Origin of the sequence: Nonomuraea sp. KM90 (genome assembly GCF_052246675.1) — a bacterium.
In the GTDB taxonomy this organism is placed as follows: Bacteria; Actinomycetota; Actinomycetes; order Streptosporangiales; family Streptosporangiaceae; genus Nonomuraea.
In genome coordinates, this window is record NZ_JBQQCB010000073.1 from 1 (window position 1) to 55118 (window position 55118).

General features: G+C 68.2%; 55 protein-coding genes and 2 pseudogenes. 29 read left to right on the forward strand and 28 right to left on the reverse strand.

Annotation, left to right across the window (positions count from 1 at the left end; all coding sequences use genetic code 11):
• Window positions 1-52 precede the first annotated feature (52 nt).
• The 5 genes from ACTWPW_RS42495 to ACTWPW_RS42515 all read left to right on the forward strand — a co-directional run bounded on the left by ACTWPW_RS42495 (window position 53) and on the right by ACTWPW_RS42515 (window position 5092).
• Window positions 53-898 carry a helix-turn-helix domain-containing protein gene (locus ACTWPW_RS42495; protein ID WP_443172024.1) on the forward strand — a complete coding sequence of 282 codons (846 nt, stop codon included), beginning with the start codon at window positions 53-55 and terminating at the stop codon, window positions 896-898.
• Window positions 816-2309, forward strand: coding sequence for a tetratricopeptide repeat protein (locus tag ACTWPW_RS42500; RefSeq protein ID WP_443172025.1), 1494 nt, complete (start codon window positions 816-818; stop codon window positions 2307-2309). The genes ACTWPW_RS42495 and ACTWPW_RS42500 overlap by 83 nt, the downstream gene beginning before the upstream one ends.
• A gap of 112 nt (window positions 2310-2421) precedes the next feature.
• A complete protein-coding gene (locus tag ACTWPW_RS42505) occupies window positions 2422-3102 on the forward strand; it encodes an alpha/beta fold hydrolase (protein WP_375118209.1) in 681 nt (226 codons plus the stop codon).
• 152 nt (window positions 3103-3254) lie between these two features.
• The gene (locus tag ACTWPW_RS42510) at window positions 3255-4079 is read left to right on the forward strand and encodes an alpha/beta fold hydrolase (RefSeq protein WP_375118210.1); all 825 of its coding nucleotides are present in this window, start codon (window positions 3255-3257) and stop codon (window positions 4077-4079) included.
• 116 nt (window positions 4080-4195) lie between these two features.
• On the forward strand, window positions 4196-5092 hold the full coding sequence (locus tag ACTWPW_RS42515; RefSeq protein ID WP_375118211.1) for an alpha/beta fold hydrolase: 897 nt from the start codon (window positions 4196-4198) through the stop codon (window positions 5090-5092).
• Between the two features lie 299 nt (window positions 5093-5391).
• Here ACTWPW_RS42515 and ACTWPW_RS42520 read toward each other — a convergent pair whose 3' ends face one another.
• Window positions 5392-6303: a helix-turn-helix transcriptional regulator gene (locus ACTWPW_RS42520; RefSeq protein WP_443172026.1), complete on the reverse strand. Its 912-nt coding sequence runs from the start codon at window positions 6301-6303 to the stop codon at window positions 5392-5394.
• Window positions 6304-6509: 206 nt separating this feature from the next.
• On the opposite strand from ACTWPW_RS42520, the gene ACTWPW_RS42525 reads away from it, so the two are divergent.
• From ACTWPW_RS42525 to ACTWPW_RS42555, 7 genes are all read left to right on the forward strand, one after another.
• A complete protein-coding gene (locus tag ACTWPW_RS42525; protein WP_443172027.1) occupies window positions 6510-7490 on the forward strand; it encodes an aldo/keto reductase in 981 nt (326 codons plus the stop codon).
• A 107-nt stretch (window positions 7491-7597) separates the two neighbouring features.
• A complete protein-coding gene (locus tag ACTWPW_RS42530; protein WP_375118214.1) occupies window positions 7598-8002 on the forward strand; it encodes a nuclear transport factor 2 family protein in 405 nt (134 codons plus the stop codon).
• Window positions 8003-8287: 285 nt separating this feature from the next.
• Window positions 8288-8491, forward strand: coding sequence for a hypothetical protein (locus ACTWPW_RS42535; protein WP_375118215.1), 204 nt, complete (start codon window positions 8288-8290; stop codon window positions 8489-8491).
• Window positions 8488-9909: an aldehyde dehydrogenase family protein gene (locus tag ACTWPW_RS42540; RefSeq protein WP_443172028.1), complete on the forward strand. Its 1422-nt coding sequence runs from the start codon at window positions 8488-8490 to the stop codon at window positions 9907-9909. Before ACTWPW_RS42535 ends, ACTWPW_RS42540 begins: the two co-directional genes overlap by 4 nt.
• A gap of 212 nt (window positions 9910-10121) precedes the next feature.
• On the forward strand, window positions 10122-10463 hold the full coding sequence (locus ACTWPW_RS42545) for a hypothetical protein (RefSeq protein ID WP_375118216.1): 342 nt from the start codon (window positions 10122-10124) through the stop codon (window positions 10461-10463).
• A gap of 12 nt (window positions 10464-10475) precedes the next feature.
• On the forward strand, window positions 10476-11174 hold the full coding sequence (locus tag ACTWPW_RS42550) for a class I SAM-dependent methyltransferase (protein ID WP_375118217.1): 699 nt from the start codon (window positions 10476-10478) through the stop codon (window positions 11172-11174).
• Window positions 11175-11368: 194 nt separating this feature from the next.
• Window positions 11369-11941, forward strand: a complete 573-nt coding sequence (locus ACTWPW_RS42555) for a hypothetical protein (RefSeq protein ID WP_375118218.1) — start codon at window positions 11369-11371, stop codon at window positions 11939-11941.
• 594 nt (window positions 11942-12535) lie between these two features.
• Here ACTWPW_RS42555 and ACTWPW_RS42560 read toward each other — a convergent pair.
• The 3 genes from ACTWPW_RS42560 to ACTWPW_RS42570 all read right to left on the reverse strand — a co-directional run bounded on the left by ACTWPW_RS42560 (window position 12536) and on the right by ACTWPW_RS42570 (window position 21435).
• Window positions 12536-13597, reverse strand: coding sequence for an integrase core domain-containing protein (locus ACTWPW_RS42560; protein ID WP_443172029.1), 1062 nt, complete (start codon window positions 13595-13597; stop codon window positions 12536-12538).
• A gap of 306 nt (window positions 13598-13903) precedes the next feature.
• The gene (locus ACTWPW_RS42565; protein ID WP_375118220.1) at window positions 13904-14494 is read right to left on the reverse strand and encodes a hypothetical protein; all 591 of its coding nucleotides are present in this window, start codon (window positions 14492-14494) and stop codon (window positions 13904-13906) included.
• A 92-nt stretch (window positions 14495-14586) separates the two neighbouring features.
• Window positions 14587-21435, reverse strand: a complete 6849-nt coding sequence (locus ACTWPW_RS42570) for a DNRLRE domain-containing protein (protein ID WP_443172030.1) — start codon at window positions 21433-21435, stop codon at window positions 14587-14589.
• Window positions 21436-22023: 588 nt separating this feature from the next.
• Here ACTWPW_RS42570 and ACTWPW_RS42575 point away from each other — a divergent pair.
• Both ACTWPW_RS42575 and ACTWPW_RS42580 read left to right on the forward strand, forming a co-directional pair.
• The gene (locus tag ACTWPW_RS42575) at window positions 22024-22581 is read left to right on the forward strand and encodes a hypothetical protein (RefSeq protein WP_443172031.1); all 558 of its coding nucleotides are present in this window, start codon (window positions 22024-22026) and stop codon (window positions 22579-22581) included.
• Window positions 22582-23026: 445 nt separating this feature from the next.
• A complete protein-coding gene (locus ACTWPW_RS42580) occupies window positions 23027-23314 on the forward strand; it encodes a hypothetical protein (RefSeq protein WP_443172032.1) in 288 nt (95 codons plus the stop codon).
• 295 nt (window positions 23315-23609) lie between these two features.
• On the opposite strand, the gene ACTWPW_RS42585 is transcribed toward ACTWPW_RS42580, so the two are convergent.
• The 15 genes and pseudogenes from ACTWPW_RS42585 to ACTWPW_RS42655 form a co-directional block, all read right to left on the reverse strand.
• The gene (locus ACTWPW_RS42585; RefSeq protein ID WP_443172033.1) at window positions 23610-23843 is read right to left on the reverse strand and encodes a hypothetical protein; all 234 of its coding nucleotides are present in this window, start codon (window positions 23841-23843) and stop codon (window positions 23610-23612) included.
• Window positions 23844-23955: 112 nt separating this feature from the next.
• Window positions 23956-24651, reverse strand: a complete 696-nt coding sequence (locus ACTWPW_RS42590) for a hypothetical protein (RefSeq protein ID WP_443172034.1) — start codon at window positions 24649-24651, stop codon at window positions 23956-23958.
• On the reverse strand, window positions 24648-25553 hold the full coding sequence (locus ACTWPW_RS42595; RefSeq protein ID WP_443172035.1) for an ABC transporter ATP-binding protein: 906 nt from the start codon (window positions 25551-25553) through the stop codon (window positions 24648-24650). The genes ACTWPW_RS42590 and ACTWPW_RS42595 overlap by 4 nt, the downstream gene beginning before the upstream one ends.
• Entirely contained in the window at window positions 25550-25924 is a 375-nt protein-coding gene (locus ACTWPW_RS42600) for a GntR family transcriptional regulator (protein ID WP_375118226.1), read from the reverse strand. The genes ACTWPW_RS42595 and ACTWPW_RS42600 overlap by 4 nt, the downstream gene beginning before the upstream one ends.
• A 596-nt stretch (window positions 25925-26520) precedes the next feature.
• Window positions 26521-26652, reverse strand: coding sequence for a hypothetical protein (locus tag ACTWPW_RS42605; RefSeq protein WP_443172036.1), 132 nt, complete (start codon window positions 26650-26652; stop codon window positions 26521-26523).
• Between the two features lie 413 nt (window positions 26653-27065).
• Window positions 27066-27680: pseudogene (locus ACTWPW_RS42610) on the reverse strand (HAD family hydrolase); the annotation flags it as partial.
• A 307-nt stretch (window positions 27681-27987) separates the two neighbouring features.
• Window positions 27988-29223: an iron-containing alcohol dehydrogenase gene (locus tag ACTWPW_RS42615; protein WP_443172037.1), complete on the reverse strand. Its 1236-nt coding sequence runs from the start codon at window positions 29221-29223 to the stop codon at window positions 27988-27990.
• A 51-nt stretch (window positions 29224-29274) separates the two neighbouring features.
• Entirely contained in the window at window positions 29275-29622 is a 348-nt protein-coding gene (locus ACTWPW_RS42620) for an Ldh family oxidoreductase (RefSeq protein WP_443172038.1), read from the reverse strand.
• Between the two features lie 92 nt (window positions 29623-29714).
• Entirely contained in the window at window positions 29715-31175 is a 1461-nt protein-coding gene (locus ACTWPW_RS42625) for an NAD-dependent succinate-semialdehyde dehydrogenase (protein ID WP_443172039.1), read from the reverse strand.
• A gap of 76 nt (window positions 31176-31251) precedes the next feature.
• The gene (locus ACTWPW_RS42630; protein ID WP_443172040.1) at window positions 31252-31416 is read right to left on the reverse strand and encodes an FAD-linked oxidase C-terminal domain-containing protein; all 165 of its coding nucleotides are present in this window, start codon (window positions 31414-31416) and stop codon (window positions 31252-31254) included.
• A gap of 35 nt (window positions 31417-31451) precedes the next feature.
• Entirely contained in the window at window positions 31452-32528 is a 1077-nt protein-coding gene (locus ACTWPW_RS42635; protein ID WP_443172041.1) for an ABC transporter ATP-binding protein, read from the reverse strand.
• Window positions 32528-33595: an ABC transporter ATP-binding protein gene (locus ACTWPW_RS42640; protein ID WP_375118232.1), complete on the reverse strand. Its 1068-nt coding sequence runs from the start codon at window positions 33593-33595 to the stop codon at window positions 32528-32530. The genes ACTWPW_RS42635 and ACTWPW_RS42640 overlap by 1 nt, the downstream gene beginning before the upstream one ends.
• On the reverse strand, window positions 33595-34506 hold the full coding sequence (locus ACTWPW_RS42645) for a carbohydrate ABC transporter permease (protein ID WP_443172042.1): 912 nt from the start codon (window positions 34504-34506) through the stop codon (window positions 33595-33597). The genes ACTWPW_RS42640 and ACTWPW_RS42645 overlap by 1 nt, the downstream gene beginning before the upstream one ends.
• On the reverse strand, window positions 34506-35456 hold the full coding sequence (locus ACTWPW_RS42650) for a carbohydrate ABC transporter permease (RefSeq protein ID WP_443172043.1): 951 nt from the start codon (window positions 35454-35456) through the stop codon (window positions 34506-34508). Before ACTWPW_RS42650 ends, ACTWPW_RS42645 begins: the two co-directional genes overlap by 1 nt.
• Complete coding sequence (locus ACTWPW_RS42655) at window positions 35453-36799, reverse strand: extracellular solute-binding protein (protein ID WP_375118235.1); 1347 nt, start codon at window positions 36797-36799, stop codon at window positions 35453-35455. The genes ACTWPW_RS42650 and ACTWPW_RS42655 overlap by 4 nt, the downstream gene beginning before the upstream one ends.
• Before the next feature lie 461 nt (window positions 36800-37260).
• Here ACTWPW_RS42655 and ACTWPW_RS42660 point away from each other — a divergent pair, with 461 nt between their 5' ends.
• The 3 genes from ACTWPW_RS42660 to ACTWPW_RS42670 all read left to right on the forward strand — a co-directional run bounded on the left by ACTWPW_RS42660 (window position 37261) and on the right by ACTWPW_RS42670 (window position 39502).
• Window positions 37261-38004 carry a GntR family transcriptional regulator gene (locus tag ACTWPW_RS42660; protein WP_375118236.1) on the forward strand — a complete coding sequence of 248 codons (744 nt, stop codon included), beginning with the start codon at window positions 37261-37263 and terminating at the stop codon, window positions 38002-38004.
• A gap of 87 nt (window positions 38005-38091) precedes the next feature.
• Window positions 38092-38661 carry a DJ-1/PfpI family protein gene (locus ACTWPW_RS42665; RefSeq protein ID WP_375118237.1) on the forward strand — a complete coding sequence of 190 codons (570 nt, stop codon included), beginning with the start codon at window positions 38092-38094 and terminating at the stop codon, window positions 38659-38661.
• A 19-nt stretch (window positions 38662-38680) separates the two neighbouring features.
• Window positions 38681-39502: an alpha/beta fold hydrolase gene (locus ACTWPW_RS42670; RefSeq protein WP_443172044.1), complete on the forward strand. Its 822-nt coding sequence runs from the start codon at window positions 38681-38683 to the stop codon at window positions 39500-39502.
• Between the two features lie 56 nt (window positions 39503-39558).
• Here ACTWPW_RS42670 and ACTWPW_RS42675 read toward each other — a convergent pair whose 3' ends face one another.
• The 3 genes from ACTWPW_RS42675 to ACTWPW_RS42685 all read right to left on the reverse strand — a co-directional run bounded on the left by ACTWPW_RS42675 (window position 39559) and on the right by ACTWPW_RS42685 (window position 42210).
• Window positions 39559-40245 (reverse strand): CGNR zinc finger domain-containing protein, encoded by a 687-nt coding sequence (locus ACTWPW_RS42675; RefSeq protein ID WP_443172045.1) that lies wholly within the window; start codon window positions 40243-40245, stop codon window positions 39559-39561.
• Window positions 40246-40309: 64 nt separating this feature from the next.
• On the reverse strand, window positions 40310-41527 hold the full coding sequence (locus ACTWPW_RS42680) for an MFS transporter (protein ID WP_443172046.1): 1218 nt from the start codon (window positions 41525-41527) through the stop codon (window positions 40310-40312).
• Between the two features lie 305 nt (window positions 41528-41832).
• Entirely contained in the window at window positions 41833-42210 is a 378-nt protein-coding gene (locus ACTWPW_RS42685) for an integrase core domain-containing protein (protein ID WP_443172047.1), read from the reverse strand.
• A 90-nt stretch (window positions 42211-42300) separates the two neighbouring features.
• Here ACTWPW_RS42685 and ACTWPW_RS42690 point away from each other — a divergent pair, with 90 nt between their 5' ends.
• The gene (locus ACTWPW_RS42690; RefSeq protein WP_375118242.1) at window positions 42301-43107 is read left to right on the forward strand and encodes an LLM class flavin-dependent oxidoreductase; all 807 of its coding nucleotides are present in this window, start codon (window positions 42301-42303) and stop codon (window positions 43105-43107) included.
• 711 nt (window positions 43108-43818) lie between these two features.
• Complete coding sequence (locus ACTWPW_RS42695; RefSeq protein ID WP_443172048.1) at window positions 43819-45489, forward strand: hypothetical protein; 1671 nt, start codon at window positions 43819-43821, stop codon at window positions 45487-45489.
• A gap of 204 nt (window positions 45490-45693) precedes the next feature.
• On the opposite strand, the gene ACTWPW_RS42700 is transcribed toward ACTWPW_RS42695, so the two are convergent.
• Window positions 45694-45882 carry a hypothetical protein gene (locus ACTWPW_RS42700; protein ID WP_443172049.1) on the reverse strand — a complete coding sequence of 63 codons (189 nt, stop codon included), beginning with the start codon at window positions 45880-45882 and terminating at the stop codon, window positions 45694-45696.
• A gap of 9 nt (window positions 45883-45891) precedes the next feature.
• Here ACTWPW_RS42700 and ACTWPW_RS42705 point away from each other — a divergent pair, with 9 nt between their 5' ends.
• Complete coding sequence (locus ACTWPW_RS42705; RefSeq protein ID WP_443172050.1) at window positions 45892-46104, forward strand: hypothetical protein; 213 nt, start codon at window positions 45892-45894, stop codon at window positions 46102-46104.
• A gap of 31 nt (window positions 46105-46135) precedes the next feature.
• The gene (locus ACTWPW_RS42710) at window positions 46136-46639 is read left to right on the forward strand and encodes a hypothetical protein (protein WP_443172051.1); all 504 of its coding nucleotides are present in this window, start codon (window positions 46136-46138) and stop codon (window positions 46637-46639) included.
• 233 nt (window positions 46640-46872) lie between these two features.
• Here the strand turns inward: ACTWPW_RS42710 and ACTWPW_RS42715 are convergent, their stop codons facing one another.
• A complete protein-coding gene (locus ACTWPW_RS42715) occupies window positions 46873-47805 on the reverse strand; it encodes an alpha/beta fold hydrolase (protein ID WP_443172052.1) in 933 nt (310 codons plus the stop codon).
• Window positions 47806-48083: 278 nt separating this feature from the next.
• On the opposite strand from ACTWPW_RS42715, the gene ACTWPW_RS42720 reads away from it, so the two are divergent.
• The 3 genes from ACTWPW_RS42720 to ACTWPW_RS42730 are packed head-to-tail and all read left to right on the forward strand — an operon-like array spanning window position 48084 to window position 49761.
• Window positions 48084-48242 carry a hypothetical protein gene (locus tag ACTWPW_RS42720; protein ID WP_443172053.1) on the forward strand — a complete coding sequence of 53 codons (159 nt, stop codon included), beginning with the start codon at window positions 48084-48086 and terminating at the stop codon, window positions 48240-48242.
• 11 nt (window positions 48243-48253) lie between these two features.
• Entirely contained in the window at window positions 48254-48730 is a 477-nt protein-coding gene (locus ACTWPW_RS42725; protein WP_443172054.1) for a hypothetical protein, read from the forward strand.
• 11 nt (window positions 48731-48741) lie between these two features.
• The gene (locus ACTWPW_RS42730) at window positions 48742-49761 is read left to right on the forward strand and encodes a DUF4331 family protein (protein ID WP_375118249.1); all 1020 of its coding nucleotides are present in this window, start codon (window positions 48742-48744) and stop codon (window positions 49759-49761) included.
• A gap of 100 nt (window positions 49762-49861) precedes the next feature.
• On the opposite strand, the gene ACTWPW_RS42735 is transcribed toward ACTWPW_RS42730, so the two are convergent.
• Entirely contained in the window at window positions 49862-50071 is a 210-nt protein-coding gene (locus tag ACTWPW_RS42735) for a hypothetical protein (protein ID WP_375118250.1), read from the reverse strand.
• A 148-nt stretch (window positions 50072-50219) separates the two neighbouring features.
• Between ACTWPW_RS42735 and ACTWPW_RS42740 the strand changes: the two genes are divergently transcribed.
• Window positions 50220-50585: a hypothetical protein gene (locus ACTWPW_RS42740; RefSeq protein WP_375118251.1), complete on the forward strand. Its 366-nt coding sequence runs from the start codon at window positions 50220-50222 to the stop codon at window positions 50583-50585.
• A 203-nt stretch (window positions 50586-50788) separates the two neighbouring features.
• Window positions 50789-51577: a hypothetical protein gene (locus ACTWPW_RS42745; RefSeq protein WP_375118252.1), complete on the forward strand. Its 789-nt coding sequence runs from the start codon at window positions 50789-50791 to the stop codon at window positions 51575-51577.
• A gap of 109 nt (window positions 51578-51686) precedes the next feature.
• Here the strand turns inward: ACTWPW_RS42745 and ACTWPW_RS42750 are convergent, their stop codons facing one another.
• The 3 genes from ACTWPW_RS42750 to ACTWPW_RS42760 form a co-directional block, all read right to left on the reverse strand.
• Entirely contained in the window at window positions 51687-51986 is a 300-nt protein-coding gene (locus ACTWPW_RS42750; protein WP_443172055.1) for a hypothetical protein, read from the reverse strand.
• A 305-nt stretch (window positions 51987-52291) separates the two neighbouring features.
• Entirely contained in the window at window positions 52292-52441 is a 150-nt protein-coding gene (locus ACTWPW_RS42755; RefSeq protein ID WP_443172056.1) for a hypothetical protein, read from the reverse strand.
• Entirely contained in the window at window positions 52438-53265 is an 828-nt protein-coding gene (locus ACTWPW_RS42760) for an ankyrin repeat domain-containing protein (RefSeq protein ID WP_443172057.1), read from the reverse strand. The genes ACTWPW_RS42755 and ACTWPW_RS42760 overlap by 4 nt, the downstream gene beginning before the upstream one ends.
• 182 nt (window positions 53266-53447) lie before the next feature.
• Between ACTWPW_RS42760 and ACTWPW_RS42765 the strand changes: the two genes are divergently transcribed.
• The 3 genes and pseudogenes from ACTWPW_RS42765 to ACTWPW_RS42775 all read left to right on the forward strand — a co-directional run.
• The gene (locus ACTWPW_RS42765; protein ID WP_443172058.1) at window positions 53448-53603 is read left to right on the forward strand and encodes a hypothetical protein; all 156 of its coding nucleotides are present in this window, start codon (window positions 53448-53450) and stop codon (window positions 53601-53603) included.
• Window positions 53604-54415: 812 nt separating this feature from the next.
• The gene (locus tag ACTWPW_RS42770) at window positions 54416-54817 is read left to right on the forward strand and encodes a hypothetical protein (protein WP_443172059.1); all 402 of its coding nucleotides are present in this window, start codon (window positions 54416-54418) and stop codon (window positions 54815-54817) included.
• A gap of 103 nt (window positions 54818-54920) precedes the next feature.
• Window positions 54921-55118 (forward strand): annotated as a pseudogene (locus ACTWPW_RS42775) (alkaline D-peptidase); the annotation flags it as partial.

The following is a 55118-nucleotide window of genomic DNA, read 5'->3' on the forward strand; positions in this document are numbered from 1 at the left end:
CAAGTCTGGCCCCCGGGCCTCGATCCACCCCTGACAGGTCGCGGAGAAGCGCGTGTCCACCACCCCATCCGGCTTCGCGGAACTGCTGCGCCGCCACCGGCGCGCGGCGCAGCTGACGCTTGAGCAACTCGCCGGGACCTCGGGAGTCAGCCTCCGGGCCCTGTCCGACATGGAGCGCGGACGCAGCACCGGACCTCAGCACCGGACCGTCGTCGCGCTGGCCGATGCGCTCGCGCTGCGCGAAGACGACCGCGAACAGCTCATCGACCTGGCGCGCTCCGGCCGGCTGAGAGATCATTGGACGCGCCCGACCGGCCTGTGCGAGCTGCCCCGATCCGTGGACGACTTCACCGGCCGGGCCGCCGAGCTGGCCTGGGCCGACGACGTCATGCACGCCGGCGACGCGCCGGGCGCCGCCGGCGTGGCCCTCATCACCGGCGCGGCCGGCCTGGGCAAGACGACGCTCGCCGTACACACCGCCCATGTGCTGCGGCCGAGCTTCCCCGACGGGGTGTTCTTCGTCGACCTGTACGGCATGTCTCCTCGGCCGCTCACGGCCGACGACGCCCTCATGCAACTGCTGCGCGCGCTCGGCACCACGGAGCGGCACCTGCCTCACGACACTCTGGAGCGCGCCTCGGTTCATCGGTCCCTGCTGCGCGAGCGGCGTGTGCTGCTCGTGCTCGACAACGCAGGGTCGGAGGAGCAGATACGGCCGCTGCTGCCCGCCGACGGCCGAAGCCGCGCGCGCGCTCGTGACGAGCCGGCGGCTGCTGGCCGGACTGCAGGGTGTACACCGGCTGAGTCTGGGCCCGTTGCCGCTGGCGGAAGCGGGGGAGCTGCTGACCGGGATTCTGGCCAGACGGGGATCTTCCGACGAAGGATCGGCTGTTGGTGAGCTCGCCGAGTTCTGCGGCGGTCTGCCGCTGGCTTTGCGGATCGTGGGCAACCGGCTGGTCAGCCGGCCCGGCTGGCGTGCCGCGGAGTTCGCCGACCGGCTGGCGGACGAAGAACGGCGCCTCGACCAGCTCAGAGCCGGCGACCTCAAGGTGGCCACCGCGTTCGCCATGTCCTACGAGCAGTTGGCCGCCTCGACGCGGCGGGTCTTCCGCAGGCTCGCCCTGGTGCCCGGCCGAGACTTCGACGCCACTCTCGCGGCAGTGGCGGGCGCAACCTCGATAGAGGGGGTGTGGGAAGCCCTCGACGAACTCGTCGACCTCGGTCTGCTGCAGGACAGCGCGTCGGCACGCTACCGCTTCCACGACCTGGTCCGGCTGTTCGCCCGCGACCGGCTGCACGCGGAGGAGCCCCCGTCCGAGCGCGACGCGCTCACCGTGACGGTGGCGTCGTGGCTGCTACGCATGGCCACCGTCGCCGGGCGGTGGTTCGACCCCGCATACGGCCGTCCCGACCCGCCCGAGGCCGATCTGTCCTCTTCGGAGGAGGCCGGCCACTGGCTGCGCGTGAACGTGGACAACTGGCTGGGCGCGTTGCGGGCAGCGGCGGGCGGCGGCCGACATGCCGACGTTCTCGACTGCGCCGAGTCGATGGACTGGTTCTCCGACCGGTGGATGCACGCGCCGCACTGGCACGAGGTCTTCACCCTCGGCGCCGAGGCCGCCGCCGCCCTGGATGATCAGGCCCGCCAGGCCAGGCAGCTGAACCTGCTGGCCTGGGCCCATCTGGTGCCGCGAGACGACCCGGAGACCACCCTGCGATACACGGCCCAGGCGCTGGAGCTGGCCACCCGTACTGGCGCCACGGCGCAGATCGCTTCGGCGCACCACAATGCGGCGGGCGCGCTTCGCAGGCTCGGACGGCTGGATGAGGCCATCGCCGCGGAGACCCGGGCGGCGGAGCTGTTCAAGGCCGTCGGCGACATCGATACCTACGGTCAGAGTCTCGGCTCCCTCGGCAGTTGCCTGCGCGATGCCGGACGTCACAGTGAGGCCTTGGAGCAGTATCTCGGCCTGTGGGCCCTGGTGAACGACGAGCGGTCGGGGGTGACGTCGAGCGCCGCGGCGTTCATCCGGCCGATTGCGCTTGCCCGCATCGCCGAGTGTCTGGCGCTGCTCGGCCATCGCTCCGAGGCGATCGCTAAGCTCACCGAGGCGATCTCCCTGATGGAAGAGGGTCAGTTGCCCGTCCCGCAGGCCGCTTCCCTGCAGACGCTGGCGGCCTTGCTGGACGAGGAGGGCCGGACCGGCGAGAGCCGTCACGCCTATGCGCGGGCGGCCGAGGTGTACCAGGCCATCGGCGACATCGAGGCGGCCGAGCGCTGCCGCAAGCTGGCGAGCGCCGCGCCCTGACGGTTCCGCACTACTTCTGCCTCCTGTTCCGCATGGTCTCTTCCCTCGGGCGCCACTTGGATGAAGGGCACAGGACAGGCATCGGGCCAGTCCCTCCAGGTCAGGAGCGATCATGACCACCATCAGGAACATCGTGCTCGTGCACGGCGGCTTCGTGGACGGATCCGGCTGGCAGGGCGTCTACGACGAACTGTCCAGGGACGGCTTCGGCGTCCGGATCGTGCAGAACCCGACGCTGTCGCTGGAGGGGGACGTCGCCGCGACCCGCCAGGTCCTCGACAGCCTCGACGGACCGGCCGTCCTCGTCGGCCACTCCTACGGCGGGGTCGTCATCAGCGAAGCCGGCACGCACCCCAACGTCGCAGCGCTGGCCTACATCGCCGCCTTCGCCCCTGACAAGGGTGAGTCGGTCAGTACACTCATTGCCGACCCGCCGCCCGGGGCGCCCGTGCCGCCGATCCTGCCTCCGCGTGAGGGCTTCCTGTTCCTGGACCGCGACAGGTTCCACGGCTCGTTCGCCGCCGACCTGCCCGCGCAGACCGCCGCGTTCATGGCCGACTCCCAGGTTCCCTGGGGGGTGGACGCCCTCGGTGGGACGGTCACCGAGCCGGCCTGGCGGCACAAGCCGAGCTGGTACCTGGTGGCCACCGAGGATCGCATGATCCCGCCGCCGGCTCAGCGGATCATGGCCCAGCGCGCCGAGGCGTCCGTCGTCGAGGTCGTCGGCAGCCACGCCGTCTACGTGTCCCAGCCTGCCGCGGTCGCCGATCTCATCCGCCAGGCCGCCGCCTGACGGCCGGGCTGCCTGCGCGCTCACACCGAGTCACTGCCCCGGCCGCCGACTGGGCGCCGGACGATCTTCTCCTGCCTGGGCGGCGTGCCGCCCAGGCCGTCCTCCCCATGCATTGCCCCGTCATCTCTCGCACCAGCTCTCTGGAGACACCGTTGAACCGCTCCACCCCACTGCCGCGCCGCCTCGTGTTCGCCGCCGCTGCCAGCAGCCTGGCCGCCGCGCTCCTCGCGGTCCCTGCCGCATCCGCGGCACCCTCCAACAGCCCGGCCAAGCCCACGATCGTCCTGGTTCACGGCGGATTCGCCGACGCCTCCAACTGGAACGGCGTGATCAGCAGGCTCCAGGAGAGGGGCTATCCGGTCATCGCGCCGGCCAACCCGCTGCGCGGCCTGCCCACCGACGCGCCGTACATCGCCAGCGTGCTGAAGTCGATCGAGGGGCCGATCGTCCTGGTCGGCCACTCCTACGGCGGCGCCGTGATCACCAACGCGGCCGTCGACGTCCCCAACGTCAAGGCGCTGGTCTACATCGCCGCGTTCGTCCCCGACGAGGGTGAACAGCTCGGCGTCCTGATCAACAAGTACCCCGGCACCCAGATCCCCGGCGCCGTCCGGGAGGTGGCCTTCCCCAACCCGGACGGCAGCACCGGCACCGACCTGTACCTCAGGCCGGACAAGTTCCGCAGCGCCTTCGCCGCCGACTTGCCTGTCTCCACCACCCGCCTCATGCAGGCCGGGCAGCGGCCGTTCAGCGCCTCCTCCTTCACCGACAAGACCACCGGCGCCGCCTGGCGCACCGTCCCGTCATGGGCGCTGGTGGCCACGGAGGACAAAGCCATCCCTCCGGCCCTGGAGCGCTACATGTACAAGCGGGCCAAGTCGCGCATCTACGAAGTGCCTGCCTCGCACGTGCCGATGATCAGCCAGCCGAGCCTGGTCACCCGCATCATCCAGGACGCGGCCCGCACCGTCGGCTGAACCGGCCCGGCCACGCCGATCGGCAACCCGCGCGGCCACTGCAGCCGCGGCGCGACCACCTGAGTGCTGCCCCTGGGAACCCCCGGGGCAGCACGGCCCATGTCAGGAGTACGTTCGTGAGCCTCTCCTCCGGCCCGCTGCTACCCGGCACCCACACGGTGAGCATCCAGGGAGTACTGCAGCGCTACCACGTCACCGGTTCCGGCCCGCTCTGCCTCGTCCACCCCGGAGGCCCCGGGCTCGGCTGGGAGTACCTGCGAATGCCCGAACTGGAGCAGCATCTGACCCTGCTCTACCTGGAGCCGATCGGAACCGGCGGCTCGGGACACCTGCCCCGGCCGCAGGACTACCGCATCGACACCTACGCCCACTTCCTGCACGGCGTCATCGAACACCTGAACGTGCCGAGCGTGTTCCTGCTCGGCCACTCCCACGGCGGCTTCGTCGCCCAGCAGTACGCGCTGACCCACCCCGCCGCCCTGGCGGGCCTGATCCTCTACGACACCTCGCCCTGCACCGGCCAGGAGTTCTGGGACCAGGCGCTCGCCACCCTCGACCGCCTCCCGCAACGCCACCCCGACCAGCCCGAGGCCGCCACCATCCCGCGCCTGTTCCGCCACGCTCTCGCCGCCACCGACAACGAATCCTGCACCCAGGCGCTACGTGCTGTCCTGCCCGCCTACTTCGCCGACTACTGGGCCCGCGAAGGCGACCTGGCCCCTCTCCGGGCTTCCCTGCGCGCCTGGGCCGACCCGCTGCGCGCGGAGCAACCCCCCTTCGACGTCCGCGACCGTCTGGGCCAGATCACCACACCCACTTTGATCATCAGCGGCGCCCACGACTTCATCTGCGGTCCTGGCTGGGGACGGCTGCTGCACGAAGGCATCGCCCACGCCCAGTTCCTCCTTCTGCAAGACAGCGGCCACCTCGGCCACCTCGAACAACCCGGCGCGTTCACAGCGGCCGTCAACGCCTGCACCTCTGGCGCCGGTCGGCCGGCGGAGGCGACGTGATCACGGACGCTGCTGTAGCGCTGGGCCCGGCATGGCCTCCTCAGAAACGAGCCGCCCCCAGCGCACGATCAAACATCGGCTGCCGGGCTCTTCGGGACGCGAATGCGCTCGCAGAACTCGTTCTCATCACCGGCGACGCCACCGACGGCGGGTCTCGCCGTCAACCACCCTTGCAGCCCGTCGAAACCGTGCTCCGCGCGTTCTTGATCTTCTTCCCCAGGCAAGAGGAAGGATCCGTCAAGGGCTGTCCCACGGTCGGGCGGGGGCCGATTCCGACCGGACGCAGGTTGAGGATCACGTTAGCCCTCGAGGTTTCGGCCGCGTGTTCCTGCTGCCGGGTTGCTGCTGCGTTGGTTGTCGGCGTTCCAGCTGGCCAAGAGGCGGATCGCGTCGGCTTCGGGAGTGCCGGGCTGAGGGGTGTAGACGGTGAGTATCTGGTTGGAGACGGCGTCGATGCTGAGGGTCTCGTAGGGCAGTGTGATCTCGCCGATGAGTGGGTGCCGGAAAGTCTTCGTGCCGGTTCGGTGGATTCGCACGTCGTTGGTCGCCCAGCGCGTCCGGAATTCTGTGCTGCGGGTCGCGAGTTGTCCGATCAGCTCGGTCAGGTCGGGGTCGTCGGGGTGGCGGCCGGCCTCGATGCGCAGCATCGCCACGGTGTCGGCCGTGATCCGATCCCATTCCGGGAACAGGTCGCGGGCCCTGGGCTCGTCGAGGAACAGGAAGCGGGCGCTGTTCGTCCGTCCGGGCATGTCGTACACGGGTGCGAGGAGCGCGCGCCCCAGTGTGTTGACCGCGAGGATGTCGAACCGGCCGTTGAAGACCACTGCGGGCAGGTGGTCCATCGAGTCCAGCAGCACCCGGATTCCGGGGGTGACCAGGTCCTTCGCCGCGCCGCGGCTCCGCTTGCGGACCGCGGGGGTCAGAGCGGCGAGCAGCCGGCCGAGGTGAGCGCGTTCGTCATCGTCCAGACGCAGGACGTCGGCGACGGCATCGACGACTCCGGCGGAGGGCCCGGTCGCCTGGCCGCGTTCGAGCCGCACGTAATACTCCGGGCTGACCCCGGCGAGCAACGCGACCTCCTCCCGGCGCAGGCCCTTGACCCGACGGCGGGTGCCCTGCGGAGGAAGGCCGGCCTCGGTTGGGGTGACCCGGGCACGGCGGGTGGTGAGGAACTCGCGGACCGCCGCCCGCGCCGCCTCCTTCTCATCCATGAGATCGAGGCTACGCCCGGCCCGCGTCCCGGAAGGGGTCTCTGTGAGTACCCCTTTTCGCAGTGCCTGTCGGGATGTGGTGAACCGGATGTTGTCTGGTGTCAGCGAGATCGAGATCGACGCCCCGGGTGCCGCGGACGCCGGCCCCCGCCGCTTACCTCTGATGCACCGTCCTTCGACACCTTCGACGAGAAATGAGTTCTGCGATGCAGCACGCGATGCTAGGGAAGCTGCGGGTTTCCCGGATCGGTCTGGGCACCATGTCCATGGCCGGCACTCTCCTGTCAGGCGGCGGCCTGGACGACGCCGAGTCCATCCGCGCCATCCATAGCGCACTCGGCCTCGGCGTCACCCACATCGACACCGCTGAAAGCTACGGCCCGTACCACAGCGAGGAGATCGTCGGTCAGGCGCTGGAGGGTCGGCGCGACCAGGCCGTCCTCGCCACGAAGTTCGGCATCCTGTCCCACACCGGGGATGGAACCGGACTGTTCGACAGCAGTCCGGCCAACATCCGCACCGCCGTCGAGGGCTCCCTGAAGCGCCTGCGCACCGACCGGATCGACCTCTACTACCAGCACCGGGTCGACCGGAACACCCCGATCGAGGAGACCATCGGCGCGGTGGCCGAGCTGGTGGCCGAAGGCAAGGTCCTGCACATCGGCCTGTCGGAGGCCTCGCCGGACACGATCCGCCGCGCTCACGCCGTGCACCCGATTGCCGCGTTGCAGACCGAGTACTCCCTGTGGACCCGCGACGTCGAGGCCGAGCTGCTGCCCCTGCTACGCGAGCTGGGCATCGGCCTCGTCCCCTATTCGCCACTCGGGCACGGGTTCCTGACCGGCCAGATCCGCACGCCGGAGGAGATCCCCGACGGCGACTGGCGCAAGACCAATCCGCGCTTCATCGGCGCGGCCTTCTACCAGAACCTGCAGCTCGTGGAGGAAGTACGCACCATCGCCTCCGAGGTCGATGCCACCCCGGCACAGATCGCGCTGGCCTGGCTGGTGGCCCAGGGCCAGGACATCGCCCCGATCCCCGGCAGCCGGCGGGTCACTCGCGTCCAGGAGAACACCGCCGCCGACGGCGTCGTCCTGACCGCCGACCAGTTGCAGCGGCTCGACACCCTCACACCGGCCACCGGCGCCCGTCACGACGACTTCAACGAGTCCACGATCGACCGCTGAAACCAGCATCGACGAGCGTGCCGCAACTAACCCGAACACCGGCCCGAACACCGGCCCCCAACAGGGTTCTCGACGCACGAGAGCCTTCGTCTCAAAGGAGAAACCCCATGCCCGAAGCAACATCACTGACCGAGCAGAACCGCGCGATCGTCGAAGCCATGTTCGAAGCGGGGAAACGCGGCGACGTCGAGGGCGTCGTCTCCTTTCTGTCCGACGACGTCCAGATCAACGAGCCGCTGTTTCTGCCCTTCGGGAAGATCTATCACGGTAAGGAAGGATTCTTCGGCCTCGCCCAGATCCTGCCGAACTACCTCGACCTTGCCGCGATCACGGTGCACTACACCATCGCCGACGGCGACCGCGTCGCGGCGTGCGTCGGCATCCCGGACGTCAAGACCGGAGAGCTGACCCACTTCATCGAGCAATTCACCATCAAGGACGGCAAGATCGTCGAGAACCGGCTGTTCTACAGCAACGCCGGCACCATGGTCGACCAGCCCAAGGTCGTGTAGCGCACACCCGACCTCCCTGATCACCCTCCAACAGTCCTCACCGGTAGAGGAAACTCGCGGACCACAGCCTCCTCGCCTTTATGCGAAAGGGGGGAGGCCCGGCCCACATCCCGCAAGGGGCTCCTGTGATTACCCCGTTGAGCGGCGCCTGCCGGGATGTGGCGAATCCGATGTCGGCTGGGCGTCGGCGAGGTCGAGGACGGCATGCATGCCGCGAACACCGGCCCGCGCCACCTACCTCTGATGCACCTTCCTTCGACACTCGACAAGGAACAAGTTTCTCCAATGCAACACGTCATGCTGGGGAGCCTGCGGGGTTCCCCGATCGGCCTGAGCGCCATAGCCATGGCCGACCCCCGCACCTCCGGCGGCGGCCTGGACGACACCGCAACCATCCGCACCATCCATCCCGCGCTCGACCTCCTCCTGCCCCACACAGACACCGCCGAGACCTACGGCCCGTTCCACAGCGAGGAGATCGCCGCATGAGCGAGCAGCGAGCAGTCCAGCATTGGATCGACGGCGCCGAAGCCGCCGGCGACGGGTGCGAGCGCATCGAGGTCGTGAACCCGGCCACCGCCACCGTGATCGCCGACATGCCGGCGGGTACGGCGGCCGACGTCGACCGGGCCGTCGCGGCCGCGCAGCGCGCCTTCCCGGCGTGGTCGGCGGTGCCGGTCAGCGAGCGGGCCGCCGCGATCGCCCGGATCGCCGACGGCATCAAGGGCGCCATCGACGACTTCGCCGCCACCGTCACCTCAGAGATGGGTTCGCCGATCTCCTACGCCAAGATCGTGCAGGCCGGGCTGCCCTACCAGGTGGCGAGCAGCTTCGCCGCGCTGGCCGACGGCTACGCCTGGGAGGAGGAACTGGGCAACGCGCTGGTCGTGCGCGAGCCGATCGGCGTCGTCGGCGCGATCACGCCGTGGAACGCCCCCCTGTATCAGACCGTCGCGAAGGTCGCGCCGGCATTGCTCGCCGGATGCACGGTGGTGCTCAAGCCCAGCGTGCTCACCCCGCTCACCGCCGCCCTGTTCGCCGAGCTGACCGCGGCCGCGGGGATCCCGGCGGGCGTCTTCAACGTCGTGTACGGCGCCGGGTCGGTGGTCGGCGAAGCGATCTCCGGCCACCCGGGCATCGACATGGTGTCGTTCACCGGATCCACCGGCGCCGGCAAGCGGGTGTCGATCAGTGCGGCCGGCACCGTGAAACGGGTGGCGCTGGAGCTGGGCGGCAAGTCGGCCAACATCATCCTCGACGACGCCGACCTGCACAACGCCGTCAACCTCGGCCTCGAGTACGCCTGGATGAACGGCGGCCAGACCTGCGCCGCGTGGACGCGGATGCTGGTGCCCGCGAGCCGGCACGACGAGATCGTCGAGCTCGCGGTGGCCGCCGCCGGTTCCTACGGCGTGGGCGACCCGACCGACCCGGCCACCCGGATCGGCCCGATGTCCTCGGCCGCCCAGCAGGGCAGGGTGTCGGGCTACATCGAGCGCGGCATCGCCGACGGGGCCACGGTCGCGTTCGGCGGCTCCGGCCCGGCCGAGGGCCTCGAAGGGGGCGCCTACGTCCGCCCGACGATCTTCGCCAACGTCGCGCCGGACGCCGTCATCGCCCAGGAGGAAATCTTCGGCCCGGTGCTCTCGGTGATCCCCTACGCCGACGAGGACGAGGCCGTCGCCATCGCCAACAACTCCATCTACGGCCTGTCCGGCAGCGTGTTCGGCGAGCCGGACCACGCCCTGGCCGTGGCCAAGCGCATGCGCACCGGCCAGGTCATGGTCAACGGCGGGGAGTTCAACCTGACCGCGCCGTTCGGCGGCTACAAGCAGAGCGGCAACGGCCGGGAACTGGGCCGTTTCGGGCTGGAGGAGTTCCTCGAGGCCAAGGCCATCCACCGCTAAGAAGGCGCCTGGCAGCCCACTCTCAGGCGGACGCAGCCAAACGAGACGCTCGGATCAGCTCCGCTGGCACTTCCACCGCCGACCGGCATCCCTCCAGGCAGCCGGTCAGCGGTGGAAGTCCCACCCTCACACCTGTCCGGAACAACATCCGAACTCCAAGGGATTTCCTGCGAGTCCGCCCGTGACCAACGTCGTACTCGTGCACGGCGGGTTTGTCGACGGGATCCGGCCGGCAGAGCATCTACGACCTGCCGACCGCCGACGGCTTCGGTGTCGGCATCGTGCAGCACACCACGTACTCGCCCGCCGGCGACATCGGGCCACCCAACGGTCCTCAACGCCCAGAACGGTCCCTCCGCGCTGTCGGGCACGCCTACGGCGCAGTCGTCCTCTCCGGGGCCGGCACCCACGACGCCGCGACGGCAGTGGTGTACATCCCCGCGTTCGCCCCGGACCAGGGCGATGCGGCGAACACACTCATCGCCGACCCGCCGCCCGGCGACCCTGCAATGACCGATGACCCGACACATCGAATCCGCCCGTTTCGCCGGTGAGAAAGAAGCTTCGTGGACAACACCCTCATTCCGTTCATCCGTGAATTCGTCAAGGCGCCAACCGTTGTCGCATCAGTGATACCGAGCGGCGAAGCTCTCGCCCGGCAAGTGACATCACCGATTCCGTCGCTGGGGCAGCCGGTCGTCGTGGAACTCGGCCCCGGCACCGGTGCGTTCAGCCGGACGATTCAAGAGCGACTCGACGGGCGGGGGCGGCATCTCGCCCTCGACGTCAATGAGCGTTTCACCGCCCTGCTGGCCGAACGCTTCGCCGGCCTCGAAGCGGTCACGGCGGATGCCCGTGACCTCTCCGCCATCCTCGCCGAGCGCGGCCTCGGTCAGGCTGATGCCATCGTCAGCGGCCTGCCATGGGCGTCGTTTCGGCATGAACGACAACGTGAACTGCTCGACGCCGTCGTGGACGCCTTATCACCACAAGGTGCCTTCACGACCTTCGCCTATGTCCATGCTCGCCGGTTCATCCCGGCTCGCCGGTTTCGCCGGTCCTTGGCGGATCGGTTCGAGGAAGTCGTCCTGGGGCGGACTGTGTGGGCGAATCTGCCTCCGGCCCTGGTGTATCACTGCCGTCGTCCCCGGCCACGACAGCGCGACCACCCGGCGGCCGGCGTACCAGGCCACGCCGAGTCGCAGATCGATTCGGTGCCGCAGATGCCAGCGCCGCCGACCAGCACCGCTGGTGACCGTGTGTAGTCCCTCCGCAAGTCGGCCAGGCGTCCGCGCCAGCCGGTGTCGAGGATCTTCCCGCTGACGAGGTGCGCGATGTTGCGCCCCACGGCCGCTCGAAGCTGGTTGAGGGTGCTGCTGCTGGCGCGCTGAACGCTGGGGAGGTCCCTGCCACGGGTTTGCGGGTCACCGGTGATCGCGGCGGTGCCCAGGTTGGCACGGTGCTGTCCACGGACACGCACGTCTCCGATCAGTGGTCGACGTACGGCACGAGGCCAGCGCCGATCACCGCCTTGGGCACCGCCATGGCCGCCCAGCAGCAGAGCGAGGCCACCGTCACCGACGTGATGCCCTCCCCCGCTGACGACCCCCGCGGCGCCGGATTCACCGCCAGCGGACTGCCCCTGATCTTCGGCGGCATCATGCCCGCCATCATCCTGCTACGCCTGTTCCCCGGCCACGCCAACCTGCGCCGCCGCCTGACCGGCGTCATCCTGTTCGCCCTGGTCGCCGGAGCCGCCGTCCTGCAGTATGGATTCGGTCCCCTGCACGACACCTACTGGCTCACCGCGCTCGGGCTGGCCCTGGGCATGGCCGCCCTGTCCATCCCGTTCCTCGCCCTGGAATCCCTGCTCGGCCGCCACCCACCTCGGCGACGCCGAAGTCCCGCTGCAGCTCATCATGGGCAAGACCCGCCACAAGAACCCCGCACCGCCATGCGCTACGTCAAACCCGGTGCTGAGGCCATCGCCAAGGTCACCGAGGTCCTGGCACCCCGCCGCCGTACCCACTGACCAGCAGTTTCGTCAGCGCGGAATGGGCCACTGTCCCTTTCTCCCGTACTTGGTCTGGCCCCCCTGTAGGGATTCTCGTTCGGTATGGCTCCGATTGTCTGGCGAACGATCATGTTGTGTCCGTCGAACAGGTCTCCTCCTGGGACTATCAGGCCGAAATTGAACGCAAGAGGCAGAACCACATACGCCCAGAACCCACATTCACTTGTCGTGCCTGCACGCCGTGACCTGCGGCAATGCCGTTCGTTTGGGCCGTGTGGCGCAATCCTTACCGGCAGGCCGACACGGTCAGGAGCCCAGCGGCCCGCTGCGGTGCGGGATGCGGGATGGGGCACCCGCTGATCAGTGTCGCGCGAGTGCGATGCAGGCAGTGGAACGACCGATTTTGAGGGTACGGGCGGCTTCGGTGACTGAGACACCGTCGTCCACCAGGCGGCGCAGCCCGCATCGACCTGGCCGCAGGCGAAGTCGGGCGGGTGCACGACTTCCGCCGGCTGATCGCGCTGGGCTGGCTTCTGCAGCTCGGCCCTGACGGACCGGCCTGTGGGGTGCGAAAACCCGGATGCGGCCTCGGTCTGCGGTTATCCGCCCCGTCTATGCGGCCCGCCGGTACTGGTTGATCAGGCCGTCGAGTACCTGTCGGCGTTGCAGGCGGACCTGATCGAGATCGCTTGGTGGAGCCGGGTCATGTGGTGGTTGAGGCGGCCGACGGTCTCGTGCGCGATGAGGACGGTGCCGGTTGTAATGCCGCTGGTATGCCTGCAGGACTCGGCGGAGATGGATTTCACCGTAGATCAGCAGCCGATCGGTGCATTCCCTTCGCACGGTGCCGACCCAGCGTTCGGCGATCGCGTTGGCCTGCGGGGCGCGAACCGGTGTTTTGATGACGCCAGCGCTGAGTGAGGTGAACACCTCGTCGAAGACTGCGGTGAATTTGGCGTCGCGGTCGCGAATGACGAATCTTATGCTCTCGGCCTGCTCTCCCAGGTTCATGACCAGGTTGCGGGCCTGTTGAGCGACCCAGGTTCCGGTCGGATGCGCCGTGACGCCCGCGATGTGAATCACGCGGGTGGCGCGCTCGATGAAGAACAGAACGTAGAGCCGCTTCAGATACACGGTGTCGATGTGGAACAGATCGCACGCCCAGATGCCCTCGGCCTGCGCTTTGAGGAACTGACTCCAGCTCGGTCCGGTGCGGCGTGGAGCCGGACTGAGCCCGGCTCTTTTAAGGATGTCGCGCACGGTGCTGGGCGGTACCCGAAGGCCGATGCCGGCTAGTTCGCCGCTGATGCGCTGGTAACCCCACGTGGGATTCTCCCGGGCCAGGCGCAACATTGCCTCCCGGATGTCCGCGCGTGTGGAGGGACGACCTGGGCGTTTGGGTGGGTAGGTCCACCGGCGCGTCACCAGGGCGCGGTGCCAGCGCAACAACGTCGCGGGGGTTACGAAGAAGACATCCAGCGACGAGCGGGGAAGCAGCCGCGACAGCGCCGCGAGCACGACCCGATCCGCCGGCTGGAGATCGGACCGGTTAACCTGACGGCGCAATACGGCGACCTGATGGCGAAGCACCACGATCTCAGCCGTCTTGGCCCGATCACCGCGGCCCAGCAGGACCAGAAGCTGAAAGACACGCCCGAGGACGAGGTAGAGCAAGGACCACGACACCGTCAGCAGGATGCCCGAGACCTCATCGTGCTCAAGCCGCGAACCACCAAGTCAACCTCGCCAGCTGAGTTTCCGCACCCCACAGGCCACCGACGCGGGAGTGGCGTGGGCCAGCGTGCTCGCGGCGACGGTCAGGGCGACACGCGAGGGTGGCGGTCCTGCGCAGATCGCCACCGCCACCGTCATCGGCATCGCCACCGTGCAGGCCTCTGATGCCGCGGATGAACCGTAGGACTTGCTCGTGCCGGCAGGACCGCCGGCGCCGCTTGACGTTCGGGAAACTCATTCACGCGTTCATGGAACGTGGTACAGGGTTCGCGTTGATGCGAACCAGGCCCGGTCGATGAACCGGCCGGTGATCCGTCCTGCCATGCACAGAAAGCGGTCGAAGGTTTCAGCTTCGCTGATTTCGCCGATGAGCTCCAGTCCGCTCGCGTGCGCCTCGAATTCAGGAACCTCCATCCATCCCCCAGGGGAGGAAGGAGGAAATATCTCCCCAATGTATTCGCTGTCATGATTGTACAGCAGCTTGCCGGGATCGGCCTCTTCCATGAAATAGGCTTCGAGTACGCGTTGTCCGTCGGCGCTCAGCGCCTCTATCAAATTCGGCGGCACCGTTACGCCGCTGATGGTGAGGATAGCGGACCAGCCGGCCGAGTGCTCCCCCACCCAGACGATCAGTTTCTCCGGGCTGGTCTCGTAGGATTGCATCGCTGTTTGGAAGTCACACACGGTGCCGTTCTGGGGGTCGACACCCAGCCGCCGGGCGATCTCGTTGCCGTCTTCTGTGTCCACCCATTGGCAGCTAAACCAGGATTCCAGACCGTGTTCGGTCAGTAGATCCCACTGACTTTCCTCAGGAAGGGCGCTATAGGGTTTCTGCATCACTGGCCTCTTGTTGGTTTATCTGTGGAAAGCAGGGGTGCCGGTCGTGCCTGACCGGCACCCCTGCTTTAATTCACCGACGGCGACGACGACTACGGCACGACGCTCACCCAGAAGGCGTGATGGGTGGCGACATGATATTTGTCATAGAACGCCTTCAGCGCGTTTCCATGGCGTTCATTATGTCCGCCGTTGACGGCCCTGATGGAGTAGTGGCCGTTTCCTCTTCCGCTGCCGGCTGCCCCTTGGTAGGTCGAGGCGAAGGGATACTCGTCGCACTCCAATCTGTCGTCCCGCGTCCTGCCGCCGGCCCACGGCATCCCTTCGCTGTTTTCAGCCTTCGGATATTGGTCCCTGAAGTAGTACTTGCAGTAATTGGTTGCCGGTGTCTTACTCCATTTCATTGGATTGGCCGATCCGACATCCATATTCATTTCCAGGTTGGAGAAGAAATTCCGGTTGAAGCTGGAGGTGCCTTCCGGGCGCTTGTGCAGCGGCGGACTGGAGGCGACGTTCCAGTTTCCAGGGATCGTCTTCGGCTGCTCGCGTCCGTCCCAAGTCTTCGAGGGCGGGTATTCCGGCTTCGACCAGTCGTGTCCTGGCCGAAGCGGAGGGGATGTGTACTTGTTGATGTTCGGGTCCAGGGCAGCCTTGATATGCCTGGTGACTTCGGCGAAGTCAGGGTTCTTGGTCTCTGACATCTCGAAGACCCGGTGCGCCCGGTCGTTGACACATCCGCCGGTGTGATTGATCACCTTCTCCCGATCACACCGGTAGTAGGGGGCGGCGAGAGTACTGACGTCCCCTGGCAGCCGAGCGTAGCCATGCCGGGCTACGCCGAGCCGCTTCCCCTCCGCTCCTACTATCTCATAACTCCACAGGGGAAGATCCGCGCGATTGTTGTGGAAGCGGGTGAGCATCGGCTTGATCGTGCAAATCGAGCCAGCCCCTCCCTCGATTGGGTTGCTTTCCAGCAGGAACATGGTGCTACTAGTCGTCTCCCATTCCCTGATCGTCTTGGTGGTGCTTCCAGTGGTGCTCCGGCAAGGCGTCAGGTTGTCCGATTCGGTCTGCACGTCCAATGTCAGCGGGAGCCGCTGGATGTCCTCGGCGCTCTCCTCGTCGAGAGGGTATCTCCTGCCGTTCCAGTACAAGGCGAAGTCGGTCAGCCGCACGAAGAGCTTCATGTTCTGCGGCCTCAGACCGCTGCCTTCTGCGTTGGCCACCTCCGTGCCCGCCTTGTTCCCCACGTAGCTGTTGAGCACCCAGGTCGCACGGAACTGAAAGATGATGTCATTGGGCAGGGGTTCTCCCAAGACCGACTCCAGAATGGAGGCGGTCATGCCGGCTCTGCCGCCGCTTCTGCTCACGCCGACCTTATTGCTGGCCTTGACCCATCGCTTTCCGTCCGGGCCGTCCCCATTCTCTGCCGCTTCGTACGTTCCCATGCTGACCCAGCTCGTCCAGCAGGAAGTGAACGGACGTTCTTGGATGCGGGCATAATCAATGGTCGGATGCTTGGGGGTCTGGAGACAGTTCTCCAGATTAAGATGGTCGTAATCGAATTCCGTGGCGGTGGTCGAGGTGCGAGACGCATCCTGCGGGGGCTGACTCGAAGAGTTCGTCTTCTGGGCAGTCCGCTGGATCGTGCCTGCGATGAGAGCCGCTATATCATCGGCGGTCAAGGGCCGCTGGTAGACCTGGACATCGTCGAGATCGCCCAGCATGCCGGCGCCTAGTGACATTGGGGTGTCGGAATTCCACGCGGAGAAACTGATCGGCGTGGACCTGACCAAGGTGCCGTTGAGATACAGCGACGCGGTCTTCGCGGCTGCGTCGTACGCGCCGGCCAGGTGGAACCATTCGTTGATCGGCGGTTCGACGCCGGACAGCACACCCTCGACGGTTGCATCGGCGGCGTCGGCGCTGGTGAAGGTGAACACCAACCCGTGATCCGCGGTGATGCCGAGGCGGAATGGGGCTTGGTGGCTGCCCTTCTGCTCGAGGACGGTGTAGTCGCCGTCCTTGTCGCTCCACCGCAGCCAGGCGGCGGCGGTGAAGCTCTGGTCGGTGCGGATCACCGATTGGGTTGTCTGCGCCAGGGGCTCCTCTCCGGGCTGGATGACGTCGACGGTGACCTGCTGCCAGTCCGACCAGGCCGAGGACGCGTCACCGGCGACCGCGCGCAGGCGCCAGCGCACCTTCCGCCCGTCGGTCAGCTTCCCCTCGGGGACGATGAGGCTCGCCTGGGTGCCCGAGGCGATGTCGTCCACAGCGCCCGCCCAGATCTGGCCGGTGCCCTGCCCCGCAGGGTCGTGCTCGACTTCGGCCTCGGCCCGCAAAGGCCGGCCGTCCGGGTGGGTGACGGTGGCCTGCAGCGTGGGGGTGAGCCTGGTGGTCACCGTGACGCCGTCCACCACCTTCGACGGGGTGATGGTCAGGCCGGTCGCGGTGGGTTTGGGCAGGTTGATGGTGAAGGACTGCCAGTCCGACCAGGGGGAGGAGGCGGTGGCGGAGACCGCGCGGGCCCGCCAACGCACCTTCCATCCGTCGGTGAGCGTGTTCGCCGGAACAGCGATGCTCGCCTGGGTTCCGGCGGGCACGCCGTCGGCGCTCCCGGCCCAGATCTGACCGCTGCCCTGACCGGTGACGGCAGGGTCGTGCTCGATCTCGGCCTCGGCCCGCAGCGGCTTCCCGGCCGGGTCGATCACCTGCGCCAGCAGCGACGGGGTGAGCGTGGAGGTGACGGTGGTGCCGTCCACCAGCTCCGACGGGGTGACCTGGAGTGCATCGACGGCCGGTTCCGAGACCGGGTCCGGTACGTCGACGCTGAGGGCCTGCCAGCCGGACCAGGGCGAGCCGACCGTGGTGGCCGTGTTGATCGCCCGAACGCGCCAGCGTACCTTCCACCCGTCGCTCAACTTCCCGTCCGGAACGGTCGCCGAGGTTTGGGCGCCGGAGGCGACATTGTCGACGGCACCGGCCCAGATCTGGCCGGTGCCCTGACCGGTCGCAGCGGGGTCGTGCTCGACCTCGAACTCGGCCCGTACCGGTTGTGCGGCCGGGTCGGTGACCGTGGCGCGCAAGGTCGGGGTCAGGCTCGTGACCGCCGTGACGCCGTCCACCACCTGGGAGGGGGTGACCTGGAGGGCGCTCACCGTGGGGTTGGGCACGTCCACGGTGGCGGTCTGCCAGTCCGACCATGCCGAGGCGGTGGATGATGAGACCGCGCGGGCTCGCCAGCGGATCTTCCAGCCGTCGGTCAGCTTCCCGGCGGGCACGGCAACTGTGGCATGGCTCCCGGAGGTGACCGCCGGTGAGGCGCCGGTCCAAATTTGGCCGCTGCCCTGACCGGTGGCGGCCGGGTCGTGCTCGACCTCGAACGCGCCGGTGAGGTTGCCGCCGGCGGTGTCGGTGACGGTGGCGGCGAGTTGCGGGGTGAGCGAGCCGGTCACGGTGACGCCGTCCACGGTCTGTGCCGGGGTGATGGCCGGGGCGGAGACGGCCGGTTGCGAGGCCGGTCCGCTGGTGGTGACGGTCAGCGTCGGCGGCTGGGCGAAGTCGGTGTCTTCCGAGGAGGTGAATACCCGGTAGTTGTCGACGTCCGTCTCGCCGGGTGACTTGAGCACCAGGCCGTGGTTGGCGGCGCCGGCGGCCCAGTCCTGGGCGATGCCGGTGACGTTCCAGTCCATGCTGTCCGGGTAGACGGCGCAGTCGGAGTTGACGCCCTTGAAGTTGGTGGAGGCGTCCTCGGTGGTGAAGGCGGGCTTGTTGGCCCAGTACAGGTTGTCCGGGTCCCAGCCTGCGGTCAGGCGGGCGACCTGGATGCCCCGGGCGAGGGCGGCGCCGCAGTTGTGGCTGTCGATGGTGTTCATCGACAGCGTGGCGTCGGTCACCGTGCTGCCCTGCAGACCTGCGGTATCGAACTTCAGATGCACCCGGGCCTTGGTGCCGCCCGATACGGTGCCGGCCAGCATGTACTGGTTGTCCGGGTACGCGGGCGAGACGTCCGAGTCATTGGTGCTGACATCGACGTCGGCGCTGAGCGGCAGCGTGACCGCCGCGGCCACCCGCACCGGGAAGGCGGTGCCGGCATCGGCCAGGAACGCCTGGTCCGGCTTGACCACCAGCACCGTGCGGCCGCCCTTGGAGACCACCTCGCTGTCGGCCTCTCCGCGCTTGGTCGCCGGGAGCTTGTCCTTGGCGGTGCCTTCCTCGACGAACGGCCGTGTCACCGAGGCGACTAGCTTTTTGTCCTTGCCCTTCAGCAGCAGCCGGCCGCCCTTGCCCTCGGTCAGGGTCAGGCCCTCGTCCTCGACGCCGATCCGCAGCTCCACCGGCTGGGACGGCCGCTGGCGCAGCACCACCTCATGCCGGAACCCGGCCGGCAACGCCGTCACCACCAGGTCGGCCCCGGCACCCGCGGCGTCGGTGTAGGTGGCCGTACTGCCCTTGACGGTCGGCTTGGGCAACGGTGTCGGCCAGCGCAACGCGTACGACTTCCCGTCCGCAGCCATCTTCACGAACGGATCCGTACCGCCTGCGGAAATCTCCACCACGGCGCCTGCCGCAATGGCCTTCGGCGCCAGCTTCCCGCCTTGCTCCACCAGGGTGGTGTCGATCGGCACCCATCCGTTGCCCCGCCGGGTCCGCACCGGACCGGGGGTGACCTCGGTCTTGAATGTCTTCCCGTCAGGCTGGGCATGGGTGATGCTGGTCGCGGTCGTCTCGTCGGCGACCTCGACGGCCTTGCCCTGCCGAGCCGCCGCCTGGGAGGCCGCGATCCGCGCCTGCGACGGCGCGTTGGAGATCGCGTTCCCGCTCTTGCCGGCGATCCACGTCGCCGTGTCGTTCAGCGTCGCATCGTGATCATTGCCCGAAGAGTCCGCAGCCGTCCGGCCGTCTCCTTCGTCGAAGGTCCAGTGGCCCGCCGACTGGAGGAGTGTGGTGAAAGACCACGCATACGGGTTGATGGGAATTTCCCACGAGTTGCCGGCTTCGGACACCTCAGCGGTGTACGTGGTGCCCGGCTTCAATGCCTGTGCAGGGGTGAAGGTCAGCACCGTGCGGGTGTCGTCATAGACCGATGTCCCCACGGCCTCTGTGCCGCCAGCGTCCTTGATCATCATTTTGGCATCGGCGACCGCCTCGGAGAACGTCACCTTGATCGGCGCGTCCAACGGTACGTCCTTGGCGCCGTCAGCAGGTTCGACACCTGTCACCCTTGGGGTGGTGCCTTCGGTGTCGTCTCCGGGGTCGACCTCTACAGGGGGAAGGTCGTCCGTTCCGGCCGTGTGAACTTCGCCGTCACGCTGCCCAGCGATTTTGTTGGCCAGCTCCTCGGTGACGATGACCGGCTCAGGCTCCTCAGGCACATAGCCCGACATAGCCAAAGCTTCCTCATACTCCGGCATGGTCGTCAACTGTGTGTCGGTGAACATGAAGACGTCGTCCAGCAGAGGCGGCGCTGGAAGTTCGACGTCCACCGTGAGGATGGGCGGGTGGAGCTCGAACTTACAGTCTTCCAGCGGTGCGCTAGTGCAACCGCCGGCGTCTTCGGAGGTGTAGCGCCGCCAGTTCCTCACCTCTGACTCGTCACCGGAGGTGAGCTGGATGCCGTAGTTGGTGGAGCCGTCGATCCACGCCTGGACGATCTCGTCGAGCGAGTGGATCAGGTTTCCAGCGACGCCGGTGCAGTCTTCGCTGTAGGCGCCGTACTCGGTTTCTGCGCCCAAGCTCGTGACCGAAGGCTGCTCATACCACTTCAGGTCCACCTCATCCCAGTCCGAGGTGATCCGCCGTGCCGTGATACCGGAGCCTTCGTACTGCCCGCAGTCGTTGGATTGGTAGTTCCACAGGTGCAGGTCGGCGTTCTCCACCCTGCTGCCCGCGAACGTGTCGGGGATTTCCGGGAACTGGAGGTACCCGCGCCAGCGCTTAGCGACGCCGCTGGCATAGGACTTGCCGGCCACGATCTGGGTCTGACCCAGCTGGTACCAGCTGTCCTGAGCGTCAACGTCGTTGATCCAGGTGTCCATGCCGCCGTCAGCCCACTTGCCGGTGTGGCTTTCCCACCAGTCAGACGCGGCGGCGGTCACCGTCACCGGGTACGTCGTTGCCGGGTCGGCCAGGAACGCGGCGTCCGGCGTGAACACCAGCGTCTTGTCGTCATCGGCGAGTGCGACGGAGGCCTTGCCGGTCTTGCCCGCGTCGAGTGGGGCGTTGGCGTCGGCGGCCTTGGCATCCTGCATCAGGGTGGGCCGCACCTCGGTGAGCGTCTTGCCGTCTTTGCCGACGATCGTGGGTCGGCCCGCGGTGTTCTTCTTGAACGACACTCCCGTGGGCAGGTCCACCGGGACTCGGAACGAGATGGGGCCGGTGGGCCGTTCACGGATGATGATTCTCTGCTGGAAGCCGGTCGGGTTCGCGGCCACCAGCAGGTCGCGGCCCTTGCCGTAGGCGTCCGCGTAGGTGGCGGTGTTGCCCTTCAGGGTGGGCTTCGCCAACGCTGACGGCGTGGTGATCTTCGCTGTGGCGTTGGCCTCCTGGCTTTTCAGCAGAGTCTTGTCCTGGCCGGCGGACAGAGCAAGGCTTCCGGCTATCGCCTTGGGCTTGATGGCTCCGGACTCTTCCACCAGGGTGGTGTCGATCGGGGTGAAGCCCTTGCCGTCAGCGCTCCTGACGCGAACTGGCTGGGTGCTGAGTTCCAGCCGGAGCGTTTTGCCGTCGGGGTTGGCGTACAGCGTGGTGGTCTCGGTGTTGCGTTCCGGGATCTCCACCCGTTTGCCGGACTTGGCCGCCTTGCTCTTGGCGGCATCGAGGACCTTGTCCCCTGAGCTGGTGCCGGAGGGCTGCGGGGTTTCGGTTTGCGCTGGTGACTGTGTGGGCGGCGGGGTGGGCTCCTGCGCCCAGGAGGGTACGGCGGCTAGGCTGATCAGCATAGTTGTGGCGATGCCGATGACCGCGGCGCGGCCGAGGAAACCTCGGCGTCGCGTGTGTGCGGCTGTGAGGGATAAGCCTTGCTTCCCCGTGTCTGGTGTCACTTACTGTTGCTCCTCTGAGGCATGCCGAGGAGCCCGCACCAAGGTGTACGGGCTGCCAAAGGCGGCATTTCGGACAGGAAGTTATCAGTAAAGATCACTTAAAGAAAGAGTGAAATGGCACCAAGGGCGGGCTACTCAGTCACGGACGTCGAGCTTGTCCTGAGCCGGGTTCTTTCACCTGCTAGACCCCACATTGATCCCTCGCGCTCGCGTCACGATGTCGAAGGGTGCATTGAATCGGGCGGGTCCGAGGTTGCTCATTGGCAGCTTGTGTCCTGACTGCGTGTGCACCTTCTGGTTACGGTGCATTGTCGGCGCTGATCGGCCGGTTACGTTCGAGTGGCGTGAATTGGAGGTTCGGCACGCTCGGCAGGTGAAGTGCGCCGACGTCATACCGGGGCTGGAGACCGAGCGGCGCAGGCAGGAACGCGCCGTCGAGCAGGCCCGGAACGGGAACGCGAACGCAAGGCGCAGGAACAGCAGCGCTTGCAGGGCGAAGCCGCCGCACGAGACACCGAGGCGATCGAGCGCACCCGTCAGATCGAGTCCCACGTCGAGGAGTTGGAAACGCTGCTGCGCTCCTCACTGCTCCGCGCCCCGCGCACCCGCCTCGACGCGCTCGGCCGTACCCTGGACGTCCCGCCGCTGGACCTGGACGCGCTGACCCAGCCCGCGCCGGTGTGGCGGCCACCGCCCCCGCCCGGATGGTGGCAACACCTGAGCATCACAGGTTGCCGAGTGGCGAGCAACGGGTGCAAATCGCTCGCAGATGATTGCTCGGCGGTTGCTCCTGCGCGTTCAATCTTCCGTGAAGCGCGAACCCATCCCGCAAGTTCGGCTCTACACAGCAGCGCCGAATTAGGACAAATTGCACATAATGCCGATGGTCAAGAACGCATGGTTGCTCGGTGGTTGCTCGCGTGTACGCCCTACAACCCGGTACGGGATAACACTGGCCGACACGTCGGCGTGGACGATCCCGACCACAGCGATACAAAACAACACTTGATGACCCGGAGTGATATTTACCGAGGATTCTCATAATCCGTGGGTCGTGGGTTCAAGTCCCACCCGCCCTACTCTCTAAAACTGCGTTCGACCTGGGAGTTGTCAGCTGCCGGCGTGTCTTTCGTCCGGCGGGCCTCGAGATGGGAGACCGAAGGGAGACCGCCCGTTTCGGACGCCTCTCCGACAATCACCTTCCGAGGTACCAGCGGCGCCTGTGTCTCCAGGTATGCCGATCATTCCCGGAGAACGCCGATGACCTGCGAAAGCAGCGCAGCCCGCGAGTTGATCTCCGTAGCTCGGAAAAGGGTCCGGGACCGGCTGCCCCGCCTGGGTGAACTCGTCGACGCCCGCTGAGTCGGCACGCGCGAAGCAACAGTACCTGCTCGTCCAACAACCGTCACACGCAGTGTTTGAACTGGTCGGTTAAGTGCGCCGAGCGTGTTCTCGCTCAATCAACTTGTCATATTTACGATCGGAGCCAGTGCAGCGCTGGGTCCCCGAACGCTGGGTCCCCGAGCGTTGGCTTGAGCGGATAAGGTTCGCCAAGTCGAGGTCACTGATGGCGATGATCGAAAGTCGAGGCGTCGTTGTCCGCGCGGGCATCGTTGAACACCGGCGTTCAACCCAGTCGCTCGGCCAGCTCTCGGGGTATCTCGTGAGGGTCGCTTTGGAGGTCTGGGTCGGCGCCGTGTCGGAGAAGCGCCGCGACGACATCAAGGTGCGGCGTAGCCATCCGCCCAGTCGACGATCCGGTCGGCGAGTGCTTTGACGGCAGCCGCGACGCCGGGAGCGCCTGGACCGCCGGCTGCGTCGATGACGCTGAGTGTGGGCCGAGTATGGAACACCGCTCGGCCTGGCGTCGGTTCGACCAAGCTGTACCGATACCACATCGCCATGGTGGTGGCGCGCTCCGCGCCGGCTGCTGATCCAACTCAACCGCCACCAGATCTCGGCCCGCCGGGGCGCGATCATCTGACGCGGCCACCATCGCCAGCGCCGTTGCGTTGCTTCCTGGACTTCCCGGTGGCGCCTATGACCCGTAGCCGATACTCGGGTTCGACGGTTCAGGAGTCGCGGCGGGCATTCCTTCGCGGCGCGATGAAGACGGCCCAGGCGGTTATGCCCAGGCCCGGACCGATGGACGAACCTAGCGCGACACCGTAGGCGAGGTTGTCGAAAAAGCCCCCGACGACGACGCCGACGACGACGCCGAAGGCAGCGCCAAATGCGATCCAGATCCCGAGATTTGCCCAGATCCCGAGACCTGGGGCGGGCGGGGGCGTGTTGTTGTTCGTCATTGCATCTCTCCCAAGGACGGGGGCGGACAGGGCTGACAATCTGGCGGCTCATCACGGCGGATGTTGGTGTTCGCGTTGTCCGGTGTCCGGAGCGGCCGAGTGCTGGCCGCGCCTACGCCGTGGCACGGCGGATGAGCCTGTACCCGCCGACCGCGAACGCGGCGGCCACCAGGATCGGCCAGCCGGCGAGCAGCGCCGTGGGGGACTGGTCGAGCAACCAGCGGCCGATCGCATGCCATTGCCGGGTCCACGTGATCAGCGCGGCGGCCAGCCCGAGCGCTGTGAACGCCAGGGTGAGGCTGGCGAGGACGCCGGTGGTGCCCCAGCGCAGGTACAACGTGCCGAACAGGATCCCGAGGTGGGTCACGACCAGCATGGGTACCGCGTACCCGAGCAGGAGCAGCATCGGGTTGGCGTCATCCATGAACGGCAGGTCGAAGAAGCGCATCCTCATCCCCCAGTAGCCGGTGGCCTGTTCCAAAGCGCGCAGCAGGCAGAGCACCAGCGCGTAGAGCACCGACTGGACGACCGCGAGCAGCGACCAGGCCAGGTAGAACTCCCGGCGGGTCACGCTCATGCCCAGCGCGTAGGGGAAGATCTGGGTGACCGAGACGGCGGCCATCGCGATCGCGATGCCGCACAGGGGGACCAGGCCGCCGGTGGTCGTCACGCCGTCGCCCGGGTCGTAGTTCGCCATGACGCTCAACAGGTTGATGCCGAACGCGACGGCCACCATGCTCCACGTCCAGCCCAGGATCTGCGGCCAGGCCGGCATCTGGAGACGGGCCACCTGACGGATGCGGTTCATCGGGCGGTCTCCCGGTCCGCCGGCGCCGTTGTCGTCGGCGGTACGGTCAGGCGGACCACGAGTTGCTGCAGCGACAGCGGCTCCAGCTCGACGTTCAGCGCCTGCGCGAGCGCCTTCGCGTGCGGTCCGAGCCCATCGAGGATGGTCGACCGGACCAGGCCGCTCAACCGCTCGCGGTGCAACTCGGTGCGTCCGGCGGCGAACCCGTCCACGGCCTCCGCCCGCCCGGTGGCCGCCACCGCCCGCCCGCGCAGGTCGTCGGCGTCCTCATCGAGCAGCAGCCGGCCACGGTCGATGAGCAGCACCCGCTCGACCAGATCGCTCACCTCGTCGATGAGGTGGGTGGACAGCACCACGGTGCGGGGATGCCCGGCGTAGTCGGCGAGCAGACGGTCGTAAAAAAGCTGCCGGGCGGCCGGGTCGAGCCCGAGGTACGGCTCGTCGAAGAACGTCAGGGGCGCCCGCGCGGCCAGCCCGACGGTCACGCCGAGGGCCGACAGCATGCCCCGCGAGAGCCTGCGAACCAGCCGCCCGGCCGGTAACTGGAAGTCCGCGGCGAGGCCGTGCGCGAACGTGTCGTCCCAGTTCGCAAACAGCCGGCGTGCGGTGTGAAAGACGTGGCGCACGGTGTAGACGTGGGGGTAGCGCTGGCTCTCCCGGACGAAACAGACCTTCGACAGGACGGCCGGGTTCTCCACCGGTGGCGCGTCGAAGACCGACACGTTCCCCGACGACGCGAACGCCTGCCCGGTGAGGATCTGCATCAGGGTGGTCTTGCCCGCGCCGTTGCGCCCGAGCAGGCCGTAGATCGTGTGCTCGGCCAGCGCGAAGCTCACGTCGTCGAGCGCCGTGACGTCACCAAAGCGCTTGGTCACCCCGTGTGCGGTTACTACCGCCGTCATCCCAGGTCCCTCCCGACAACCGCACCGAATGAATCGATCATCTTCATCAGCTCGTCGTGGCCGATGCCGAGCTTGCGGGCCTCGGCGAGCAGGGGTTCCACGTACTGTTCGGTGAACCGTTCCCGTCGCCGCTCGCGCAGCCTGGCCCGGGCGCCACTGGCGACGAACATGCCGATGCCGCGTCGCTTGTAGAGCGTTCCCTCCGACACGAGCTGGTTGACGCCCTTGGCCGCGGTGGCCGGGTTGATCCGGTGAAAGGCGGCAAGCTCGTTGGTGGACGGGACCTGGGCCTCCTCCACCAGCGACCCGTCGATGATCGAGTTCTCGATCAGCTCGGCGATCTGAAGGAAGATCGGTCGGTCGTGGTCCATCGCTGGCTTAGCCGCCCAACTGGTTAGCTACATGTGTAACTAACCATGCAATCTTGCGCCGCGGCTGTCAAGCCACCCGGGCGTCCCGCGACCTCTGCGCCTGCCGAAAATTACGTCCGTGCAGTTCAAGCCGCATGTGAGTACTCGTGGAGGACACCGCCGAGCCGATCTCGTCGGCGTACCTTCAGGTCGATGATTCGCTCTGAATCCGTGATCGGATCGGGGACGGTCTCGATGAAGTCGCAGGCCAGCAGGGCATCGGCTTGCGAGCGCAGGAAGTCGGCCCACGTGGTGGACGCCCGTTCGGGTGCCGGGTCAAGGCTCTCCTGCTTGAGGATCTCCCATACCGTGGACGGCGCGACCTTGATGCCGAGCGTGGTGAGCTCACCGTGGATCCGCCGGTAGCCCCAGCTCGGGTTCTCCCGGACCAGGCGCCGAATGAGGGCGCGGATGGAGCGGACGGTGGGTGCGCCCGGGCCGCTTCGGCCGGCAGATACGGGCGTGACGCCGTCGCATCAGGTCGCGGTGCCAGCGCAGGACAGTGTCCGGCCGGACGAGAAGCCGCAACCGGCGCAGAACCTCGCGGGGCAGCGAGGTCAGGAGAGCAGCAAGGAAGGCCCGCCCTCGGGCGCGAATCGCACTTTGCTGTCAGCGCCGAGTTGGCGTTCAAGGATGGCGATCTGGTGACGCAGCACGAGAATCTCCACGTCCTTGTCCCGATCGCTCATGGGGAGCAACCGCAGCGCGGCGAAGGGCATTCGTAACGGTGAGGCAGGCCAGGCGAAGGAGCACAGCGGATCATCCTGCCGTACCCGCTTCCGCCTCCCTGGTGACCGGAACTCGCGCATGCCACGCGAAGCCCTTGCAGAGTCATGACCTGCGCGGATGTAATTATCGGCAGGCGCAGAGGAGAAGCTGGCGCACGCCTATCTCACCGTCGTGGGACGGATGACGGGCCGCTTCCTCGACGAGGACTGGTTCCATACCCTGGGCCGTACCTATGGCGTCCCCTCCGGTTCGGCCTGAGCCTGGGTCCGGCTCGGCCTCGCGTGACCCACGCCGGCCGCTTCCCCTCCTGATCGCGGCCAGGTCCTTCGGCGAAGCGCACAGACCTGGCCGGATTCTTTTCCTCTCCTTCGGCTTACTTGAGGATGATGTCCTTCAATTCGGCCAGAGTTTGGATTCGATAGGTGGCTTGCGCGAAGTCGTTTGATTGGGTGAAGTCGTTGTGGACGACAGCACACTCAATACCGGCCGCCACGGCCGACTTCAGCTCTCTGGACGAGTCCTCAACGACCAGTGTCTCTTCCTTGGTGGCTCCGAAGCGTCTCAGGCCGATCAGGTACGGGTCTGGATGCGGCTTGGCGAGCTCGTAATCCTCGCGAACGACGACGAGATACATGAATTGCTTGATCTGGCGCTTCTCATGGATGAGCTCGAAATCCGCGCGTTCGGCGGTTGTCACGATGGCCGTCCGGACGTGTTTTGACAGCTCGGCCGGAGCTTCCACGACGCCTTCGATCTCGATGGATTCTGTTCTCAGATACTCTTGATAGTAATCATTACGAAGCTGACGCTGCCTGCTGATGGTCTGCTCATCGACGCCGGCCGCCCTGGCTTGGGCCCAGGTGCCCAAACCTTGACTCATCTCCCGAAGGTACTGGTCCTGGTCCAGGGTCAAGCCGATGTCCGCGAGGGCGCGTTCCCCGGCCTTGTAGTACCAGAACTCGGTGTCCACCAGAACACCATCGTGATCGTAGAGTACGTACTTTCACTGCCTCGATCCCTCCCGGTGGCCGCAGCGGCCGGCTGCGCCCTCGCAGGAGCCCCGCTGGATTTTTGGACGCCGTCCGTTCAGAAATATTCGAGCGGTTCTGAACTCTATCGAGGTCTCGGCGGGGATGCTCGGAATCGGCTCGGTGCAGGGGTTGCACACAACGGCACGGCGGCCCGACAACGCGCGGCGATCAGATCACCTCGGCCTCGAGACAGGTGTGAAGGCGTAGCCGACAATTCTGATACCCAGGGGGCAGCGAACTCGTCGTCAGGTGGAAGGCCCGTCACTATCTCTGATCCGGCGTCAGGACGTGTCGGGTCCGGTCCCCGAGCCAGGCCGCTTCGAGGATCGCGGTCAGACTGGCGGTGTCGGTCGGGCCTGGATGGTTCTGGATCAAGCGGGTGACGCCACTGGCCATCTCCGCGAAGCGCGGGAGGTCGGCGCGTGCCACGCCGATGTCCGCCAAGGTGGTGGGGATGCCGATGTCGGCAAGGAGTCCGTCGAGCCAGGTGAGGAACGTGTCTGCGGCCTCGGCATCCGAGGCGTCGGTCACGTCGAGCCCGCACACACCGGCGAGGATGGCCAACCGGTCGCCGATCGCATGCCTGGCCGCGTCCAGCGCGTAGGGCAGCAGCAGCCCGACGCCCAGGCCGTGCGGTGTGTGGGTGGCTGCGCCGATGGGGTACTGAAGAGCGTGCGGAGCCGCGTTGCCTGCGTGGGAGAACGCGAGCCCGGCCAGCATGGACCCATAGGACATGTTCGCGCGCGCGTCCTTGTCGCCTCCGTCCCTGACGACATGGGGCAGGCTGCGGGCGATCCGCTCCGCGGCCAGGAGCGCGTAGTGATCGGTGATGGGGTTGCGGCCGAGGAAGACCTGCTCCACCGGGTCGCGCGGTCCGTGGGCCCGGGGTCGCGCGGTGTAGCTCTCCACCGCGTGACAGAACGCGTCGATGCCGGAGTGGGCAGTGACGGTCGCCGGGCAGGTGTAGGTGAGCTCGGGGTCGACGATGGCGAAGTCGGGCACGATGTGGACGCTGGAGACCCCCACCTTCAGCTCGCGGTCCGGGTCGGTCAACACCGAGACGGGCGTGAGCTCGGAGCCGGTGCCTGACGTCGTCGGGACCGCGACGAGAGGCATCGTCGGCCCCGGCACCTTCGACTCCCCGTAGAAGTCGCGCGGCGTCCCACCGTGGCACCGGATGACACCGACGATTTTGGCGAGGTCGATCACCGTGCCACCCCCGATGGCGAGGATTACGTCGGCGTCCACCTCCGCGGCGACCGAGACGGCCAGGGTGACATCGGTGAGTGGCACGTCCGGAGTCGCGTCGGCGAACACCCCGACGACTTCGACCTTCTCCCGTACGGCGGCCACGATCTCGGCCACGCCCGGCTGCCCCAGAAGAACCCGGTCGGTCACGATGAGGACTCGCGAGCCACACTCGGCCACCACTCGTGGGATGTTCTGCGCGACCCCTTCGCCCACTATCAGCTGGCGTGGTCCGCGGACGGTCTCAAGCATGTCAGTGCCTCTCTGGAACGTCGGCGGTGATTTGCTGAGCGGACGTCCGGGTCACCTGCGCGACCGGGACGGCGTCGGCAAGGTTGGCTGCCGGGTGGCGCAGGCGCGCGCGCCGGGCTCCCGGGCTCGGTCGTGCCCGGGCCGGCCTCGGGGGTCCATCGCGATGAAGACGTCGCCCTTGGTGGGCTGGTCAGTCGGGTCGAGGGTCCCGCGGACATCGTCGCCAAGGGCGGTACGAGTCAAGGTCGCGACCAGCACCTCGATCATGAGCCCGAGGGCGTAGCCTTTGGGACCGCCGAAAGGGCTGATCGCCCCATCCACCGCCGCGGCCGCGTCTGTGGCGCGCACACCGGCGGAGTCGACGGCGTCCCCTGGTGCCGGCGGATCCGTGCCGACCATGGCCCGGGTCCCGCTCCACGGGTGGAGGCCGGTCTGGTCATGTACGCACGGGGCGTGGTGATCCTCTGCGGGCACCCGGAGCGGCAGGCCGGTCACGGGAGGTCGATCGCCGCGTAGGTGACGTCGAGGTACTCAAGGATGCCCTCGTGCGACCCCTCCTTGCCGATCCCGGACTGCTTCACACCTCCGAACGGAGCTGACGGGTCCGAGATCAGACCACGGTTGATGCCGAGCATCCCCGTCTCCAGCCCCTCGGCGAACCGGAGCGCCCGCTGGAGGTCACGGGTGAAGACGTATCCGGCCAGGCCGTGCTCGGTGTCGTTGGCCTTCGCCATCACCTCGTCGTCGGACGTGAACGAGATGATCGGGGCCACCGGGCCGAAGATCTCCGCCTCCAGCATCCGCGCGTCTTCGGGCACGTCGACGATGACCGTAGGCGGGTAGAAGTGGCCCGGCCCATCCGGACGCTCGCCGCCCACCAAGACACGGGCTCCGCGATTGACCGCGTCGGCGACGAGCTCGTCGATCTTGGTGACCGAGGCCTCGTCGATCAACGCCCCGACGTCCACACCGTCGTCGAGACCATGGCCCACCGAGAGCGCGCCCATCCGCTTGGCGAAGCGCGCCGTGAACTCCTCGCGCACCGGCTCCTCGACGTAGATTCGGTTGGCCGCGATGCAGGACTCCCCGATGTTGCGCATCTTGGCCACCATGGCACCGTCGAGCGCGACGTCCAGGTCCGCGTCGGCACACACGATCAAGGCCGCGTTGCCGCCCAGTTCCATGGAGGTGCGCAGCACGTTGTCCGCCGCCTGTCGTAGCAGCACGCGCCCGACCTCGGTCGACCCGGTGAACGAAAGCTTGCGGGTCCGACGGTCGGCCAGCAGTGCTGAGACCACCTCGCCGGCACGCTTGGTTGTCACGACGTTGACGACGCCCGGGGGAACGCCGGCCTCCTCCATGATGCGGGCCAGGAACAGCATGGTGAGTGGCGTCTGGGCTGCCGGCTTGGTGATCGTCGTGCAGCCCGCCGCCAGCGCAGGAGCGATCTTGCGGGCACCCATGGCCAACGGAAAGTTCCAGGGCGTCACGAAGACGCACGGTCCGACCGGCCTCGGCACGGTGAGGATGCGATATCCACCAGCGGGAGCGGTGTTGTAGCGCCCCTCGACGCGCACCGCCTCCTCGGCGAACCAACGGAAGAACTCGGCGCCGTAGGCCACCTCTCCCCGAGCCTCCGCGAGCGGCTTGCCCATCTCGAGCGTTATCAGCCGGGCGACCTCCTCGGATCGCTCGGTCAGTGCCCGGTACGTCGCGGTCAACAACTCTGACCGTTTTCGCGGCGGGGTCGCCGCCCACTCCGCCATTGCCTTGCTCGCCACGTCCAGAGCGGCGAGCCCGTCAACGACGTCGGCGTCCGCCACCTCGGCGATGGTCTTGCCGGTGGCCGGGTCCTCGACGACAAAGGTGGCTCCGCCGGCGGCGTCGCGCCAGGCGTCGCCGATCCGGAGCCGCCGGTGCTCGGGGGCCAGGACGTTCATCGGGTCACTCATTGCGTCGCCTCCTGTGATGTTCTTGGTGATGTCCGGCGTGACCTCAGCGATCGCGCCACGCGCGTTGACGAACGGGTCACACGACCTCGTCGGGGTGGAGGTTGCCGAGCGGGTCGAATGTGGCCTTGGCCCTGGCTGCGGGGCGACGCCCCGTGCCACCGATCGCCTTCTCGGGCCATGGCTGCTTCAGCGTCGTCAGGCCGTGCTCACCGGTGACGGTCGGCCGAGGCTCGATTGCCACGTGCCGGCACATATTGACGTCGCCGCCCTGCGCGATTACCTCCCGGCCTCGGACATCGCCAGCCCGGTGCGCGCATCGAAGAGGTGCGCACGGTTGAGGTCGACCGTGACAAGCAGCCGCTCGCCCGGCGTACCGGTAACGGTGGTTCGTGCCTTGACCTTGAGGATCGCCGTCCCCACTCGGACGTCGACCACCGTTCGGTCACCGAGCGGCTCAAGGCCGTAGAGCTCACCCGACAACGACGCGTCCCCACGCTGCTCGACGGACAGGTCCTCCGCGCGCAGGCCCAGCAGCAGCGGACGACTGTCCTCGGCCGTGGTCCAGCGGGGCCGCGGCAGCGTCCAGCCTTCCGCCCCGACCAGACGATCTCCCTCGGCGTGGCAGGCGAGCAGGCTGATCGGCGGGCTCCCGACGAATCCCGCGACCCACTGGTTGGCTGGACGCTCGTACACCTCGGTCGGCGTTCCGACCTGTTGCACCTTCCCCTCCTTGAGGACCGCGACCTGGTCGGCCATGGACAGGGCCTCGACCTGGTCGTTGGTCACGTAGACGAAGGTTGCTCCGAGGCTCCGGTGGATGCGGGTGAGCTCGGTGCGCATCTCGACGCGGAGCTTGAGGTCGAGGTTCGTCAGCGGCTCGTCCATGAGAAACGCGCGTGGGCGACGGACCAGTGCCCGGGCCAGGGCAACACGCTGCATCTCACCGCCCGACAACTGCGCCGGACGACGCTGCAGCAGACGTTCGATGTGCAGCAGGCTCGACATCTGCTCGACGGCAGCGGCGATCTCGCTCGAAGAACAGCGGCGTGCCCGTAGCGGCGAAGCGATGTTCTCGTACGCCGTGTGTCGCGGGTAGAGGGCGTAGTTCTGGAAGACCATGGCCAGGTCGCGTGCGGCCGGGGCGTCACCGGTCGCGTCCCTCCCGTCCAGATGCACCGACCCGGCGTCAAGCTTCTCAAGGCCGGCGATCGCTCGCAGGGTCGTCGTCTTGCCTGCCCCGGAGGGTCCGAGCACGACGAAGAACGATCCGTCCGGTACGTCCAGCGTCACCCCGTCCAGGGCCTGGACTTTACCGAAGGACTTGCACAGCCCGTGCACTGCCACGGTTCCCATCAGGCCACCAGCTCTTCCGTGCTCACGTCGTAGACCGCCGGGGTCCCGCCGGTGTGCCGCAGCCCGACCGGTGCGTCAGCGGCGAAACGGACAGTCGGTGGCATCCGAACCCGTACGTCGCGCCGGCCGCCGTGGTCGACCACGTAGATGATTTCGTCGCCCAGCCACTCCGCCGAGACCACGCGGGCCGGGACCGAACGTTCCGCCCGTGGTTCTGTGACTTCCAGCGCCTCCGGCCGGACGCCTGCGACCAGACGACGGTCGCGCGGCAGGCCTGGCGGTGGCGTGAGGGCCAGTCCGCCCTGGCTGCGCAGCTTCCCGTCGGCCACCTCCACCTCGATCAGGTTCATCGGCGGGGAGCCGATGAACGCGGCGCAGAAAAGACTCGCCGGACGGTCGTAGACTTCCAGCGGCGTGCCGATCTGCTCGACGCGGCCCTTGTTGAGGATGGCGATTCTGTGACCGAGCGACATCGCCTCGACTTGGTCGTGGGTGACGTAGACCATCGTCGTCCCCAGCTCCCCCTGCAGGTGCTTGATCTCCGTGCGCATGTCCGCCCTCAGCTCCGCGTCCAGATTGGTGAGAGGTTCGTCCATGAGGAATGCGCGCGGTCGTCGTACCAGGGCGCGAGCAAGCGCGACGCGCTGCTGCTCCCCGCCGGACAGCCGGCGCGGTCGCCGGTCCAGGAGCGGACCGAGCCGCATCAGCCGGGCGGCCTCGTCGACCCGCTCGCGCACCTCCGCCTTGGGCAGTCCCTCGGCCCGCAGTGGGAACGCCAGGTTGTCGCGGGTTCTCAGATGCGGGTAGAGAGCGTAGAACTGGAACACCATGGCGATGTCGCGCTCGGCGGGCGGCAGGTCGTTGACCAGCGTGTCGCCGATGCGGATGTCGCCCGTCGTCTGCCTCTCCAGGCCGGCTATGGCCCGCAGCGTGGTCGTCTTGCCGCAACCCGAAGGGCCGAGCATCACGAACAGCTCGCCGTCGCCGATGGACAGGTCCACGTGATCGACTGCGACCGTCCCGTCCGGGTAGCGCTTGTGCAGAGCCGTCACCTCGATGCCCGCCATCAGCGTCGCACCGCCCCGAGCGTCACACCGGCGACGAGGTGCTTGCGCACCAGGTAGGCGAAGACGAGCACCGGTAGGGCGAACACTACGGAGGCGGCGGCCACGAGACCCCAGTCCACAGTGGTTCCACCGATGAGGCCGGCGATGGCAGGTGGGGCCGTCCGCACGTCGTCGCTGGAGGTGAGGAAAATGGCGAACACGAACTCGTTCCACGAGAAGATGAGTGCGAAGACCGCCGTCGCGGCGATGCCGGGCAGGAGCAGGGGAAGGGTGAATCGCCAGAACGCCTGCAAGCGGGTGTAGCCGTCGAGCATGGCGGCATCCTCGTACTCTGCGGGCACCTCGTCGACGAACCCCTTCATCATCCAGATCGTGAACGGGACGTTGAACGCGGCGTAGATGAGAATCAGGCCGAGCTTGGTGTCGATGAGTCCGACTTGGCGGTACATGAGGAAGATCGGGATCACGACCACCACGGGCGGCATGAAGCGGGTGGACAGGATGAAGAACAGTTGGTCCTTCTTGGCCTTCACGGCGAAGCGTGAGTAGGCCCAGGCCGCCGGGACCCCCAGCACGGTGGCCAGCGCCGTGGAGACCCCGGCGACCACGACGGAGTTGAGGAACGAGGCGGACAAGGTCGAACGACCGCCGCCGGAGGCGACGAACACGTCCTTGAAATGGTCCATAGTGACCTTGAAGTCGAAGAACTTGGCCGGGATGGCGTAGACGTCCCGGTTCTCCTTGATGGACGTCTCGATCATCCACAGCACCGGAAAGAGCATCACGACGGCCAGCACGGTCAGCAGCGCGACCTCCAGCACGGAGCGGCCCCTGCCGCCGAAGCGGCGCGCGGGGGGCGTGTGATCCCGGCCAGGACCTGTGGACACGGCCTCGTCAACGGACAGGGCCATCAGTCCTCCTTGAGCTTGTTCAAGTAGCGCAGGTAGAGCTGCGTAAGGACGATGACGACGAGGACCATGAGGATCCCGTACGCCGAGGCGGTTCCGGTGTTGAAGCCCAGGAACGCGACCTTGTAGACGTGGAACGACAACGTCTCGGTGGCGACCCCCGGACCTCCGCTGGTGAGGATGTAGACGAGGTCGAACAGCCGGAAGGCCTCGATGGCCCTGAACAACACGGCGATGAGGAGCAGCGGCCACACCAGCGGAAGAGTGATGGTGCGGAACTGGAACCACTCGGACGCCCGATCGATCGAGGCGGCCTCGTACAAGTACCTGGGAACCGCGGTGAGGCCCGCAAGTGCGATGAGCATGATGAACGGCGTCCATTGCCAGGTGTCGACCAGGATCAGGGAAATCAGTGCCGTTCGCTGCCGGGTGAGCCACTCCACCTGCCCCAGGCCGAGCGAGCCGAGCAGGCTGTTGATCACGCCGAATTGCGCGTCGAGCATGAATCGCCAGAACAGCCCGACCACGACCGGCGACAGCATCATCGGAACCAGGAACAGAGTGGTCAGCAGTCCTCGCCCGTGCGTGCGCCGTGAGATCAGGTAGGCGATGGCGAAACCGAGCACGGTCTGCAGGGCGACCGCGCCGAACACGTAGATCAACGTCGTCAAGGCCCTCAGGTGGACCTGCGCCGAAGTCACGATGGCGGTGTAGTTCTCGAACCAGATGAACTGGGCGGGCCCGCCGCGGGTGGCCGAGTAGTCGGTGAAAGACAGGTACAACGCCCACAGCAACGGGAACACCGACATCGCGAGCAACAGCAGCAGCGCGGGAGAGATGAAGGCCACGGCGAGCCCGCGGTCGCTCAGGCGGCGGGACCGACCCGGTGCGGGCGGCGTCGCAGCCGCCGCCTGCACCGGGTGGTCGGTCGTCAGAGGGGCGGAGTCACTCACAGTCCGCCGCCGCCCTTGCGGCTGCTGGCGTTGAGCACGCCCTGCTGCTCCTTGGCGATGTCGTCGAGCGCATCCTTCGGCGTCTTCGCGCCGTTGAGAGCCGCGTTCACGTTGGTGTTCTCAATGTCGACGAGGCGCGCGTACTCGGGCACGTTCCACATGTCCCGCATCCGCGGAACCGAGTCGGTGTACACCTGGTTGAACGGCTGGGCATTGAGGAACTCGGGCGACTCCAGGGCGTCCGTACGCGATGGCACGCCACCAGCCGCGGCCCACTTCTTCTGGATGTCAGCCTGCTCGAACCACTTCATGAAGTTCAGGGCCTCCGCCTGGTTCGCCTCGGGCGAGTAGGCCGACACGTGCATTCCCATGCCGCCGAGAGGCACCAGGTTCGTCTTCTGGCTCGGCAGGGTGGCAAAACCCAGCTTGTCGAGAATCTGCTCCCGCGTGGTGCCGAGCGTCGACTGCTTCGGGTCAAGCAGGCCGCCGCTCGCGGCGATCCAGTTGAACGCGATGCATGCCTTGCCCTGGGCGACCGCCGCGTTCACCTCGTCGATGAACCAGTTGCCGGAGCCCTTGGCGGTCAGCGGCTTCATCTTGTTGACCAGGACGTCCATCGCCTCCTGGCCCGCAGTGTCGTTGAGGACGCCGTCGATCTTGCGCGTCTTGGGGTCCCAGAGGTTGCCGCCGTAGACGCCGTTGACCGTGTTGTAGGTCACGGCCGCGGCGTCGGAGCCGTTGGCCTGGTGGAAAGCCAGCCCGCTGACGCCAGGGTGGTCCGCCTGGCACTTCTCGGCGACTGAGATCATCTGGTCCCAGGTCTGCGGTGGCTTGTCGCCGATCAGGTCCTTGCGGTAGATCATCGTCCAGGTGTCGCCGAGCAGCGGCAGTCCGTACAGGCTGGCGTTTTCGTCGCGCTTCCCGGTCTCCGCCTGGGGGAACTGGCCGTAGGCCGCCAGGAGGTACGGGTTGTAGGCCTTGACGTCGATGTTCTTCTTGACGAAGTCGGTGATGTCGAGGATGTTGCCGTTCGTCACGGCCTCGCCGATGTGTTGCGAGTCCAGGATCGGGATGTCGAAGTCGGTCTTGTGTGCGGCGAACTGGGTGAACATCGCGTCGTGCCAGTTCGCGTTCGGCACGGTCTTGACCTTGATGGTCACGTTCGACCGCTCCTTGGTGTACTCCGCGTTCGCGAAGGCTTCCAGCGCGTGGGCGGGGGGCCAGTCGAACCAGATGAAGCTGAGGGTCAGCGGATCCTTGGTGAGCTCCGGGATGGTCGCCGGTGCCTTGGGCGCGCTGTCGGCCTGGCCGCCGCAAGCCGCCACGGTCGTGGCCACTAACATGGCCGCCGTCGCCAGCTGCACCTTTCGCCCGGGAACGGACAATCGTCCTATTCGCTGTGGATACCGCATCTTCTTGCCTGCTTTCTGGGTGGGGACTTCTGGAGCCTTGCTGCGTGCTTCGCCGAGCAGTTGCTGGGTTGTTCAGGCGTGTTGCCGGCTGTCGCAGGGGCTGACCCGCAGACCGGCGTCACGAGTACGCCGCGATGTAATGGGGCTTCAAGCAGTCGAGAAGGCCTTCGGTCCTGGTGCGGCCCGGTGGCGAACCGAATAGGACGTCGAGCATGCTCATGGGGGCTCCAACTGATCGAAGCGGAGCGATGGCGGGCGGTTCCCCGATGGGTGAAGGATGGCTGGCGTCCGCCACCTTTCCTATACGATCCGAGTGGGAGCGTCAACATCCCGCAGTGTTGCGACCGATGTCAACAGGTTCCCGAAGACGCAAGAAAGGACCTCACGTCACGATGGACGACGAAGCGGTGATCGCGCGGCGCCGTGGGGCCATGACGGGCGGAACGCCGCCGGGAAGATCTCGCGGCCGGCTTGCCGACGAGGTTTACGACACGCTGCTCGGACAGATGATGTCGCTACGGATCGAGCCTGGCTCCCGCGTCACGATCGACGTACTGGCGCGAGAGCTGGGGGTCTCACAGACGCCGATCCGAGACGCTCTGAACCGCATGGAGGCCGAGGGCCTGGTCGTGCGTGTGCCCCATGCCGGCTATCGCATTCCCCCCCAAATCACCCGTCACCGATTCGAGGACATGCTTGAGGTCCGCCTGCTCCTCGAGCCCGCAGCGGCGCGCAGATCCGCCGAACGCGCATCCTTGAAGCAGGTGGCCGGTCTGCGACGAATGCTGGAGGAGATGGCGGAGTTGGAGGGGGGCGACGGGCCCATGGCCTATGGCGCCTTCGGGCTACGCGACGCCGCTTTTCACGATCTCGTCGCCCTGAGCGCGGAGAACCAGGTCATCCGCGAAGCGCTCGCTCGCCTGCACACCCACGTGCACCTGTTCCGGCTTCTCCACGACACCCAGGTCACTCACTTGGCCATGGCCGAGCACGAAGAAGTTCTGGCCGCGATCGCCGCGCGTGACCCCGACGCCGCCGCCTACGCCATGCGCCGGCACATCCTGTTGTCCGGCGAGCGGTTCCGACGATTGTTCGACGAGGCCGAGGGCGCGGACGGAATGGCGGTAGAGGCTTGACGGGCGGGCTGGGCCGAGGAATGCTGACTCAATCCGATCGGATCGGATTGGATCCACCTCACCCGCCCCAGATGCGAGGAGAAGCAGGTGCCCAGAGCGCTGCTCCTGACCGGCGACGCCGCCGAGGAGCTCGACACCATGTATCCCTACTATCGCGTGCAGGAGGGCGGCTGGGACGTTGACGTCTCGTCACGAACGATGCGTGACGTTCAGCTGGTCATCCACGAGTTCGACCCCAACTCCGACGCCTACGTGGAGAAGAACGGCCGAAAGTTGCCGGTCGACGTGCCCTGGGCCGAGGTCGACGTCGAGCGCTATGACGCCCTCATCATCCCTGGGGGACGTGCCCCCGAGTGGATCCGGGTCGACGCCGACGTCAGGCGCATCACCGAGCACTTCTTCGCGCGCAACCTCCCGATCGCGCTGGTGTGCCACGGCGCTCAGGTGCCAGCTGTGTACGGGCTGCTGAAGGGGCGAAAGACGGCGTGCTTCCCTCCCATCACCGGTGACATGGAGAACGCGGGCGCGACGGTCATCGACGCTCCCGACGTCGTGGACGGCAACCTCGTCTCCTGCCGGGGGTGGCCCGACATGCCGCAATTCGGCAGGGCGATGATGGAGGTCTTCTCGAAGTCCATCACCTCCGCATCGGCATGAGCACACCTGGCCTGTCCCGGTGACGGCACTTCGGACCGTCACAGTCGACGGCTCCCCCGTCCACGTCCTGGAGAGCGGCACCGGGCCCGCGGTGCTGATGCTGCACGGCTCCGGACCCGGTACGACCGGATCCGGAGCCTGGGCGACGACGGCACAGGCGCTGGGGACGTCCTGGCACCTGGTGGCTCCTGACCAGGCGGGGTTCGGCCGTACACCGATCCCGGCCGACTCCAGGGGTGGGCTCCGGCTGTGGACGGAGCAGGCCGCGGGCCTGATGGATGCTCTCGGTGTCGAGCACTACGCCGTGGTGGGCCACTCCATGGGAGGTGCCGTGGCGCTGGCGTTGGCGGCCGCGCGTCCCCAGCAGGTCACCCGTGTCGTGGCGGTCTCGACGATGGGCGCCCCCGGGGCGCCGCTGTCCGCCGAGCTCGACGCGGTCTGGGCCGCCGCCGCCGACCCGCTCGGGCCACGAGACATGTTGAGTCGCCTCGTCCTCGACCAAGCGCTCGTGACCGAGTCGGCCGTCGCTGCCCGTGCAGCCGCGATGCGAGCGGGGGCGGCCGCATTCGCGTCGTTGTTCCCTCCACCCAGGGCACGTTGGGCCGACGACCTCACCCTCTCGGCGCAAACGCTGGCGGGGGTCCGCGCGCCCGTGCTGCTCGTCCACGGCGCCGAGGACCGAGTCACCCCGCTCGGGACGGCAGTCCTGCCCCTGCTCGAACACCTGGCCGATGTCCGTCTGTACGTGCTCGGCCGATGCGGGCACGTGCCGGCGCTCGAACACCCGCACGACTTCAGGCGACTCCTGTCGTGCTTCCTCGGCCGGGAACGAGGTCCCTAATTGCGGCGACAGGTCCGCAGCCCGTGGCGGCGTCGACCGTTGATCGCGTACGAGTCCTACAGGGTGCCGCCCCGGGCGGCGCGGCGGCGCTCGGTGAGCCGCCGGGCCTTGGCCGTGTTGCCGCAGTCGGCCATGCGGCACCAGCGGCGGGAGCCGTTGCGGCTCTGATCGAGGAACAGCCACCCGCAGCCGCCGTCGCGTATGGGGCAGCGGCGTACCCGGGTCAGGTCGGCCGTCCGCAGGACGTCGAGTGCGGCCTCGGCGACCCGGTCGGGTATCAGCATGGCGGGTATCGTGCCGTAGGTGAGCCGCACCTGCGGCGGGTCGCCTCTGTCGAGCACCAGCGCGGCTCTGGCGGCTGCCCCGGCCCATCGCTCGTGCAGCGCGACCAGCGCGGCCCCGGCCGCGATCGGATCCCCCTCGCCCGCGTCGCCCGCCGGCCCGCCGTCGGCGGGCCGGATGGTTGCGAGCGCCACGAGGTGCAGCCCTTCCCGGATGTCCCGTACGGTGGCCAGCCCCGCCTGCGCCGACGCGGGATCGTCGTGCCACGCCTGGCCGACCCGATCGCGCTCCGCGTCGCTGATCAGGCCTGCCCTGGCCGCCCAGCGCAGCAATGCGGGGGCGTCGGACAGATAGTCGTGGGGCGGCCCGCCGTCGAGCGGTGCCCCTCGTTCGAGCGTGTTGACCAGATCGAGCGCGGGGTGCCCGCCGACCAGGGGAAGGTGTCCCACGTCGAGTGACATGCCCTTGAGGCTACCACTCAAGGCAGGCGAGGAGGTTGCACGGTTCGGTGCGTTGAGCATGGGATCACGTGACTCGGGCGTCCTCGGGCAGGGGGTCGGCGGCCGTGGCCGGCGCGATCTTCCGCCGGCTGGACAGGACCGGCTCGGCCAGCACGATGGCGAACGCCGCCAGGCTGAGCAGCGCCCCGGCCAGTGCCGTGCTGCGCACGCCCGGACCGGGCAGGAGCACGCTGCCGAGGAACGCGCCCGCGGTGATGCCCACATTGAACGCCGTGGAGGTAGCGGCGCTCGCCATGACCGACTCGCCCGGCGCGTACACGAGCACCCGCGATCCCAGTACGGCGGTCAGGCCTGCGAGCGTGAAGCCGGACAGGGAGATCGCGATGACGGCCCCGACCGGGGAGGCGCCGAACGCGTACTGCCCGGCGAGCGCCAACGCCTGCAGGCCTATGAGCCCCGTCATGGTGATCCAGCCGTGGCGGTCGACGAGGTAGCCCACCACGAACACGCCGGTCAGGCCCGCGATCCCGCGTGCCAGCAGAAGCGGGCCGATCGATGACTCGGTGAAGCCGCTGACGTCGCTCAGGAACGGGCTGATGTAGGTGAACGCCGTGAACGCGCCGGTGACCGCGACCGCCGTGGTGGCCACGATCGACAGGTACCGGCCGCGGTCGGGCGCGCTGCCCCGGTCCGCCGCGCCCTGCCCGGCGGGCGTGTCGGGCAGGACGGCCGCGATCGTGGCGAGGACGAGCAGGGCCAGGCCGCTGAGCGCGAGGAACGCCACCCGCCAGTTGGTCTGCTGGCCGAGCCACGTGCCGGCCGGGATGCCGGTCAGCGCGGCGCTGGAGGCGCCGGCGTACAGGATGGACAGGGCCCGGCCCCGCACCTCGGCCCGGAAGAGGCCGGCGGCGGCCGGCGTCACGATGGCCCAGAACAGCGCCTGGCTCAGCGCGGTCACCATCCGGGCGCCCATGAGCAGCCAGTAGTTCCCCGCCATGGCTGACAGGCAGGTCGCCACGATGAAGACGCCTAACAGGACGCACAGCAGCCGCCGCCGGGGCAGCCGGCGAGTCAGTCGTGTGAGCGGCAGGGACACCAGCACGATGATCAGGCCGTATCCGGTGACCAGGAGCCCGACCGCTGACGGGCTGGTGCCGAGATCCTGGGCGATCAGTGGGAGGAGGCCGATGGGCAGCGACTCGGTGGTCACGTAGATGAACACGGCCAGGGTCAGGGCGGTCAGTGCGACGATGGCCGACTTGCTTCCGAAGCGTTCTTGCACGCGGTCTCCTCGGCTGGTTCACCATCGTTCTGGATGATGAAGGTAGCTTCTTCAGGTCGCTTCGCGGAAATGTCCTGTTGGATACGAATGTAGAGGTGTGCGTGCTACCGGTCAATGAAATTTAGACGGTACGCTGCAGGACTCCGGGCACGGGGGCGGGTTCCTGTGGGGCTCATCAATAGGATGCGGGGTCTGACCTGCCGGTTCTCGGGTGGTGTCAGCGGGCCGACTATCAGCTGGCGATCCGGTGCTCGTTGATGAGGCCGCCGAGGATGGCTTTGCGGTGGACACCGTGGTCGGCCCGGTCAATGGGGCTTGGCGGTCCTGTTTCGGCTTGCGATGCGGGACAGCTGTCCGATGCCGCGGTGAGGTCGGGCCGTGTCGTACGGCGCCAGGTAGCGGGTGAGGGTGCAGCGTAGATGGTGCTCGTTGCGGATGAGCGTGCTGTCCAGGAGTTCACGGCGTAGGGTGCCGATGAGCCGTTTACAGTGCGCGTTCGTCTTCGGAGCTTGCGGCGGGCTCTTGATGATGCGCAGGCCGGCGTCGGTTTCGGGCGCCTCCCAGGCCGTCAGCTGCCGCTCCGGGTCGGTTTCCTGCTGCGAGAACTGGTTGAACAGGTAGGCGCGGGCTTGCCTGCCCTGCTCGGACAGGTCCTGCAGGAGGACGACCACCGGCTCGCTCATCTGCATCGTGGCCGCGGGCGTGATGGCGGTGTCATCACTGAGGCCAAGTCCGATGACGGAAGTGTCGGTGCCGGGTGCTTGGGTGTGGGTATGCGTTACGGCATCGACGTCGCGATCCTCGGTGAGCTCGCGGAGCCGGCGCGCCTGGTCACTCTCGCCCAGGAGGCCGAGGCGGCCGGATGGGACGCCGTGCTGGTGTGGGATCATCTGGCCTTCGCCTGGGGCACACCGTCGGCGGACCCGTGGGTGGCGCTGGCCGCTGCGGCCCAGTCGACCTCGCGCATCAGGCTGGGCACGGCGGTGACGGCCGTGGCCCGGCATCGCCCGGAGATCCTGGCCCAGACCGTGGCGACGCTCGACAGGCTGAGCGGCGGCCGCGTGATCCTGGGAGCCGGACTGGGCGGCGTGAGGGAGGAGTTCACCGCCTTCGGCTCAGCGCGTCCCGGCGGGGCGGTGCTTGATGAGGCACTCGACGTGATGGCCTCGCTCTGGTCCGGTGACGAGGTCCATCACCGGGGCGCTCATTACACCGTGGACGGGGTGCGGCTCGCGCCGCTGCCGTTCCAGCGGCCCCGGGTCCCGGTGTGGGTCGGCGGCACGGCCGCAGGCGCCCTTCGGCGGGCCGCCCGGTGGGATGGCTGGATCGTCGCCGGCGACGACCAGGAGGGCCGCATGACGCTCTCGCCCGACTCCCTGGCCGCTCAGGTCAGCGAGCTGCGCCGGCACCGGGCCACCGCAGGCGACCTCGACGTGGCGGTCATCGGAGTGAGCGAGCCGGGCTCGCCGGTGCGGGCCTACGCCGAGGCGGGCGCCACGTGGTGGCTGGAGCACCTCCACGGCTACCGGGGGTCGGTGGAACGGCTGGTGCAGCGCGTGAAGGCGGGCCCGCCCGCGTGAAGCACCTGCGGTGGAGGCGCGGCACCTTGGCGTCTGCGGGAGCATTCAGCAGCTCAGGCGGGCGATGTAGCCGGGGCCTGCCGGGTCGCGTTCCAGAGCCTCCAGGGTTCACGCCGACTCGGCACCGACGGCGGCTGAGAGTTCGTCCGGCGTCGCGAGCCAGTACTCGAACCACGGCGTCGTCGTCGCGCCGTCTCATACCCAAGATACGCAACTGCCCCGCGAGCCCGCCCGCGGCGAAGGTTCCAGGTGTGGTAGTCGGCCTGCTCGGCGCCGCCGTCGCCGGGGTCCATGCCCAGCCGATCAGCTGTGGCCCGGGCGGGCCACCACAGCAAGGCGCCGCCAGGACCTCGGGCGCCTGCGCCGGGCCGCCCAGCAGGCCGAAGTAGGCACGTAAGGCATGTTGGCCGGCCTTGCAGGCATGTGCTCGGGACGCGACACCGCGCCGACGATAACGATGGACCTCGGATGGCACCCGATCCCTGCCGAGAGTGGCAACCCGTTGGACGGGCGGCCGAGAAGACGATGGATGCACCTCTCATGGCACACCCACGCCGTGCCCATCGCGGCCAGGACCTTGTCGGCGACGCCCCGTACGAGGTCCGCCTGGGGCGGCGGGCGATGGGACCACCTTTTCCGAGGCCGTTCTGGACGACGATGATCCAATGTGCGAACATACGTTCGACAACTGTCCTTCAGAATGGAGTGCATGTGCGCCTCTCAAGCTCTGGCCGTGCTCCTCTTTCCCACCGATTAGTCGCCCTGGCTGGGTCCCTGTTCCTGGCAGCGGCCCTGCTCGTCGCTCAGGCACCCGCCGCCTCGGCCGCCGACACCATCACCGACCTCGGCGTCGCCGCCGACAGGGGCGGCGACGTGGTGGGGCAGAGCGGCAAAATCTTCGTCGCCGCCGACGATCGGATCGTGGTCACCAAGAGCGACGGCGCGCTCATCGACACGATCAGCGGCCTGTCCGGTGCCGTGGCCCTGTCCGTGGCGGACAACGGCAGGCATGTGTACGCGGCGCTGCGCGACTCACATGAAGTGATCGAGATCGACATCGCGACGCTAGCCATCACCAGGCGGGTCGACCTCAGCGCCTACCCGTGCCCGTCCACGCTGGCGCAGGCGTACGAGCGGGTGTGGGTCGGGTACGGGTGCGGCCAGGCGGGGGAAGGAGGCGTCGTCGCCCTCGAGACGTGGAGGCCCACACCCGCTCTCGTGCCGGTCGAGTCGGGCACGACGCAGCCTCCGCTGGTCGCCGTCGCCGGGCGCACTCTGGCGGTGGGAGAGCCGGGAGCCGACCCCGCCTCGATCAGGGTGTACGACGTCGACACCACCCCGGCCACCCCGCTCGGCGAGATCCGCGCTGACACGTCCCTGCGGGACCTCGCCCTCGCCGACTACGGGTCAGCGGCGCTGTCGGCGCTGGCCGACACCCACCGGTTCGACGCCTGGGACACGACGACCAACGCCAGGACACGCGCTTACGACAGCGGCGAGCTGAGCGAGCACGGCCTCCCCACCGCCGTCGCGGCCAGCCCGAACGGCGCCTACGTCGTGGGCGGCTGGAACTCTCCCGCGGGCGACGCGGCGGAGCTCGTGGTGTACGACCCGGCCACGGCGGAGGTGATCTACTCGGCCGCCCACCAGGGGAAGGCGCTGGTGGCGGGCAGCATCGCCTTCTACGGCGTACTCACCTATGCGGTGCTGAAGGAGCCTGGCACCGGGCGGATGCACCTCTGGCGGCTGCCGCATTCGCCCTACCACGCCTCCACCCTGACCATGACGGCTCCCTCCGAGGCGACCGCGCTCAAGCAGCTGACCTTCAGCGGGCGGCTCACGCTGAGCACCGGCGCGCTGCCCGGCGTGCAGACGCTCGAGCTGTACAGCTGGCTCCCCGACGGCACCTCGCGACCCTTCCGGGAAGTCACCACGGAGGCGGACGGCACGTACCAGTTCACCGACACCGCACCGACAAGTGGGTCGTACGAATACAGGTTGTCCTGGCCGGGCAACTCATGGTTCAAGAGCAGCTGGGACACGGCTGTCGTCGCGGTGGGCCGGTACCAGCCGGTGCTCACGGTGACCGGCCCGGCCACCGGCGTCGTCGGCGAGCCACTCGAATTCAACGGAACGTTCGCCGCCGACGGCATCACCTTCCCGCTCACCATCATCACCGTCGTACGCAACGTCTCCAACCCCGATGGCACTACCTCGAAAGCCCTGGCCAAGATGACTGCAGCTGCCGACGGGTCATTCAGCTTCACTGACACGCCGACGACGGCCGGCAAGCACACGTACGTCATCCAGCTGGTGGGGAACTCGACAATCGAGCCGGCGAAGACCACCCACGTGGTCGTCGTCTCCCAGCCCCCCGCGTAACCTCCCGACGGGGTGACGGCGATCCGAATCGCCGTCACCCATGTCGTTGGCCACGCCGAACCACGGAACTCAGCCCATACCGACCTGGAATTTCTCGGTTTCCGCCGGCCTCCGATCTCGTCTTTGATCATGGTGGATTGCTCGGTGGTTGCTCTTGTGCACGGCCGTGTACGACGGTTGATCGTTTAGACCGCCATCGTCGGTTCAGACCCCGGTGACGACCACCAGAAGACCAAGCCAGAACCGCCGGCCCGTGCCCCAGGAGATCATCCCCGGCGGCAGTTCGACGAGGCCGTTCCAGATAGGGTTCGAGATGGGGACGGGGGTGCGGACGTTCACGACGACGGCGCTGCCGCACGCGCCCGTCCTGGCCGTCGTGCCGACCGGCGGCATCCTTCCCGGGTGCTGCCCGGGGCCGGGTTCGGCCTCGGGCGCGTGCTGATGCCGCTGACGCGCACGCTCAGCGGCGAGCCCCAGCGCTGGGACCGGGTGTTGTCGCGGCGGCCGGCCTGGATCGGGCGGGTGTGCGCCGCGGGCTTCGTCCTTGCGCCGGTGGTCGGGGCTTTGGCGGAGGGCTGTTTCTGGCTCCGGGGACGTTGGACGTACCGGCCGTAGCGGGTATGCCGCCCGATGGGAGGAGGAGTGGATGATGCGCCTGTCACAGCTCGTCATGCTGCTGGTCGCTCTTGGAGGCTGCGCCGCGGCGCCGGCGGGCGTCCCTTCCCCCTCCGCCCCGGACGTGCTGCTGGAGGCGGGGCAACTGGCCGGGTCGTGGACCGAGGTGCGGACGGCGGACGTCACCTGGGCCGACCTGGAGGAGGGCCTCGTGCCGTGCTCCCGCCGGGCGATCGTGCCCGGCGGGTCGCCGGTGCGGTTCCGGGAGTTCCGGTCGGCCGACGGGGCGTCGGTGGTGCAGCTGGTGGTGTCCCGGGTGGACGGGACGCAGTCGTTCAAGCGGTTCTACGCCGAGTGCCTGGCGGTGGGCGGTGTGGAGAGCGAGCCGGGGCCCCGATACGTGGCCTCGCACCGGAACGAGACGGAGATCGCCGGGTTCGCCGGGGACCGCCTGGTCATCGTCAGCGGACCAGCCGGCCGGGACGACCTGCGGGCGATCGCGGACGCGGCTCGCCGCAACCTCGGCGAAGGCTGATGCCGGGTCGTGTCGTATGCGCGCGGCGGCCTTCCACCGCGGATCGGACCGCAGCGCCGCGACCGCTCCCCATCCGACAGGCCGTGCAGCGCCTGCGACTCCACGGCCGTGGCCGGCAGGCCCGGCGGCACCGGCGGGCGTCCGTTGACCGGCGTGCATGCCGACGCCCCATCATGACCCGAGCCTGGATCCCGGGATTCCACCTGGCCACCCACCACATCTTCAAAACACCCCTAGTGCATGCTCGATCCATGGGCGTTGAGGAAGTCGCGGGTGGCCTCCAGCGCGGACTCGTGGCTGGCCGACAGCCGCAGTACGTGCCAGCCTCCAGGGACGATGTGCAGGACGGCGCCCGAGATGGTCGCGGCCGCGTGATGGGCGTGGGCCGCGTCGACGTCACCGTCGTGCGAGCCGTGGAGGACGAGTGCCGGGCAACCGACGTCGGCGGTGAGCGAGTCGTCGAGCACGGCGAACCGCGCGAGATCGTTTCGCAGGCCGGGCGCCCGATCCTCGTGGGGCGTGAGGCTGAGGATGAGGCGTTGCGTGATCTCTCGCCTCTCGCGCTCCGCCATGATCCAGTCGACGGCCTGCCCGCGAGCCCGGCCGTCGAGGGTCGACTCCTGTCGCACGAAATCGCCGAGGACGGCCCGTAGCCGGAGCCGGGAAAGGGTGGCGGCGGCCCAGGTTCCGTACCTGCTCAGGAACACGGTCCGGGCGAGGACGGGGATCTTGGGATCGTATCTGCGGGTGATGGCGGATTCGAGGATGAGCGCGGCGGTCCTGGCCGGGTGGCGCCGGGCGAACTCCAGAGCGGAGGGCCCGCCCCCGCTGATCCCGTAGGCGATGACCTTGGACACTCCGAGGTGGTCGAGCAGCGCAGCCGCGGCGTCGGCCTGCGCGGGGAAGCCCGCACCGGTCGTCAGCGGCGTTCGCAGGTAGCCTGGGCGGGACCACGCGATGGCCCGGCAGCCGAGATCGAGGAGCGGGTCGAGTAACCACCTCTGGTCGTATCCGCCGGGGCTGCCGTGGAACAGCAGCACGGCTACAGCGGCTTGCGGGCCGTCTTGGACGTACTCGACCGGTCCTGCCCTTGTGCCGGTCACCGTACTGCCGGATCGCAGGGCAGCCCGCCGGTGGCTCGCGAAGCGGTTGTACGCCCAGGTCATCTGGTGGCCTGCTTTCCGATGCCGGATGACCTCATCTTACGAGGGCGCCGGGCGCTCTGAGCGGCGTGCCGCCGTCACCGCCTGGTCCTGCATGGCGTGCTGTCGGGGTGCGATAGACCGGGGGAAACGAACTCGAGGTGGCCATCACTCGGCGGCCAGACGCTCGCGGACGAGCCGGTTGTGCCCGACCTGATCGGCGCGACGACGAAATGCGCCGACTCGCCGACTCGCTGGGCGGGCGCCACGCCGGGACGGCCGTCGTCTGTGTCATCTCCGGCATGCCTGGTGTGGAAAAGACAGCGCTGGCCGTACGAGCCGCGCACGACCGGCGATCCGACCTCCCCGACGGCCAGCTCTACGTGAACCTGCGGGGCGCCGGACCCGGGCCGGTCGATCCGCGCTATGCCTGGCGAAACTCCTGGATTCGCTCGGCGTGAGCGGTGAGGCGATGCCCGAAACGCTGGACGAGCGAGCCGAGGTCTACCGATCCAGGATGGCCGGGCGGCGCGTCCTCGTGGTGCTGGACGACGCCGCCGGTGAAAGTCAGGTCGAGCCGCTCATCCCGGCCGGAGCCGGGATCCGGCGGCCCGCGACATCGCCGCGCTCTGCGGGCCATCTGCCGCCGGCCCTGCGTATCGCCGGCGCCCGGCTCGTCGCCCACCCGCACTCGCAGGCCGGCTGGCTCGTGGAGCGACTCGCCGACACGCACCGCCGACTGGAACGCGCGGGCCCGGATGTGAACGCGTGGGTGACCGGCGCGACTCGCCACCCGTCCACACCTCTCGGTCATTTCGGCGGACAGGGCTTAACCTGCAGAAACAGGATCAAGCGCAGATCGATTCCGACGCCATTCCACGGGACGCGACCGCGCCGCACCCGGCGTTCGATGGAACGTTCCAAAAGGCATCTGGTGAGCGAGCAATGAAAGGGCCTGACATGTCCAACCACTTCACCGGCCTCAGCCTCGGGCCACCCCTCGGAGACCAGCGCCTCGATCTGTGCGACCTGTACGCCTTCACAGCGCCCGCCGATCCGGGCAGGACCGTCATCATCCTCAACGCCAATCCCAACGCGGACGCCCTGCATCCCGACGCCGTGTACCGCCTGAACATCGACAACGACGGCGACTACCTGACCGACATCGCCTTCAGCTGGGTCTTCAGCCCGCCGGCCGCCGACGGCTCCCAGACCTACAGCGTCTACATGGCCACGGGTGCGCAGGCCCGCAGCCCCGAGGCGGCCGGCACCGAGATCGTGTCGGACGCGGCCGTCTCCTTCGGCCCCCAGGCCAACGTGGTCAGCAGCGGCGAGTACAAGGTGGCCGCCGGCAGCCGCAGCGACGCCTTCTTCTTCGACTTCGACGGGATCAAGAACCTGTTCGACACCAGCGGCAAGCGGAACTTCACCGCACCGCATCTGAGCGGGCAGTCCCCGTGGACCGGCGTCGACTCCAACACTACGGCCAACGTCTTCTCCATGGCCATCGAGCTGCCGACCGCGGAGCTGGCGCCCCAGCCCGAGCTGCACATCTGGGGCCGGTGCAGCGTCCTGCGGGACGGCGAGCTCGTCCACGCCGACCGGGCCGGGCACCCGTCCATGAGCAGCTTCTTCAACACCGACGACACCAAAGAGGACTACAACGCCAGTGAGCCGGTCGACGACCGGGACAACTGGACGGACCAGTTCGTCCACCTTTTGGGGCACACCGGCGGCTACTCGCGCGAGGAGGCGATCGCCGCGATCGAGGAGCACGGCCTGCTGCCGGACGTGCTGCGCTTCGACCCGTCCAAGCCGGCCGCGTATCCCAATGGCCGGACCTTCACCGAAGACGTCATCGACATCCGCGTCGCGTTCCTCACCAAGAACGAGGCCCCGCCCACCGGCCTGCAGCCGCACACCGACACCCTGGACCGGTTCCCGTACCTCGGCGACCCGCACCCGGCAGCCGCCTCCTGACCGTCCCCGCAGGGACGCGCCCCGGCGGCTCCGAGCACCCGCACGTCAAGACCCCGCCGGCACACGCCGGCGGGGTCTCTTCATCTATGGACGGGAGCGGTCAGTCGCCGCTTCCCCCACCACACCCATATCCGTCACCGTCAAAGCCGTCGTCCTTGCCGAAGTCGCCGCCCGCTCCCCCAGCGCCGGAAGAGCCCCCGCTGTCGCCGCCGCCCAGGATGTTCTCGCAGAACCAGATGATCCCGAGCCAGAGTCCTGAGCCGAGGACGATCACCAGCAGAGTGTCGAGCGTTTCAAGCAGATCGTCCACAACAGTGCCCCTACCGTCCTGTTCGTACCTGGCCTGATCACGCCGGCTGCGGCAAGATCCCTGGAGTCCGGCAGCTGTCCACACTAAGCGATCTTTGTTGGCGGACAACGGGGGCGGACGATCTTCCCCCGACGAAAAGGAGAGGCGCGTGATCGACTCCGACGACCATCCCTCGTGGTGCGACCGCGACCGGTGCACGGCCGCCCTCAGCTTCGGCCGCCACCTCACCACCAAGCGGGTGGGTGAGCACCGCTCCGCGCCGAAGCTGCTGACGGGAGCGCTCTGGCGGAGCGAGGAGCGGCCGCTGCGCCTGCCGGTGCTGTGGATCACCGAGTCCTACGACACCGGCGACGGCGTCATCGTGCATCTCGGTCCGGCGATGGGCGGAGGTGAGGCGACGCTGTCGGTGCCGGTGCACGCCGAGCGCGTCAACCAGGTGCTGGCCGCGGTGTTCGCCGGCGACTACTCCGCCTTGCGCGCCCCCGAGCCGGATATCGACCCTGGAGACGCGTGACCGCCGCCAGGCCCGCGTAACCCGTCCCCATCGGGTTCGCCGGGCGGGCCGATCCCTGACGCGGGCCTGGGCGCTGAAAGTTTCTCCGGTCACAGCCGCTCTACCAGCACCGTTGTCGGTGGCTGCCGCCGCGGGCCCTCCCCCGGGCGCCGGATGGCGTAGCTTACTCCCGCTCGTCCGCATCCGCGTCAGAGGGAGTCGTCGTGCGTACATGGTCAGTTCGCGCCGTTGTGTCGTTCCTGATGCTGCCGCTGACGGCCGCCGCGGCGGCCCCCGCCGCCTCGGCCCGGACGGACGTGCGCACGTGCGCGAAGGCGAGCCTGCTGTTCTGCGAGGACTTCCAGGCCATGCCGGTCGGCGGCGCGAGCAGCCTGCGCTGGGGGATCGACACCGAGCACGGCACGCTCACCGTCGAGCGCGGCGGGCCGCGGGGGCAGAAGGTGCTGCGCGTGCACACCGAGGGCAACGGCCGCGCGTTCCTGAAGGTGGACGACTTCGCCGCGCCGGGCAACAGCTTCTACGGACGCGTCCGGCTGCGGGTCGCCGCGTTCCCGACGGCACCGGACTGGGCGCATTACACGCTGGTCGAGGCGACCGGCGACGGGCCCGAGATCGTCCGCCCGCTCGGCGGCCAGTACGCCCCGCCACCCCACGGCGGAGCCGCGTACTGGGGCGTCGGCGCGGACGGCGGCCCCACCGGGGACTGGACGAACTGGCGAACCACCGCGCCCTCCGTCGCCGGCGCCTGGACCTGCGTGGAGTGGCGCATGGACGCCGCCGACAACCGGATCTCGCTGTGGTTCGACGGGGTGGCCAAGCCGGAGCTCACCGTGTCCACCCGCGAGCACGGCGGCAACCCGGTGGACTTCGTCTTCCCGCGCTTCGACACGGTCAAGCTGGGCTGGCAGCTCTACCAGGCGAACCCCACGCCCGCCGGCTTCGACGTGTGGATGGACGACATCGCGCTGAGCAGCCGGAGAGTGGGCTGCTGACCGTGGGCGGATCAGGCGGCGGGATCAGCGCGCAAACGCTGGTGGGGGGACTTGGCATGCGGCCGCCACCATGAGGGTGGCGGTCGCTCGGAAAGGCCACGCGATCGGGTCAGAGGTCGCTGAAGTCGTCCGCGAAACGTTCGGCCGAAGAGCGGCCGCGCCGGCCGTCGTGGCCCATGTACCAGCCCGTGAGCTCGCCCCGCCCCGACTCGGGCAGGTCGACCCGGCGTCCGCTCGAGCCGGTGCAGGACAGGCGGAGCAGACCCTGGTCGATGGCCGGCGGCAACTTGGTGACCGCCGTGTCCACGCGGTCGGGGGTGACCGCGCGGACGAGAGTGAGGTCCTCCTCGGTGCGGGCCTGGGGCCGACGCGGGGCGGTGACCGGCTCCTCGACGGCGCTGTCGGGCATGTCATCGGCTCCACCATGAGTTCGGGGTAGGTCTTCGCGCCTGGGGTGAGAGCCGTCTTGATGTGGTCGTAGAAGGCGGTGCCCCGGGCGTTGGCGTCGTTCCTGGTCATCGCGAACGCCGGGACCGCCGCCGTGTGAACGCAACCGCCTCCCGCTTATTGTGGTACTTGACCTGCGGCGACTTGTCGCAGCGGAACGTGCCCTGGGCATGGACCGGGGTGCTGCTCTCCGTACCGTCCTGCGGATGTTTCGGGAGCCGCTGCCTGCGGCGATCATGGGATCGTCACGAACTTGATCATCCGGCTTCAGCGGTCTCGTTCCGGCAGCCGCAACCACAGATCCGGCGGGCCGACGACGGCTCGAGCGTCAGGCAGGCGCAGTCCCGCCATGGCGCACGAATATGCCACGGCCTCGCCGTGGAAGAGGTATTCGGCGAGAATCTCGTCGGCCGTCAAGTGTCCACCGGCGTCGCCGCCGCCGGGATGTGTGTGTCGGAGTCCTCGATCGCTCCATCGCGGCTCACAAGCCCTTGGTCGCCGCTCTTGGGGTTGGCGAACAGGCTGTAGCAGACGGTTCCCTCGGACAGTGGCACGGTCACTTCGGGGGTGGAGGGGACGTATCCCCAGGGTTGGGTGACGACGCATCCGCCGGGGACGTCGGTGATTCCGACGATTCCCAGATGGGCATCGGGATCGGCCCACGGATCAGCCAGGAGCGCCTCGATGGCGGTGTCGTCGGCCGGCCGGGCTTCCAGCCGCCGCGCAGCCTCAGCCGCGGTGAGATCCGCCACGCACGCCACACCCATGTAGTCGTCGACGTTCTCCAGTGCGGTGATCAGCCGCCGCGCCTCCGCGACCGTCGCGGCCTCGTCGGGGGTCAGGCCGGGGTGCCCGGCGGGGATCGGGAACAGGCCGGGCGTCGGACCGGCGAGGGCGAGCCGCCCGGGAGACCATCCGGCCATCATGGGCCGCCATGGGTCCGCTCCGGCGGCGACCAGGGCACGGGCGTTGTCCAGACGGCGGGCGAACACAGCCGTCCACAGGGCGGTCCGGTCGTCGAACTCGGCATCGACGTCGTCGACGTGACGGGCCAACTCGGCCACCGTCTCAGGAGTCCCCCATTCGGCCGCGAAGTGCAGCGGCTTCCCCTCGTAACCACCGAAGGCGTAGACGCCCGAGTTGGGGTCGGCACCCGCTTCCAACCTGATGCGGATCGTCTCGAGATCAGCCCATCCACGCCCATTGATACCAGACCATCCTGCCAACTGAGGCTCGGTCATAACGCTCCCTCGGATCGGCATTTCACGGACGGGACGATCTTCCCGTATCAGAACTGGCCGCTGATCCTTTGGGTGCCGAATGTCGTGTCCCCTCATGCAGCCTGGGTGTATTCGCAGCGGGCTGGCCTGCTGCAGAGCTTGATGCGCGCGATGCCTTTTGAAGTGGGTCTCGTACCACGTGGATGCCCGCGGTCGGGTTCGCCGTCACCCCCAGCACGTGGACCCGCCGGGTGGCGTGCTCGACGACGGCGAAGCAGTACAGCCGCGCGAGCATCACCGTCTCCACGCTGGAGGAGTCGCAGGCCAAGACCCCGGACGCCCGAGCCTTCAGAAACTGAGACCACGTCGGACCGCCGCGGCGCGGCGCCGGATCGAAGCCGGCCCTGTTCAAGATCGCCCACACGGTGGCCGGGGCGACCTTCCGACCCAGACCGGCGATCTGTCCAGCGATGCACCGGTATCCCCAGTCCGGATGGCGCAGCACCAGGGCGCGAATGGTGGGTCGGATCGGTGGGCGTCCCGGCCCATGCTCGGGGTAAGTCCAGCGTCGCCGCACCAGGTCGGCGTGCCAACGCAGGAGCGTCCGCAATGTGACGAACAACTGACATCGGCGACGTCGGGGCAGGGCGGTGAGGATCGCCCGATCCGTCCACAACGGCCGGGGAGCAGCGACCCGGCGGCGGAGCACAGCCGAGCCGGCTGATGCCGCAGTACCAGAATCTCTACGTCCCCGGACGCCCGCGCTCGCGGCAGCTCCCAGGAGCAATGCCCTGATCACCTCGGCCCTGACGGTCCTAGCCGGGTCGCCCTCCTTGGCCTCTCCGGTACGGAGATCCAGCCCACGTACCGCGCACGAATGCCGCCGGCAGAGCGCGTTCCGCGCCGAGCAGCTCCCCCAGATTCGCCTCCATGGCCACCGCCCACCGAAGACCGGCCGACCCCGCCCGGCGATCCCCGCGCGACGTCGATTGTCAGAGGGCGATCTCGGATGGAGACGTCCGGCGTCTCACCGACCCAACGGCGTCGTCGTCGGTGTCAGCGGTCGCGTCAGCACGGCGACGGCCCCGTATCAGAGCGGTCGGCGATCGTAAACGCCATGAACGGTGCAGCGCCTGCCCGTTCCACCGAAACGCTAAGGAGCACCCCCATCATGTCGATCATCCTCTCCGACCAGGACCAGCTCACCCTCCGCATCGCCGGTTGGGGCGCCGTCTCGCTCATGTCGGCCGCCGGTGCCGCCGGCTCGGCCCACAAGGCGGCCACCAACGGTTCCATCGCCCTGACCTCCGCCACCGGCCTGGTCGGGCACGTCCTCGCCAAGGCCCCCAAGGGCCTGACCGGCAAGACCGTCGCCGCGCTCGCCGACCAGGTGCTGCCCGCCCTGACCGCCTCCATCACCCTGCTCCAGCAGCAGGCTCCGGAGGAGGTCGACAACTTCCGCCGCACCGTCACCGTCGCCGTCGACGCCGCCGTCCAGTCCCAGAAGGGCGCGCCCAGCCCCACCATGACCGAGATGGCCCGCAAGATCACCGAGGCCCTCGACGCCGCCTGATGGCCACGCCGGCCCTACGCAACTCCAGCACGTCACGGGGTCCCTTCCGGGCCCCGTGACACTCCAACCGCCCGATCAATAGCTTCTGAAGGAGCAGCCCATCATGTCCACCATCCGTACCGGCCAGGACGAGTTCACCCCGCAGACCGGGCAGCATCGCCCCGAGCTGCAGCGGGTCATCCAGGAGATGGTCGATTCCGGCTTCGTCGGGGTGACGCTCCGCGTGAACGACGAGCGGGGCGAGTGGACCGGCAGCGCGGGCGTGGCCGAGCTCGGCGGGACCGAAGCGCCGCCGGTCGAC

Bases quoted from the DNA above. Each gene is read 5' to 3' on its own strand.
- ACTWPW_RS42505 (WP_375118209.1), top strand. From the start codon at position 2,422: ATGACCACCATCAGGAACATCGTGCTCGTGCACGGCGGCTTCGTGGAC.
- ACTWPW_RS42520 (WP_443172026.1), bottom strand. From the start codon at position 6,303: ATGGATGAGAAGGAGGCGGCGCGGGCGGCGGTCCGCGAGTTCCTCACC.
- ACTWPW_RS42525 (WP_443172027.1), top strand. From the start codon at position 6,510: ATGCAGCACGCGATGCTAGGGAAGCTGCGGGTTTCCCGGATCGGTCTG.
- ACTWPW_RS42530 (WP_375118214.1), top strand. From the start codon at position 7,598: ATGCCCGAAGCAACATCACTGACCGAGCAGAACCGCGCGATCGTCGAA.
- ACTWPW_RS42535 (WP_375118215.1), top strand. From the start codon at position 8,288: ATGCAACACGTCATGCTGGGGAGCCTGCGGGGTTCCCCGATCGGCCTG.
- ACTWPW_RS42540 (WP_443172028.1), top strand. From the start codon at position 8,488: ATGAGCGAGCAGCGAGCAGTCCAGCATTGGATCGACGGCGCCGAAGCC.
- ACTWPW_RS42565 (WP_375118220.1), bottom strand. From the start codon at position 14,494: ATGCAGAAACCCTATAGCGCCCTTCCTGAGGAAAGTCAGTGGGATCTA.
- ACTWPW_RS42570 (WP_443172030.1), bottom strand. From the start codon at position 21,435: ATGCTGATCAGCCTAGCCGCCGTACCCTCCTGGGCGCAGGAGCCCACC.
- ACTWPW_RS42585 (WP_443172033.1), bottom strand. From the start codon at position 23,843: ATGACGAACAACAACACGCCCCCGCCCGCCCCAGGTCTCGGGATCTGG.
- ACTWPW_RS42590 (WP_443172034.1), bottom strand. From the start codon at position 24,651: ATGAACCGCATCCGTCAGGTGGCCCGTCTCCAGATGCCGGCCTGGCCG.
- ACTWPW_RS42595 (WP_443172035.1), bottom strand. From the start codon at position 25,553: ATGACGGCGGTAGTAACCGCACACGGGGTGACCAAGCGCTTTGGTGAC.
- ACTWPW_RS42600 (WP_375118226.1), bottom strand. From the start codon at position 25,924: ATGGACCACGACCGACCGATCTTCCTTCAGATCGCCGAGCTGATCGAG.
- ACTWPW_RS42605 (WP_443172036.1), bottom strand. From the start codon at position 26,652: ATGAGCGATCGGGACAAGGACGTGGAGATTCTCGTGCTGCGTCACCAG.
- ACTWPW_RS42615 (WP_443172037.1), bottom strand. From the start codon at position 29,223: ATGCTTGAGACCGTCCGCGGACCACGCCAGCTGATAGTGGGCGAAGGG.
- ACTWPW_RS42620 (WP_443172038.1), bottom strand. From the start codon at position 29,622: ATGGTCGGCACGGATCCGCCGGCACCAGGGGACGCCGTCGACTCCGCC.
- ACTWPW_RS42625 (WP_443172039.1), bottom strand. From the start codon at position 31,175: ATGAGTGACCCGATGAACGTCCTGGCCCCCGAGCACCGGCGGCTCCGG.
- ACTWPW_RS42635 (WP_443172041.1), bottom strand. From the start codon at position 32,528: ATGGGAACCGTGGCAGTGCACGGGCTGTGCAAGTCCTTCGGTAAAGTC.
- ACTWPW_RS42640 (WP_375118232.1), bottom strand. From the start codon at position 33,595: ATGGCGGGCATCGAGGTGACGGCTCTGCACAAGCGCTACCCGGACGGG.
- ACTWPW_RS42645 (WP_443172042.1), bottom strand. From the start codon at position 34,506: ATGGCCCTGTCCGTTGACGAGGCCGTGTCCACAGGTCCTGGCCGGGAT.
- ACTWPW_RS42655 (WP_375118235.1), bottom strand. From the start codon at position 36,799: ATGTTAGTGGCCACGACCGTGGCGGCTTGCGGCGGCCAGGCCGACAGC.
- ACTWPW_RS42660 (WP_375118236.1), top strand. From the start codon at position 37,261: ATGGACGACGAAGCGGTGATCGCGCGGCGCCGTGGGGCCATGACGGGC.
- ACTWPW_RS42675 (WP_443172045.1), bottom strand. From the start codon at position 40,245: ATGTCACTCGACGTGGGACACCTTCCCCTGGTCGGCGGGCACCCCGCG.
- ACTWPW_RS42685 (WP_443172047.1), bottom strand. From the start codon at position 42,210: ATGAGCGAGCCGGTGGTCGTCCTCCTGCAGGACCTGTCCGAGCAGGGC.
- ACTWPW_RS42690 (WP_375118242.1), top strand. From the start codon at position 42,301: ATGCGTTACGGCATCGACGTCGCGATCCTCGGTGAGCTCGCGGAGCCG.
- ACTWPW_RS42700 (WP_443172049.1), bottom strand. From the start codon at position 45,882: ATGCCGCCGGTCGGCACGACGGCCAGGACGGGCGCGTGCGGCAGCGCC.
- ACTWPW_RS42710 (WP_443172051.1), top strand. From the start codon at position 46,136: ATGATGCGCCTGTCACAGCTCGTCATGCTGCTGGTCGCTCTTGGAGGC.
- ACTWPW_RS42715 (WP_443172052.1), bottom strand. From the start codon at position 47,805: ATGACCTGGGCGTACAACCGCTTCGCGAGCCACCGGCGGGCTGCCCTG.
- ACTWPW_RS42720 (WP_443172053.1), top strand. From the start codon at position 48,084: ATGCCTGGTGTGGAAAAGACAGCGCTGGCCGTACGAGCCGCGCACGAC.
- ACTWPW_RS42725 (WP_443172054.1), top strand. From the start codon at position 48,254: ATGCCCGAAACGCTGGACGAGCGAGCCGAGGTCTACCGATCCAGGATG.
- ACTWPW_RS42730 (WP_375118249.1), top strand. From the start codon at position 48,742: ATGTCCAACCACTTCACCGGCCTCAGCCTCGGGCCACCCCTCGGAGAC.
- ACTWPW_RS42750 (WP_443172055.1), bottom strand. From the start codon at position 51,986: ATGCCCGACAGCGCCGTCGAGGAGCCGGTCACCGCCCCGCGTCGGCCC.
- ACTWPW_RS42760 (WP_443172057.1), bottom strand. From the start codon at position 53,265: ATGACCGAGCCTCAGTTGGCAGGATGGTCTGGTATCAATGGGCGTGGA.
- ACTWPW_RS42765 (WP_443172058.1), top strand. From the start codon at position 53,448: ATGCCCGCGGTCGGGTTCGCCGTCACCCCCAGCACGTGGACCCGCCGG.
- ACTWPW_RS42770 (WP_443172059.1), top strand. From the start codon at position 54,416: ATGTCGATCATCCTCTCCGACCAGGACCAGCTCACCCTCCGCATCGCC.